General features: G+C 66.9%; 51 protein-coding genes, 1 tRNA gene and 1 other RNA gene (2 of these 53 only partly in view). 21 read left to right on the top strand and 32 right to left on the bottom strand.

Annotated elements, in window-relative coordinates:
* The 3 genes from BVE01S_RS08130 to BVE01S_RS08140 form a co-directional block, all read left to right on the top strand.
* Window positions 1–435 carry the 3' portion of a response regulator gene (locus tag BVE01S_RS08130; protein WP_369814635.1) on the top strand. 297 nt of this gene lie to the left of the window's left edge, so only the last 435 of its 732 coding nucleotides appear in the window; its start codon lies beyond the left edge, outside the window; it ends in the stop codon at window positions 433–435.
* A 4-nt stretch (window positions 436–439) separates the two neighbouring features.
* On the top strand, window positions 440–1807 hold the full coding sequence (locus tag BVE01S_RS08135) for an ATP-binding protein (protein ID WP_066626393.1): 1368 nt from the start codon (window positions 440–442) through the stop codon (window positions 1805–1807).
* An 85-nt stretch (window positions 1808–1892) separates the two neighbouring features.
* Window positions 1893–2369 (top strand): hypothetical protein, encoded by a 477-nt coding sequence (locus tag BVE01S_RS08140; RefSeq protein WP_066626493.1) that lies wholly within the window; start codon window positions 1893–1895, stop codon window positions 2367–2369.
* Here the strand turns inward: BVE01S_RS08140 and BVE01S_RS08145 are convergent.
* The 3 genes from BVE01S_RS08145 to BVE01S_RS08155 form a co-directional block, all read right to left on the bottom strand.
* Window positions 2366–3154 (bottom strand): pyrroline-5-carboxylate reductase family protein, encoded by a 789-nt coding sequence (locus BVE01S_RS08145; RefSeq protein ID WP_240612120.1) that lies wholly within the window; start codon window positions 3152–3154, stop codon window positions 2366–2368. The two genes, BVE01S_RS08140 and BVE01S_RS08145, sit on opposite strands and share 4 nt — an antisense overlap.
* A gap of 17 nt (window positions 3155–3171) precedes the next feature.
* Window positions 3172–3675: a type III secretion system chaperone family protein gene (locus BVE01S_RS08150; RefSeq protein WP_017504503.1), complete on the bottom strand. Its 504-nt coding sequence runs from the start codon at window positions 3673–3675 to the stop codon at window positions 3172–3174.
* A gap of 73 nt (window positions 3676–3748) precedes the next feature.
* Window positions 3749–4036, bottom strand: a complete 288-nt coding sequence (locus BVE01S_RS08155; protein WP_066626402.1) for an accessory factor UbiK family protein — start codon at window positions 4034–4036, stop codon at window positions 3749–3751.
* Between the two features lie 173 nt (window positions 4037–4209).
* Between BVE01S_RS08155 and lgt the strand changes: the two genes are divergently transcribed.
* From lgt to pgeF, 3 genes are read left to right on the top strand one after another with little or no spacing between them, the layout of a single operon-like run.
* On the top strand, window positions 4210–5085 hold the full coding sequence (gene lgt, locus BVE01S_RS08160; RefSeq protein WP_066626403.1) for a prolipoprotein diacylglyceryl transferase: 876 nt from the start codon (window positions 4210–4212) through the stop codon (window positions 5083–5085).
* The gene (locus BVE01S_RS08165) at window positions 5082–6167 is read left to right on the top strand and encodes a class I SAM-dependent methyltransferase (protein ID WP_066626408.1); all 1086 of its coding nucleotides are present in this window, start codon (window positions 5082–5084) and stop codon (window positions 6165–6167) included. The genes lgt and BVE01S_RS08165 overlap by 4 nt, the downstream gene beginning before the upstream one ends.
* Before the next feature lie 13 nt (window positions 6168–6180).
* Window positions 6181–6951: a peptidoglycan editing factor PgeF gene (gene pgeF / locus BVE01S_RS08170; RefSeq protein ID WP_066626410.1), complete on the top strand. Its 771-nt coding sequence runs from the start codon at window positions 6181–6183 to the stop codon at window positions 6949–6951.
* Here the strand turns inward: pgeF and lpxC are convergent.
* The 8 genes from lpxC to murC all read right to left on the bottom strand — a co-directional run bounded on the left by lpxC (window position 6948) and on the right by murC (window position 18777).
* Entirely contained in the window at window positions 6948–7847 is a 900-nt protein-coding gene (gene lpxC / locus BVE01S_RS08175) for a UDP-3-O-acyl-N-acetylglucosamine deacetylase (RefSeq protein ID WP_066626411.1), read from the bottom strand. The genes pgeF and lpxC overlap by 4 nt on opposite strands.
* A gap of 186 nt (window positions 7848–8033) precedes the next feature.
* Window positions 8034–9620: a cell division protein FtsZ gene (gene ftsZ, locus BVE01S_RS08180; protein WP_066626413.1), complete on the bottom strand. Its 1587-nt coding sequence runs from the start codon at window positions 9618–9620 to the stop codon at window positions 8034–8036.
* Window positions 9621–9885: 265 nt separating this feature from the next.
* On the bottom strand, window positions 9886–12975 hold the full coding sequence (locus tag BVE01S_RS08185) for a TonB-dependent receptor plug domain-containing protein (protein ID WP_157076446.1): 3090 nt from the start codon (window positions 12973–12975) through the stop codon (window positions 9886–9888).
* Window positions 12976–13222: 247 nt separating this feature from the next.
* Entirely contained in the window at window positions 13223–14557 is a 1335-nt protein-coding gene (gene ftsA, locus BVE01S_RS08190) for a cell division protein FtsA (RefSeq protein ID WP_066626418.1), read from the bottom strand.
* A gap of 13 nt (window positions 14558–14570) precedes the next feature.
* Window positions 14571–15458, bottom strand: a complete 888-nt coding sequence (locus tag BVE01S_RS08195; RefSeq protein ID WP_066626420.1) for a cell division protein FtsQ/DivIB — start codon at window positions 15456–15458, stop codon at window positions 14571–14573.
* Window positions 15446–16387: a D-alanine--D-alanine ligase gene (locus tag BVE01S_RS08200; protein WP_066626424.1), complete on the bottom strand. Its 942-nt coding sequence runs from the start codon at window positions 16385–16387 to the stop codon at window positions 15446–15448. The genes BVE01S_RS08195 and BVE01S_RS08200 overlap by 13 nt, the downstream gene beginning before the upstream one ends.
* Window positions 16388–16465: 78 nt before the next feature.
* Window positions 16466–17368 carry a UDP-N-acetylmuramate dehydrogenase gene (gene murB / locus BVE01S_RS08205; RefSeq protein ID WP_066626426.1) on the bottom strand — a complete coding sequence of 301 codons (903 nt, stop codon included), beginning with the start codon at window positions 17366–17368 and terminating at the stop codon, window positions 16466–16468.
* A complete protein-coding gene (gene murC, locus BVE01S_RS08210) occupies window positions 17365–18777 on the bottom strand; it encodes a UDP-N-acetylmuramate--L-alanine ligase (RefSeq protein WP_066626428.1) in 1413 nt (470 codons plus the stop codon). Before murC ends, murB begins: the two co-directional genes overlap by 4 nt.
* Before the next feature lie 182 nt (window positions 18778–18959).
* Here murC and BVE01S_RS08215 point away from each other — a divergent pair, with 182 nt between their 5' ends.
* The 5 genes from BVE01S_RS08215 (at window position 18960) to BVE01S_RS08235 (ending at window position 27380) form a co-directional block, all read left to right on the top strand.
* On the top strand, window positions 18960–21047 hold the full coding sequence (locus BVE01S_RS08215) for a catalase (protein ID WP_066626429.1): 2088 nt from the start codon (window positions 18960–18962) through the stop codon (window positions 21045–21047).
* Window positions 21048–21144: 97 nt separating this feature from the next.
* Window positions 21145–22236: a site-specific DNA-methyltransferase gene (locus BVE01S_RS08220; protein ID WP_066626431.1), complete on the top strand. Its 1092-nt coding sequence runs from the start codon at window positions 21145–21147 to the stop codon at window positions 22234–22236.
* A gap of 210 nt (window positions 22237–22446) precedes the next feature.
* A complete protein-coding gene (locus BVE01S_RS08225; protein WP_066626500.1) occupies window positions 22447–23562 on the top strand; it encodes a glycosyltransferase family 4 protein in 1116 nt (371 codons plus the stop codon).
* 92 nt (window positions 23563–23654) lie between these two features.
* A complete protein-coding gene (locus tag BVE01S_RS08230) occupies window positions 23655–25085 on the top strand; it encodes a TadE/TadG family type IV pilus assembly protein (RefSeq protein ID WP_084375343.1) in 1431 nt (476 codons plus the stop codon).
* Between the two features lie 147 nt (window positions 25086–25232).
* Window positions 25233–27380, top strand: coding sequence for an amylo-alpha-1,6-glucosidase (locus tag BVE01S_RS08235; protein ID WP_066626433.1), 2148 nt, complete (start codon window positions 25233–25235; stop codon window positions 27378–27380).
* Window positions 27381–27383: 3 nt separating this feature from the next.
* Here the strand turns inward: BVE01S_RS08235 and mutY are convergent, their stop codons facing one another.
* Window positions 27384–28433 (bottom strand): A/G-specific adenine glycosylase, encoded by a 1050-nt coding sequence (gene mutY / locus BVE01S_RS08240; RefSeq protein WP_066626434.1) that lies wholly within the window; start codon window positions 28431–28433, stop codon window positions 27384–27386.
* A 20-nt stretch (window positions 28434–28453) separates the two neighbouring features.
* Here mutY and BVE01S_RS08245 point away from each other — a divergent pair, with 20 nt between their 5' ends.
* The 8 genes from BVE01S_RS08245 (at window position 28454) to BVE01S_RS17280 (ending at window position 36226) form a co-directional block, all read left to right on the top strand.
* Window positions 28454–29008 carry a DUF721 domain-containing protein gene (locus BVE01S_RS08245; RefSeq protein WP_066626436.1) on the top strand — a complete coding sequence of 185 codons (555 nt, stop codon included), beginning with the start codon at window positions 28454–28456 and terminating at the stop codon, window positions 29006–29008.
* 107 nt (window positions 29009–29115) lie between these two features.
* Complete coding sequence (locus BVE01S_RS08250; RefSeq protein ID WP_055805817.1) at window positions 29116–30210, top strand: PAS domain-containing protein; 1095 nt, start codon at window positions 29116–29118, stop codon at window positions 30208–30210.
* On the top strand, window positions 30211–30666 hold the full coding sequence (locus BVE01S_RS08255; RefSeq protein WP_084375344.1) for a response regulator: 456 nt from the start codon (window positions 30211–30213) through the stop codon (window positions 30664–30666).
* A 107-nt stretch (window positions 30667–30773) separates the two neighbouring features.
* A complete protein-coding gene (locus BVE01S_RS08260) occupies window positions 30774–31418 on the top strand; it encodes a DsbA family protein (protein ID WP_039246870.1) in 645 nt (214 codons plus the stop codon).
* Between the two features lie 15 nt (window positions 31419–31433).
* Window positions 31434–32045: a thioredoxin domain-containing protein gene (locus BVE01S_RS08265; RefSeq protein WP_066626438.1), complete on the top strand. Its 612-nt coding sequence runs from the start codon at window positions 31434–31436 to the stop codon at window positions 32043–32045.
* A 12-nt stretch (window positions 32046–32057) separates the two neighbouring features.
* On the top strand, window positions 32058–35495 hold the full coding sequence (smc, locus tag BVE01S_RS08270; protein WP_066626440.1) for a chromosome segregation protein SMC: 3438 nt from the start codon (window positions 32058–32060) through the stop codon (window positions 35493–35495).
* A complete protein-coding gene (locus BVE01S_RS08275; protein ID WP_066626442.1) occupies window positions 35492–35905 on the top strand; it encodes a surface-adhesin E family protein in 414 nt (137 codons plus the stop codon). The genes smc and BVE01S_RS08275 overlap by 4 nt, the downstream gene beginning before the upstream one ends.
* Window positions 35906–36121: 216 nt before the next feature.
* A complete protein-coding gene (locus tag BVE01S_RS17280; RefSeq protein WP_084375345.1) occupies window positions 36122–36226 on the top strand; it encodes a hypothetical protein in 105 nt (34 codons plus the stop codon).
* 57 nt (window positions 36227–36283) lie between these two features.
* On the opposite strand, the gene BVE01S_RS08280 is transcribed toward BVE01S_RS17280, so the two are convergent.
* From BVE01S_RS08280 to sppA, 15 genes are all read right to left on the bottom strand, one after another.
* On the bottom strand, window positions 36284–37459 hold the full coding sequence (locus tag BVE01S_RS08280) for a mechanosensitive ion channel family protein (RefSeq protein WP_066626443.1): 1176 nt from the start codon (window positions 37457–37459) through the stop codon (window positions 36284–36286).
* Between the two features lie 167 nt (window positions 37460–37626).
* Window positions 37627–38718 (bottom strand): undecaprenyldiphospho-muramoylpentapeptide beta-N-acetylglucosaminyltransferase, encoded by a 1092-nt coding sequence (murG, locus tag BVE01S_RS08285; protein ID WP_066626444.1) that lies wholly within the window; start codon window positions 38716–38718, stop codon window positions 37627–37629.
* 285 nt (window positions 38719–39003) lie between these two features.
* Window positions 39004–40179 carry a peptidoglycan glycosyltransferase FtsW gene (locus tag BVE01S_RS08290; RefSeq protein ID WP_055805836.1) on the bottom strand — a complete coding sequence of 392 codons (1176 nt, stop codon included), beginning with the start codon at window positions 40177–40179 and terminating at the stop codon, window positions 39004–39006.
* The gene (gene murD / locus BVE01S_RS08295) at window positions 40176–41561 is read right to left on the bottom strand and encodes a UDP-N-acetylmuramoyl-L-alanine--D-glutamate ligase (RefSeq protein WP_066626445.1); all 1386 of its coding nucleotides are present in this window, start codon (window positions 41559–41561) and stop codon (window positions 40176–40178) included. The genes BVE01S_RS08290 and murD overlap by 4 nt, the downstream gene beginning before the upstream one ends.
* Before the next feature lie 4 nt (window positions 41562–41565).
* Window positions 41566–42675: a phospho-N-acetylmuramoyl-pentapeptide-transferase gene (gene mraY / locus BVE01S_RS08300; RefSeq protein WP_017504532.1), complete on the bottom strand. Its 1110-nt coding sequence runs from the start codon at window positions 42673–42675 to the stop codon at window positions 41566–41568.
* A 9-nt stretch (window positions 42676–42684) separates the two neighbouring features.
* Window positions 42685–44124, bottom strand: a complete 1440-nt coding sequence (locus tag BVE01S_RS08305; RefSeq protein ID WP_066626451.1) for a UDP-N-acetylmuramoyl-tripeptide--D-alanyl-D-alanine ligase — start codon at window positions 44122–44124, stop codon at window positions 42685–42687.
* The gene (locus BVE01S_RS08310) at window positions 44117–45577 is read right to left on the bottom strand and encodes a UDP-N-acetylmuramoyl-L-alanyl-D-glutamate--2,6-diaminopimelate ligase (protein WP_066626453.1); all 1461 of its coding nucleotides are present in this window, start codon (window positions 45575–45577) and stop codon (window positions 44117–44119) included. Before BVE01S_RS08310 ends, BVE01S_RS08305 begins: the two co-directional genes overlap by 8 nt.
* A complete protein-coding gene (locus tag BVE01S_RS08315; RefSeq protein WP_017504535.1) occupies window positions 45574–47358 on the bottom strand; it encodes a peptidoglycan D,D-transpeptidase FtsI family protein in 1785 nt (594 codons plus the stop codon). The genes BVE01S_RS08310 and BVE01S_RS08315 overlap by 4 nt, the downstream gene beginning before the upstream one ends.
* A complete protein-coding gene (ftsL, locus tag BVE01S_RS08320) occupies window positions 47355–47804 on the bottom strand; it encodes a cell division protein FtsL (protein ID WP_066626455.1) in 450 nt (149 codons plus the stop codon). The genes BVE01S_RS08315 and ftsL overlap by 4 nt, the downstream gene beginning before the upstream one ends.
* On the bottom strand, window positions 47801–48781 hold the full coding sequence (gene rsmH / locus BVE01S_RS08325; protein ID WP_066626457.1) for a 16S rRNA (cytosine(1402)-N(4))-methyltransferase RsmH: 981 nt from the start codon (window positions 48779–48781) through the stop codon (window positions 47801–47803). The genes ftsL and rsmH overlap by 4 nt, the downstream gene beginning before the upstream one ends.
* A complete protein-coding gene (locus BVE01S_RS17515) occupies window positions 48778–49254 on the bottom strand; it encodes a division/cell wall cluster transcriptional repressor MraZ (protein WP_066626458.1) in 477 nt (158 codons plus the stop codon). Before BVE01S_RS17515 ends, rsmH begins: the two co-directional genes overlap by 4 nt.
* A gap of 442 nt (window positions 49255–49696) precedes the next feature.
* Window positions 49697–50085, bottom strand: an RNA gene (gene rnpB / locus BVE01S_RS08335) — RNase P RNA component class A.
* A gap of 32 nt (window positions 50086–50117) precedes the next feature.
* The gene (locus BVE01S_RS08340) at window positions 50118–50879 is read right to left on the bottom strand and encodes an N-acetylmuramoyl-L-alanine amidase (RefSeq protein ID WP_066626459.1); all 762 of its coding nucleotides are present in this window, start codon (window positions 50877–50879) and stop codon (window positions 50118–50120) included.
* A 13-nt stretch (window positions 50880–50892) separates the two neighbouring features.
* On the bottom strand, window positions 50893–51216 hold the full coding sequence (locus tag BVE01S_RS08345; RefSeq protein ID WP_017504540.1) for a hypothetical protein: 324 nt from the start codon (window positions 51214–51216) through the stop codon (window positions 50893–50895).
* 104 nt (window positions 51217–51320) lie between these two features.
* On the bottom strand, window positions 51321–53099 hold the full coding sequence (gene sppA, locus BVE01S_RS08350) for a signal peptide peptidase SppA (protein ID WP_066626460.1): 1779 nt from the start codon (window positions 53097–53099) through the stop codon (window positions 51321–51323).
* A gap of 227 nt (window positions 53100–53326) precedes the next feature.
* Here sppA and panD point away from each other — a divergent pair, with 227 nt between their 5' ends.
* The gene (gene panD / locus BVE01S_RS08355; protein WP_066626462.1) at window positions 53327–53683 is read left to right on the top strand and encodes an aspartate 1-decarboxylase; all 357 of its coding nucleotides are present in this window, start codon (window positions 53327–53329) and stop codon (window positions 53681–53683) included.
* Between the two features lie 72 nt (window positions 53684–53755).
* Here the strand turns inward: panD and BVE01S_RS08360 are convergent, their stop codons facing one another.
* Window positions 53756–54547 carry an SIMPL domain-containing protein gene (locus BVE01S_RS08360; protein ID WP_066626464.1) on the bottom strand — a complete coding sequence of 264 codons (792 nt, stop codon included), beginning with the start codon at window positions 54545–54547 and terminating at the stop codon, window positions 53756–53758.
* A 212-nt stretch (window positions 54548–54759) separates the two neighbouring features.
* Between BVE01S_RS08360 and BVE01S_RS08365 the strand changes: the two genes are divergently transcribed.
* Window positions 54760–54835, top strand: a tRNA-Ile gene (locus BVE01S_RS08365).
* Between the two features lie 380 nt (window positions 54836–55215).
* On the opposite strand, the gene BVE01S_RS08370 is transcribed toward BVE01S_RS08365, so the two are convergent.
* The 4 genes from BVE01S_RS08370 to BVE01S_RS08385 form a co-directional block, all read right to left on the bottom strand.
* Window positions 55216–55773 carry a phosphohydrolase gene (locus BVE01S_RS08370; RefSeq protein ID WP_157076447.1) on the bottom strand — a complete coding sequence of 186 codons (558 nt, stop codon included), beginning with the start codon at window positions 55771–55773 and terminating at the stop codon, window positions 55216–55218.
* Between the two features lie 59 nt (window positions 55774–55832).
* On the bottom strand, window positions 55833–56984 hold the full coding sequence (locus BVE01S_RS08375) for an L-dopachrome tautomerase-related protein (protein WP_066626466.1): 1152 nt from the start codon (window positions 56982–56984) through the stop codon (window positions 55833–55835).
* Between the two features lie 131 nt (window positions 56985–57115).
* Window positions 57116–57571: a VOC family protein gene (locus BVE01S_RS08380; protein WP_066626472.1), complete on the bottom strand. Its 456-nt coding sequence runs from the start codon at window positions 57569–57571 to the stop codon at window positions 57116–57118.
* 3 nt (window positions 57572–57574) lie between these two features.
* Window positions 57575–57671, bottom strand: partial view of a type 1 glutamine amidotransferase domain-containing protein gene (locus tag BVE01S_RS08385; protein WP_066626473.1) — the 3' end only. Its footprint extends 599 nt past the window's final position; 97 of the gene's 696 nt are visible here — the last part of the coding sequence; its start codon lies off the right edge, out of view; its stop codon occupies window positions 57575–57577.

Genomic DNA, 57671 nt, shown 5'->3' on the forward strand with positions numbered 1-57671 from the left:
ACCGCGCGCGGCGATCCCGAGGACCGGATCGAGGGCCTGTCGCGCGGCGCCGACGACTACATGTCCAAGCCCTTCGAACCGCGCGAACTGGTGCTCCGCATCGACGCCATCCTGCGTCGCACCGGCGGCAAGCCCATCGGTCCCAAGGAGATCAAGCTGGGCACCGCCGTCTTCGACATGGAACGGCTGGAGCTGAGCCGTGACGGCGCGCCCCAGCGCCTGACCGAAGCCGAGGCCCAGTTGCTCAAGACCCTGGCGCTTCACGCCCATGCGCCGGTCGAGCGGATGAGCCTGTCGCCGGACACCGCCGACATCACCGGCCGCGCCGTGGACGTCCAGGTGACGCGCCTGCGCCGCAAGCTGGAGGTCGATCCCAAGAACCCGCGCTATCTCCAGACGGTGCGCGGCGTCGGCTATATGCTGGCTCCCGACTGAGCCGATGCGGCTTCTGCCCGCCTATCTGTGGCCGCGCTTTCTGAAGCGGCGCCTGCCGACCTCGCTATGGGGCCGGTCGCTGCTGATCATCGTCCTGCCGGTGCTGGTCATGCAAATGGCGGTGACCTGGGTGTTCTTCGACGCCCACTGGCAGACGGTGACCGCGCGCCTGTCCGAAGGCCTGGCGGGCGACATCGCTTGGGCCGTCGAGAGCTATGAGGACGACCCCAGCCCGGCCAACCTGGACAAGCTGGCCAATCGCGCCGAGCGATCCATGTCCCTGTCCATCGTGCTTCAGGATGGGCGCACCCTTCCGACGGAAGAACGCCGCGGCGCCATCGGCGTGGTGGACCGTGTGCTGGACAAGGCCTTGGATGCGCGTCTGGACCGCCCCTACTGGTTCGACACCACCCGCTATCCCGCCTACGTCGACATTCAGGTGCAGGAGCCGCAAGGGGTGCTGCGCATCATCGCCCCGCGCGAGCGCGCGGTGGCGACCCAGGCCCATATCTTCGTCCTGTGGCTGGCGGTGGCGACCGTCCTGCTGATGGGGGTCGCCATCCTGTTCATCCGTAATCAGGTCCGCGCCATCGAGCGTCTGGCCGACGCCGCCGAGGCCTTCGGACGCGGCGAGACCGTGCCTCGGTTCAAGCCGCACGGCGCACGCGAGGTCCGCGCCGCCGCCGTCGCCTTCATGGCCATGCGCGACCGGATTCAACGCCACATCGATCAGCGCACCGCCCTGCTCGCCTCGGTCAGCCACGACCTGCGCACGCCCCTGACCCGTCTGCGTCTCGAACTGGCTCTGGCTCCACCCTTCAAGCGCCAGTCCGCCATGCGCGGCGACCTGGACGAGATGGAGCATATGATCGACGAATACCTCGACTTCGCCCGTGGCGAAGCTGGAGAGCCGCCCAAGCCGGTGTCGATTTCCGACCTGCTGAAGGCGGCCGGAGAGGATGCGAAACGCGCCGGCGCCGAGGTCGAGGTGGTGGTCGCAGAGGGCCTGACCGCCTCGGTTCGCCCCCTCGCCTTCAAGCGCGCCCTGGTGAACCTGGCCGGCAACGCCGCCTCTCACGGCGAGCACGTGCGGCTGTCGGGCCGCGCCCTGGCGTCGGGCGGGCTGGAGATTATCGTCGAGGACGACGGGCCCGGCATTCCCGAAGCCATGTATGACGAGGCCTTCCGACCCTTCTCGCGCCTGGACGAGTCCCGCAACCAGAACCGCAAGGGCGTCGGTTTGGGCCTGGCCATCGCGCGCGATGTGGCGCGCGGCCACGGCGGCGACGTCACCCTGGATCGCAGCGAACTGGGCGGGTTGAAAGCGACGATCCGCATCCCCGGCGCGGTCACCGTTGCCGAGTCCGCTTAAGGCATGAAAGCTTTCGTCGGCAGGGTCTGGCGGAACGGCGCTGCAAGGGTCATCTTGAGGGCGACAGGGCTTGGAGATGATTTCGATGCGTAAACTCGCCTTCTTTGCACCTCTGGCCGCGACACTCGCCATCGCCGCCATGGCTCAGGCTCAAGCGCCGACGGTGAACGTCACGGTCGGGCCGCAGCTTCAGCGCGAGGTCGAAAAGCTCGGCGACCGCGAGGTCAACGAACAGATCGCCGGCCTTCAGGCCGAGGTCGGCAAGGCCTTGGCCCAGCGTTATCCAGGCGCGACCGCCAATCTGGTCCTGGTCGACCTGAGGCCCAACCGGCCGACGTTCGAACAGGTCCGTCAGACGCCCGGCCTCGACCCGATCCGCAGCGTGTCGATCGGCGGCGCGGCCATCAAGGGTGAGATCGTGATGGCGGACGGGGTGACGCGGCCCGTGGACTATTCCTATTTCACGCCCAGCATCAACGACGTCTGGGGCTACAGCGTCTGGCGCGACGCTGACCGCGCGTTCGAGCGCTTCGGCGATCAGATTGAGCGCGGACGCTTCTAGCCCATCTCGCGGTTGCGTCTGACCGCCGCCGCGACCGTGTCGTCCAGCATCGCCGTGAGGCGGCCGTCCCTCGCCATGGCGTCAAGCCCGGCGCGGGTCGAGCCGCCAGGCGAGGCGATGCGGCCGATCAGGGCCTCCAGCCCGTCGTCACCCATGGAGTCGGCTGCGGACCTCAGGGTCGCGCGCGCCAGCACATCGGCCGTCGCCGCATCCAGACCCGCCGCCTCCCCGGCCCGCGCCAGCGCTTCGGTGAAGGCGTAGAAATAGGCTGCGCCCGAGCCGGCCACCGCTGTCGCCGCATCCATCAGCGCCTCGTCGGCCAGCACGACCGTCTCGGCCATCGGCTCGAACAATGCCCGCCCGATGCCCTCGGCGCGCGTATCCGCCGACCAGACCGAGGCCACGCCGCGCCCGCGCGACACACCGGTCGTCGGCATCACCCGCACGATGGGCCAGCCTCCCAGGCCTTCGGCCAAAGTCGGCGCCGTCACGCCCGCCATGACCGACAGGATGACGGCCCGGTCGTTCAGGAACGGCGCCAGCGGAGCCATGACCTCGCGCCACATGGCCGGTTTGACCGCCAGAACGATTACCGCCGCCTCGGTCAGGACCTCCAGCGGCGGATTGACCCGCGCGCCCTTGGCCCGCGCCATCTCGGCCGCTGGCTTTTCTGACGGGCTGAGAATGACCAGGTCGGATGCCGCCACCGTCTCGGTCAGCAGCCAGCCTTCCAGGATGGCCGAGCCCAGCCGGCCGCAGCCGACCAGAACAACGGGACCCGGCACAGATGCCGCGCTTGGCATCAGGCGGTGCCGACGGTCTCGAACAGGCAGGCGTCGATCGCCTCCTGGGGCTTCTTGTTCCCGCGCACCATGAAGTCGAAGGCGGGGTAGTAGCGATCCGAAGCCTCGATGGCCGCGTCGATCATCGACGCAGCCTGAGCCAGGGTCGGGCGCTCGCCCATCGGCAAGGCCAGCGAATGACGGAAGACGATCTCCCCGTCCTCGGCCCAGACTTCGAAATGGCCCATCCAGGTGCGCTGGTTGATCAGACCGACCAGTTCATAGGCCGCCGTCTTGCGGCTCTTGGCCACCTTCAGATCCAGCGCGCAGCACAGCTGAAGACAGTCGCCCTCGGGGCGCCAGGCGAACCATAGCTCATAGTCCTTCCAATCGCCGGCCAGAGCAAAGGCGAGGTCGCCGTCGTCGGTGCGGTCGAACGGAAGATTCTCGGCCGTGAGCACATGCTCGACGACCTCAAGCGGGTCGAAGGGCACGTCCACTTCCTCGGGCCGGGCGATGTCCATCAAGTGTCTTTCACGCTGCGTCCGCGAGAATCGCGGGCGTTAACAGAACGGTAAGCCTGTTCGCAGATTCGGCTCAACCGGCTGCGTCCCCGGGTTGAGTTCCATCTGTGGACGTTCCTTTCACGGGCTTTTCAGCCGGCTTTTGGGCGGCCTTCAGCTCTGCGATCTCAGCCCGCAGAGCCGCGATCTCGTCCTTCAGAACATCAAACTCGTCGCGACGGACCAGGTCCATTTCAGCGGCGATCCGGTCGGCCTGGGCGCGCCAGGCGGTCTTGGCCTCTTCGCCTGCGGCCTGCGCCAGGCCCATGGCGCCGGTCGTCAGCTTGGCGAACTCGTCCAGAATGGGATTGCGGGTCTGCATGGCGGCTCCGACCTCAACGTCGTTAACGAAGGTTCACCGACTATGGTGAACGAAACCTTTCTTTCTGCTGCTTCGCGGGCGCCATCAAGGCGTCGTGATGCGTCTTCACAGGCGACGACGGCGGCGACGCTTGCTAAACCGCTGTCAAAGACAGTCCCGCACAGGAACGCCCATTGCCCTTTCCCGAATTCGATCCGGTCCTGATCCACCTCGGACCGCTTCCGATCCGCTGGTACGCCCTGGCCTATGTCGCCGGCATCGTGCTGGGCTGGTGGTACGCCGCCCGTCTGGCCAAGACCCAGCGGCTGTGGGCGCCCGGCAAGCCGCCCGTCACCACGACGCAACTGGACGACCTGGTGCTGTGGATCGTGCTGGGCATCATCCTGGGCGGCCGCCTCGGCTACGCCCTCTTCTACAAGCCGGCCATGTACGGCCAGCTGTTCACCGGCCAGACGCTCGGCGAACGGTTTGAACTGTTCCAGCTGTGGACCGGCGGCATGAGCTTCCACGGCGGCTTCCTGGGCGTCTGCCTGGCCATCGTCCTCTATGCCCGGTCGCAGAAGATCGACATGCTGCGCCTCGGCGATCTGGTCGCGCCCGTCGTGCCGATCGGCCTGATGTTCGGTCGCCTGGCCAACTTCATCAACGGCGAGCTGTGGGGCCGCGAGACGACCGTCCCCTGGGCCGTGCGCTTCTGCAACGCCCGCATCGAACAGATGTACGGCTTCTGCCCCGCGGGCGATGCGCCCCGCCACCCCAGCCAGCTCTATGAGGCGGGTCTTGAGGGGATCATCCTCTTCTCCGTCCTTTCGATGGCGATCTGGAAGTTCGGCCTGCTGAAGAAGCCCGGCTATATCACGGGCCTGTTCCTGGTCGGCTATGGCGTCTGCCGTGCGGCGCTGGAGAATGTGCGCGAGCCGGATATCGGCATGCCAGATTTCCCGTTCGGCCTGACCATGGGAATGATGCTGTCGATCCCGATGATCCTGGTCGGCGCCTGGCTGATCTGGCGCGCGTGGAAGCGTCCGCCGGCTGCCGCCGACGCATGAGCGAGGCCGAAACCCTCAAAGCCCGTCTGGCGCGCGAGATCGCCCTGACGGGTCCGATGACGGTCGCCGACTACGTGACCCGCTGCCTGCACGATCCCAAGGGCGGCTACTATGCATCGCGTCCGGACTTGGGCGCGCGTGGCGACTTCATCACCGCCCCTCTGGTCAGCCAGATGTTCGGCGAACTGATCGGACTGTGGGCGGTCGAAACCTGGAACCGGCTGGGCGCGCCCGAGCGGTTCCGCCTGGTCGAGGTCGGCCCTGGCGACGGCACATTGATGAGCGACGCCTTGCGCGCTGCCCGCCTGGTCCCGGGCTTTCTCGAAGCCTGCGATCTGATCCTGATCGAACCCAGCGCCCCCTTGCGCGACCTCCAGGCCAGGGCCCTGGCCGACGCCGACCTGTCGCCGCGCTGGGTCCGCAGCCTGACGGCGATCGAGACCGACGCCCCTGTCATCTTGATTGCCAACGAAGTGTTGGACTGCATGCCCGCCCGCCAGTTCGTCCGCACCGACGGCGGCTGGGCCGAGCGCCGCATTGGCGTCACAGACGAAGGCGACCTGATGTTTGGCCTGACCGCCATTTCCGGCGGTTTTCAGAAGCCGGACTTCGAGATCGCGCCAGGCGGCATTCTGGAAATTTCGGATCAGCAGGCGGTCTTCGGCCGCGACCTCGGCCTGTTGATGAAGGCCGCCTCGGGCGCCGCTCTGCTGATCGACTATGGCCGCGCCCGCCCCGAAGCCGGCGACACGCTCCAGGCCTTGCGTCGTCACCAGAAGGTCGATCCCCTCGCAACGCCAGGCGAAGCCGACCTGACCCAATGGGCCGACTTCCCCCTGGTGCTGGAAGCCGCGGTGCGAACCGGCGCCGACGTCACCGGCAGCCTGCCCCAAGGCGAGTTCCTACGCCGGCTGGGCATCGAGGCGCGCGCCGAGGCGCTGAAAGCCGGCCGGCCCGCCGCCTCCGGCGTCATTGCGCGCCAGCTGGATCGGCTGACCGGCGACGACCAGATGGGAACCCTGTTCAAGGCCGCCGCCATCTTCGCCCCCCGATCCCTGGTCGTCCCCGGCTGGGACGCCTGATATAGGTGGGGGCATGAGCGATCTGGCCCCCATCACCCACCCGCTTTTGACCGCCGCCGGCATCGCCCACGGCTTCTTCACCCGTGCGGGCGGCGTCTCGACCGGCCTCTATGAAGGGTTGAACGCCGGCGTCGGCTCCAAGGACGACCCAGCCGCCGTCGCCGAAAACCGCCGGCGTGTCGCGGGCCATTTCAACGCCGACCCGGACCATCTGAATGGCTGCTATCAAATCCATTCCGCCGTGGCGCGTGTGGCGGAAGGTCCCTGGCATGGCGACCGGCCAGAGGGCGACGCCGTCGTCTCGGCCGAGCCCGGTCTGCTGTGTTCGGTCCTGACCGCCGACTGCGCGCCGATCCTGATGGCCGATCCCGAGACGCGCATCGTCGCCGCCGTCCACGCCGGCTGGAAAGGCGCGCTGGGCGGCGTCATCCACTCCGCCGTTTCCGCCATGCAGGCCCTGGGCGCCGAGCCTCGGCGGGTGGTCGCCGCCGTCGGCCCCTGCATCGCGCCCGCCAGCTATGAGGTCGGCGTCGATTTCGAAGATCGCTTCACCCACCACGATCCTGGCAGCGACCGCTTCTTCCACCCCGGAGAGACCGCTGACAAACGCCAGTTCGACCTGCCCGGCTTTGTCCTTTGGCGGCTGCAGCAGGCGGGGGTCGGCCAGGCCGTCTGGACCGGGCACGACACCTGCGCGGACGCAGAGCGGTTCTATTCGAACCGTCGCGCCTTCCAGCACGGCGAGCCGGACTTCGGTCGATTGATTGCGGTGATCGGGGCTTAACCCGCGCGCGCCAGCTCCGGCACACGGGTCACTTCACGCCAGGCGTGCGGGGCGGCGAGCAGGGCGCGGACCAGCTTGTTATTCAGGGCGTGACCGGCCTTGTAGCCTTCGTAGCGACCCAGCAGCGGCGCGCCGAGGACATACAGGTCGCCGATGGCGTCCAGCGCCTTGTGACGGACGAACTCGCGTTCCATGCGCAGGCCGCCGGGATTCAAAATCTCGTCGCCGTCGATGACCACGGCGTTCTCCAGCGAGCCGCCCCGCGCCAGACCCGCCTTGCGCAACGCCTCGACCTCATGGGCGAAACCGAAGGTGCGGCAGGCCATGATCTCCTTGCGGAAGGTCGGTTCGTCCACGACGAAGTCGATCACTTGATTGCCGATCACTGCCGAGGGGAAGTCGATCTCGAACCGCATCTCGTAGCGGTCGCACGGCATCAGGGCCGCATGCTTGTCGCCCTCGACGACATGGACCGTTTCCAGGATCTCGATATAGCGCTGCGGCGTCGGCTGCGGTCGGAAACCGGCCCGATCCAGCAGCTTCACAAACTCCAGCGCCGAACCGTCCAGGATCGGCAGCTCCGGTCCGTCGACCTCGACCACGGCGTTCGACACGCCCAGTGCGGCGAAAGCGGCCATCAAATGCTCGATCGTCGACAGGCGAACGCCCGCGCCATTCTCGATCATGGTGTTCAGGCGGGCGTCAACGACGGCCTCGCCCGACACCGGAATGCGGTTGTCGCCGTCGGTGATGTCGGTGCGCACGAAGACGATGCCCGTGCCCGATGGCGCAGGCCGAACCGCCAGCCGCACCCGGCGGCCGGTGTGCACCCCGACCCCAGCGATGATGGCCGGGGCGACGATGGTGCGTTCGTGATGGTCGCTTCTGACCGACAAACCTGAACTCGCTCTTTCCTTTGCGCGCCGCACGCCGTGCGGATTGCGCCCTGGGTTTCATCTAGCGGTCATGCCGCAAGCGCGAAATCAAAGTCCGGTTTCGGATTGTTTCGGTCTGAGACACATCCGAGAACGAGAAACGCCCCGGAGGCGGACTCCGGGGCGTTTGGTCGTCATTTGGGACGTTTAGTTGGCCAGACGGCGGAGAAAGGATGGGATTTCCAGGTCGTCATCGGCCTGTCCCGCCTCCGGTTCTGGGTGTTGGACCGGTTGAGCCGAAGAGCGCGCCTGATGCGACGATTGCGGCGCATAGGACATATCTTGCTGAGGCTGGGTGCGCTTGCCGCGACCAAACAGGCTCCAGCCGCTGCGGCGGTGGTCACGGTCGTCGTAACCATCGTCGGCTTGGGGCTGCTGGGCCGCAGGCGCGGAGCGCTCATAGAGATCGCCTTGCGGCGCGACGCGCGGGGCCGGCGCGCGGGTTTCATATTCCTCGACCCAAGGATCAACGATGGGGTCCAGAGCGCGCGGCTGCGGCTCGGCGACGCGGATCACCGGCTCGGGGCGCGGTTCCGGTTCGCGAGCGGCAGGGGTCTGAAAGGTCGGCACAACCGGCGCCGCCTCGATGCGGGGCTCAGGCGCGCGCGGGGCTTCTGCGCGAACGGGCTCGCGATAGGTGTCGCGGGTCGGTTCCGGGGCGCGCGAGGCTTGCGTGCCATACAGACCGCCAGCCGAGCGGCGCGCGTCATGACCGGCCAGCGGCGCGCTGACGGCCGGCGGGGCGATGGGTTCGATGCGACGCACTTCGCCCTCGTCCATGCCGGTCGCGACGACCGAGACGCGGATCTTGCCATCCAGGGCAGGGTCGAAAGCGGCGCCGAAGATGATGTTGGCGTCGCCGTCCACTTCCGCGCTGATGGCGTTGGCGGCCTCGTCGACTTCCAGCAGCGTCATGTCCAGACCGCCGGTGATGTTCACCAGCACGGCCTTGGCGCCCTTCAGGCTGGTCTCGTCCAGCAGCGGGTTGGCGATGGCGTTCTGGGCCGCCAGCAGCGCGCGGTCGTCGCCGGTAGCCTCGCCCGTGCCCATCATCGCCTTGCCCATCTCGGACATGACGGCGCGCACGTCAGCGAAGTCCAGGTTGATCAGGCCCGGCAGGATCATCAGGTCGGTGATCGAGCGTACGCCCGAGTGCAGGACCTGATCGGCCATGCCGAAGGCGTCGGCGAAGGTCGTGCGCTCATTGGCGACGCGGAACAGGTTCTGGTTCGGGATGACGATCAGGGTGTCGACATAGCGTTGCAGCTCGGCGACGCCCGCGTCGGCCAGACGCATGCGGTGACGCCCTTCAAAGGTGAAGGGCTTGGTCACGACGCCGACGGTCAGGATGCCGCGATCACGCGCGCATTTGGCGATGACAGGGGCCGCGCCGGTGCCGGTGCCGCCGCCCATGCCGCAGGTGATGAAGACCATGTGCGCACCTTCCAGGTGCTGATGGATCTCGTCAGCGGACTCCTCCGCGGCGTTCATGCCGACTTCGGGGTGGGCGCCGGCGCCCAGGCCTTGGGTGATGGTCTCGCCCAGTTGGATACGGCGATCGGTCTTGGCGAAGCTGAGGTGCTGCGCGTCGGTGTTGGCCACGACGAACTCGACCCCTTCAAGGCCGGCGTCGATCATATTGTTCACGGCGTTGCCGCCAGCGCCGCCGACGCCGAACACGACGATGCGGGGCTTCAGTTCAGTGTGTTGCGGCTTGACCAATGAGAGCGACATTTTCTGTTTCCGACCTGCTGACCCGCCCCTTCAAACCAACCGACCGCCCCGCCGAATCGCTTTGGTTATGAGCGCGTTAAGGATTGCGCCCATGAAGGTTAAGAGAAGGTTACGGCGATAATGTGAGTCGGACCGAAGAACACCCCAAACCGGAAGCGTTGCCGCTGATTTGTCGAAAATCGTGAAGTCGTTCGGCTGATGGTCGCAATTGAAAATGGGCGGAAGACGTTTCCGTCTTCCGCCCACTTCAAGAACCTACGACAGCTTAGAAGCTGACGCGCGCGCCCATCACGAAGCGACGTCCCAGGCCATCATAGACAGCCGGTTCGGTCGTCCAGCCGGTCGGTTGGCCATAGCCTTGGCCAATATAGACATACTCATCGAAGATGTTGTCGACGCCGGCGAAGACCGTGGCCTTCGGCGTGACGGCGTAGCGAACCTGCAGATCCGAGAAGGTCTTCAGGCCGATGTAGCCGCTGACATCGTTGTCGGCGCAGTCGTCGAGGTCGAAGTAGCAGCTTTCGCCGACGAACTGGGTTTGCCACGACACCGTCAGAGCATTGCGACGGTACAGCAGATCCAGTTGAGCCTTGTTCTTCGACAGGCCCGTGGTGCCTGCCGACTCAACCAGCTCCGCACCCGGCAACGGCGAAGTCTTGTACTCGTCGAGGTGCTGATAAGTCAGGCTGGCGACAAGCGTACCCCAGTTGCCACCGAAGTTGCGGGTGACGGGGAAGTTGTCGAAGTCAAACGTGTAGCTGGCCTGAACGTCGATACCGCTGGTCTTGAACGTTCCCAGGTTCTGCGTTTGGGAGTTCAGTTCACGCATTGCGCCGACCTGCGCCGTACCAGATGCGTAACGAATGACGGACTGACAGAACGGGCTGGACGCGTTGTAGACGCCGCCGCTGTTGACATAGCATTCGTTCAAGCTGGTGCCGCGCGCCAAGTTGGCGATGATGTCGTCGATTTCGATGTTGAAGTAATCGACCGACAGCGAGAAGGGCGACAGCCAGTCATACCAATCCGCATTGAACAGAACACCGCCGGTGATGCTGGTGCTCTTTTCTTGGCTCAGGTTCGGGTTGCCGCTGTTGAAGCCGCCCGTGCCTTGTGCCTCGGCTTGGGTTTGAGCGAACACGCCGTCACGGGCGACACGCGCCGCCAGGGTAGGATCCGCCAAGCAGGCCCGGGCCTGATCGCTTCCGATCGTCGATGCATTGACACCACTGGCGGCGACGTTCGACGGGTTGGCGATGTCCACACGCGTGTTCGTAAACGCAGCTTGGCCACCCGAGGTCGTCAAACCGCGGCAGGGATCAAGGTTGGTCGGGAAGGTCTGCGACCGGCCCGAGAACAACTCGCTGATGTTCGGGGCACGCACAGCGACCGAATACTGCGAGCGGAACTTAATCCAGTCCGTTGGCATATACTCCAGCGACGCAGCCCAGGCTTCGGTGTTGCCGACGGTCGAATAATCCGAGAGGCGGCCCGACAGGTTCAGGTCGAGTTGATGCGCGAACGGCATGTCGCGAAGCAGCGGCACGCGCAGTTCGGCGAAGCCTTCGATGACCTTGAAATCACCCTTGGTTTCAGGGGCGATGTTGCCGCTGGCCAAGCCTTGCTGAAGCGTGGAGTCAGGTGTGTTGCGCGACTCTTCACGACGGTATTCCGAACCCACGACGAACTGGATGGGACCAGCCGGCAGTTCGAAGAGATCGCCGCTCAGGAAGCCGTTCAGAACCTTCTGATCGACGAAGGAGTCGAACGAGTTCTGAACCTTGATGTAGTTGACCACGCCCTGCGACGCGCCACCTTCCTCGAAGATACGGAACGGCGTACAGCCACGAGCACGCTCTGCGATATTGCGGCAAGCCAGCACGCCGCCGCCCGTGTCGACCACGTCGAGCGTATTGATCAGGCGATCCTTGAGAATACCGCCGTTCGTGAGCTGCTGCTCCGAGCTGCGGCCCCAGTTACCGCTGATTTCATACTTGAGGTTCATCGAACCCGGAAGCTCGCCCTCCAGGCCAGCAACGACGCGGAACAGGTCGCGGGTCGCTTCGTTCTGACGGTTGCCGAACTCGGTCATGCGGCGTTGGAAGCCAACGACGCGCTGAGCGTCGGTCAGACCGGGAGTGCGATCACGAACCGCTTGACGGATGGACTCGGGAACGATCGCGCTGACCAGGGGAATACCATAAAGGCAGCCGGTGGCCGAGCACTGCGGGTTCAAACCAACGTCTTGCGCGTCGCGGAAGATGTCTGCGCCTGAAACGGGGCTCGGCTCGATGTCGCTCTTGGTTTGGCCGCGGTAGTACGACCCTTCGAAGAAGAAGCGATTGTTGTCGTTGAAGTCATACAGCGCCTGGCCGGAGAACTGCAGCGCCGTATTCGGCACGTACAGCTGACGGGAGCCCTGACGGTTAAAGCCGTCGGTGGCAGCAGCATACGGGCGTTGAGCGCCAGTCGTCGGCTCATAGACGCGGTTCGAGTTGTTCAGGCCGATGCCGGGGACAATCGCCACGCCACGCGGAATGAAGCTCGAACCAAAGAAGTAGCGCGTTTCGCCGAAGGTGCCGTCCGCGAAGTTCAGACCACCTAGGCCGTCACGATCCATGCCACGGTCGGCGCGATCACGGGCGTAGACGGCCTTGTTTTCCTGATAGGACAGGGTGCCGACGAAATTGCCGCGATCATCGGCGAAGTTCGAACCAAACTTGGTGCCAACCTTGTAGTTCTCGCGATCGCCACGATCGGTGATGCCGTACTGACCGAAGAGTTGGAACCCTTCGTAATCCTTGTCCGTGATGATGTTCACCACGCCGGCCAAGGCGTCAGAACCATAGATCGAGGAGGCACCGCCGGTGACGACGTCAACGCGGTCGATGAACTCGGTCGGCAGGCTGTTGAAGTCGACAACTTGCGTGCCCGGCAGACCGGCAACGAAGCGACGGCCGTTCACCAGAACGAGGGTGCGGTCTTCGCCGAGGTTGCGAAGGTTGACCGTCGCAACGCCGTTGCCTTGCGTGAAGAAGTTGGAATTGGTGGGCGTCAGCGAGGAAACGCCTGCGGCGGGCAAGGTGCGGAGGATTTCGCCCAGGTTCACTTCACCCGTGTTTTCGATGGCCTCGGACGACACGACCTGCACCTGGGTAGGCGCGTCTTGGTTCGGGCGGACGATGCGCGAACCGGTGACGACGATTTCGCCGACTTCGGTTGCGTCTTGGCTGCCGGAGGTCGATTGCGCGAACGAAGGCGCAGCGACGGCCAGAACGCCGGCAAGAATCGTCGTCCCAAAAAGATATTGTCGTTTCAAATGCATTTTGTGGCCCCAATGGAATGTAGCGAACAACAGCAATCCACACCCCAATCCCGGATGCGCGCTTGAGCGTCTCGTCTAATGCATTCCAACGGAACGGCAAGCTTTGTGACCGAAATCCGGCCACCACGCGTCGGGACTGTTACAGTCGAGCAACAGTTTGATTTCGGAAAAATGCAATCGGATTGCGTGTACAGCGTACACGCAGCCGGTGTTTGCCGTGACGCCTCAAAAGATTATCGGCGCCCTCACGAGGAGCGCCAAGCGCCAAGTGCTCGTGTCAGAGATTATCTCTGAGCCAGCCAGCCACACGTCCCACCACGTTTCCACGGTGGATTCGCGGCGCATCCGCAGCGGTGATCTGGCGCGCCATCAGCTTCCTGGCCGACACCGCCTCGCGCGGGCCGTAGGCGGCGCGGAGAAGGACGCCCGCGGTGGCGCAGAAGGCGGGGCCGGAGGCGGCGTCGGCCAAATGTGGCGCCCGTTGGGGTTTTCCGAGGCGGACGGGACGGTCGAAGACGCGTACCGCCAGCTCACGCACGCCGTTAAGCTGGCTGGCCCCGCCTGTCAGAACGAGGCCCGCGCCGGGCTCCAGGCCGACGCCGGCATTTTTCAGCCGATCACGGAGCAGTTCGAGGGTTTCCTCGACGCGGGGGGCGATGACGGTCTTCAGCATGGCGCGCGGGACGATGACGGGTCCCGCCGAGGCGTCCTCGCCGCGCGGCGGGGCCTCCAGCATTTCGCGGTCTTCGTTGGCGCTGGCCATGGCCGAGCCGTGAAGGGTCTTGAGCCGTTCGGCGCCGGCCTTGGACGTCGACAGGCCGCGCGCGATGTCCGAGGTGACGTGGTCGCCGCCGACGTTCAGACTTTCGATATGCAGCAGGGAGCGGCCGCCCCAGACGGCGGCGCTAGTCGAGCCGCCGCCCATGTCGATGCAGACGGCGCCCAGGTCCATCTCGTCCTCTTCCAGCGCGGCCAGGGACGAGACGACGGGTGCGGCGGCGACGCCTTGCAGGTCGAGGTGAGCCAGCTCCAGGCAGTGGCTGAGGGTCGTAAAGACGTTCTCGGCCATCGAGACGACCAACAGATCAAGCCCCAGAGAACCGCCCCGCATCGAACGCGGATCATGCACGCCCCGCGCGCCGTCGACCGACCAGGCGATGGGCAGGACGTGGATCGGGCGACGGTTGGGCAGGCGGATCTGGGCCAGAGCCATGCCGATGGCGCGCGCCAGATCGGCGTCGCCGACCGGATTGGCGCCAAGCGAGACGCGGGCCTGCACCCGGTGGCTGGCCATTTGGCCGATAGCCGTGGTGACGACGACGCCGGAAACCGGGCTCTGGGCGGCGCGCTCGGCGCGTTCGACGGCGTGACCGATGGCCTGGGCGGCCTCATCCATGTTGATGATCGCCCCGCCCCTCACGCCCTTGGACTGGACGTGGCTGGCGCCCGCGACGCGGATGGTGCGGTCTGCGTGACGCACGCCGTCCGGCTTCATGATGAAGCACGAGACCTTGGACTGGCCGATGTCCAGCGCAGCGACCACGGGCGCACGACCGGCGCGAGGATCAATGCCCCGACCGTGATCATTCGCCGCGCCGCGTTGCTTGGTCATGTCTCTATGGTCCTTAGGCGTCGCCGGCGGGTCGCACGGCGACCTCGTCGGGGGTTCTGAGATCGACGCGGGCGAAGCCCAGGTCGAGCAGGCGTTCGCGCTGGTCCAGCGCATCGAGGCGGATCAAAGCCGCCTCCTGTTCGGTGGCAGGCAGTTGGATCAGGCTGCCGTCCTTCAGACGCAGGTCCCAGCGGCGCTCGTCCACGCGCACCAGGGCGTCCACCATCCCCATCAGTCGCGGGCGTTGGGCCAGCAGTGGCAGGATTTCGCCCGCCGCCACATCGGCGCCCTTGCCCACGACGAGCGGCAAGGTCGGATAGCGACGCGCGTCCGCGCCGTCGATGACTTGGCCCCGGTTGTCGATGACCTTGATCTGACCGGCCTCCTGCCAGACGGCCAGGCGGTCGTGTTCCTTGACCTCGATGATCAGAGTGTCGGGCAACAGGCGCACCACGCGCGCTTCCTTGACCCAACCCACGCCCTGAACTCGCGTGCGAATGGCGTCCAGATCCAGGCTGGTGATCGGCTGACCAGAATACAGGCCGAGCGCGCGCTGGATCGCCGGCTCGGCCTCGGGCGAGGCGCCGGTGATGTGCACCCGCTTGAGCGTCAGGCCCATGCCGGCCGTCACATTATCCAGGCCATGCGAAACCGAGGCGCCGATCCGCTCGGCGCGGGCGCCCGTGGCCAGAACCCCGACCAGCAGCAGCGCGCCGGCGCCCAGGGCGATCACGGCGGTGCGTGGCGAAATATCGACACGGCCGATGGCGGCCATCTTGCCGGGAACGGCGGACGCGTTCTGGGCCCCGCTGCGCGACCGTCCCCCGCCTTTGGAAGCCGAACCGCGCTGTGGAGCCTGATTAGAACCCTGTCGCCGACCGCCGCGAACTACCGCGGGCATGAGGCGTCCTCCACCATCCACCGAACCAGATCGTCATAGCTCATCCCGGTATGGGCGGCCTGCTCGGGCGCGAGCGAAGTCGGGGTCATGCCGGGCTGGGTATTGACCTCCAACAGGACCAGATCGTCCTTAACATCATCATAACGGAAGTCGGATCGCGACACGCCGCGGCAGCCCATGGCGACATGCGCCGCCTCCGCCTGACGCAGCGCCTGTTCGAACACATGCGGCGGCAGGACGGCCGGCAGGACGTGCACCGATCCGCCCGGCGCATACTTGGCCTCATAGTCATAGAAGCCCTTGGTCGGGGTGATGTCGGTGACCGTCAGGGCGCGCGGTCCGGCCGGTTCGCCCAGCACGGTGACGCACAGCTCCTTGCCGGCGATATAGGGCTCGACGACGACCTGCTCGCCGTAAGCCCAGCCCGGCTCCCCCACTTCGGAAACCGGACGGTTGGCGCCTTCGCGCACCAGGAAGACGCCGACCGACGAGCCCTCGGCATTCGGCTTAACCACATAGGGCGGGTCGATGACGTGGCGGCTGGCGACTTCGTGACGATCGTAGAGACCACCGCCCGGCACCTTAATGCCGGCCGCCCGCAGCACGGCCTTGGACTTGTCCTTGTCCATCGCCAGGGCAGAGGCCAGCACGCCGGAATGGGTGTAGGGAATCCGCAGGGTCTCCAGCACGCCCTGAACACAGCCGTCTTCGCCCCAAGCGCCGTGCAGACAGTTCAACACCACATCGGGCTTGATCAGACCCGAAAGCACATTGGCCAGGTCGCGCCCGGCGTCCACACGACTGACGCGCACGCCCTGCCGCTCAAGCGCCTGCGCGCACTGCTCGCCCGACGAGAGGGACACCTCCCGCTCTGCGGAAAGGCCGCCCAGTAGGACGGCGACATGAAGATCTTTGAAATCGCGGGCCATGACGCCTTGGATTGGGGCCTACATGTTTAACAGGCCGTCAACCATTCACGTCCGCCGGCTATTTTTGCGCGGGATTTTTTATCCCGCTCGGCCGATCCGCTTGATTTCCCACTCCAGCTGAACGCCGGTCTTGGCCAACACATCGGCGCGAACCGCCTCGCCCAGGCCTTCGATGTCGGCGGCTGTCGCCTCGCCGGGATTGATAATGAAGTTGGAGTGCAGTTCGCTGAACTTGGCCCCACCGCCCGTCTCGGTGTGCAGCTTGCCGCGCCATCCGGCCTCATCCACCAGCTTCCACGACGAATGGCCCTCGGGGTTCTTGAACGTCGAGCCGCCCGTCTTCTCGCGGATCGGCTGGGTGGTCTCGCGACGGCTGGTGATCTCGGAGATCCGGGCCGCTACCGCCTCGGGTTCGTCAGCCGCGCCGCGATAGGTCGCCTCGATCCAGACGATGTCGGCCGGCGCCCGGGAATGGCGATAGGTGTAGCCGAAGTCGGCCAGATCGTAATCGACCCGCTCGCCCGCCCGCGTCAGGCCCCAGGCCGAAACCAAAACGTCCTTGGTCTCGGAGCCGTAGCAGCCGGCGTTCATGGTCAGGGCGCCGCCGATCGTTCCCGGAATGCCGGCGTAGAATTCCAGCCCGGCAATCCCCGCCTTGGCGCTGGCCTTGGCGACCATCGAGTCCAGCGCGCCCGCGCCGGCCGTGACCGTGTCGCCGTCCGTCGTGATCTGCGCCCACGGGCGGCCCGCCAAGCGGATCACCACGCCCTCGACCCCGCCGTCACGGACGATGACGTTCGATCCGACGCCTAGAACCGTCACCGGCACGGCCGGGTCCAACGCCTTCAGGAAATCCGCCAGATCCGCGGCGTCCGCTGGAATGAACAGGGCCTCGGCCGCGCCGCCTACCCGGAACCAGGTATAGGGCGCCAGCGGCTCGTTCCGCAGCAGCTTGCCGCGCACTTCGAGCAGAGCGATCACGCCAGGGTCTCCAACTGCGCCGGCAGGCCATAGGCCCAGCTGGTGATGTCGCCGGCGCCCAGCAGCACGACGACGTCGCCGGACTTGGCCTCATCCTTGATCAGGCGAGGCAGCACAGCGGCGTTCTCCAAGGCCTGGACGTGACGGTGGCCGTAGCGGCGCACTCCGTCGGCCAGGGCGTGCTTGTCCACACCTTCGATCGGTTGTTCGCCGGCCGGATAGACGTCGGCGACGATCACGCTGTCGGCGTCCGAGAAGCAGGTCGAGAACTCGTCCATCAGATCGCGCAGACGCGTGTAGCGGTGCGGCTGAACCACGGCGATAACCCGTCCGTCCGTCACCTGACGGGCGGCCTTCAGCACGGCGGCGATCTCGACCGGGTGGTGGCCATAGTCGTCGACGATTCGGACGCCGCCCACGACGCCCGTCGTGGTGAAGCGGCGCTTGACCCCGCCGAAGCCGGCCAAGCCGGTGCGGATCGCGTCGTCCGACACATCCAGTTCGCGCGCCACGGCGATCGCGGCCAGGGCGTTCGACACATTATGCCAGCCGGCCATCGGCAGATGGACGCCGGAGATCACATGGGTTTCGCCATTCTGGATGACCACGTCGAAGCGACAGCCGTCCGGCCCCATCTCGACATTGTCGGCCCGCACCATCGCCTGCGGATTGACGCCGTAGGTCACAAGCCGCCGGTTATCGATGGCCGCGACCAGCTTTTGAACCTCCGGATGGTCTAGGCAGACAGCGGCGAACCCATAGAAGGGTATGTTCTCGACGAAATCCACGAACGCCTTCCGCACCCCGTCGAAGTCGCCGTAGTGGTCCAAATGTTCGGGGTCGATGTTGGTGACGATGGCGACCGTCGATTTCAGGCGCAGGAAGCTGCCGTCCGACTCGTCCGCCTCCACCACGATCCAGTCGCCGTCGCCGACCTTGGCATTGGTGCCATAGGCGTTGATGATGCCGCCGTTGACCACTGTGGGATCCAGGCCCGCCGCATCCAGCAGGGCCGCCACCATAGAGGTCGTCGTCGTCTTGCCGTGCGTGCCGCCAACCGCGATCGAGAACTGCAGCCGCATCAGCTCGGCCAGCATCTCGGCCCGGCGCACCAGCGGGATGCGGCGCTCGCGGGCCGCCTTCATCTCGGGATTGTCGGCCTTGACCGCCGTCGAATAGACCACCGCTGAAACGCCCTCGCCCACATGGGCGGCGTCGTGGCCGATGAAGATCTTGGCGCCGAGCTGTTCCAGCCGTTCGGTATTGGCGCTCGCCTTGGCGTCAGAGCCCTGCACCGAATAGCCGATCTTCAGCATGATCTCGGCGATGCCGCTCATGCCGATGCCGCCGATGCCGACGAAATGAACGGGACCGAGGTCGAACGGGACGGGGCGTAGGCGTGCGATCATTTTCGCCTCATAAACGCCGCCTCGCCTCCTGCGAAGGGCGCGCCGCATACGGAGCGAACTTTTCTAAGGACGATCGGGCGCGGCTGTGCGCGAACTCGCACAGAACTATTGCGCCTCCACCGAGTTGTCTTCGGGAACGCGCGCGGCTCCCGCTTGCGCCGCTGCTCCAAAGGACTCCCAAGATGGCCAAGAACGCAAAGCCGGCCGGCGCGCCGACAATCGGCAACGCCGGCGAGGTGCACCAGACCGCCTCGACGCCTGAGACCCGCCTGACCACAAATCACGGGACGCCGATCAGCGACAATCAGAACTCGCTCAAGGCCGGCCCGCGCGGCTCGACCCTGCTGGAAGACTTCATCCTTCGCGAGAAGATTCAGCATTTCGACCACGAGCGTATCCCTGAGCGGATCGTCCATGCCCGCGGCTCGGCCGCCCACGGCTTCTTTGAACTGACCGACAGTTTGTCGGAGTTCACCACGGCCAAGATCCTGACCGAGGTGGGCAAGAAGACCGAGCTGTTCACCCGCTTCTCGACCGTCGCCGGCGGCGCGGGCTCGGTCGATACGCCGCGCGATGTGCGCGGCTTTGCGGTCAAATTCTATACGACCGAAGGCAACTGGGATCTGGTTGGCAACAACATCCCCGTCTTCTTCATCCAGGACGCGATCAAGTTCCCCGACCTGATCCATTCGGTGAAGATGGAGGCCGACAAGGGCTATCCCCAGGCGGCCAGCGCTCACGATACCTTCTGGGACTTCATCGGCCTGATGCCCGAGAGCATGCACATGGTCATGTGGGCCATGTCCGACCGCGGCATCCCGCGCAGCCTGCGCATGATGGAAGGTTTCGGCGTCAACACCTTCCGGCTAATCAACGCCGAAGGCGAGGCGACTCTGGTCAAGTTTCACTGGCGGCCCAAGCTGGGGACGCAATCGACCTGCTGGGACGAGGCGGTCAAGATCGCCGGCGCCGACCCCGACTATCACCGTCGCGACCTGTATGAGGCCATCGATCAGGGCGACTTCCCCGAATGGGAGTTCGGCGTGCAACTGTTCACCCAGGAACAGGCCGACGCCCTACCCTTCGACATTCTGGACGCCACCAAGCTGGTGCCGGAAGAAGATTATCCGATCCGCGTGATCGGCCGAATGGTGCTGGACCGCAACCCGGACAACTTCTTCGCCGAGACCGAACAGGTCGCTTTCCTGCCGACCAACATCGTGCCTGGCATCGAATTTTCGGAAGACCCGCTGCTGCAGGGCCGGCTGTTCTCCTATCAGGACACCCAACTCTCGCGCCTGGGCACGGTCAACTTCCACCAGATCCCGATCAACCAGGCCAAGGGCTGCCCCTTCCAGAACTTCCAGCGCGACGGTCATATGCAGATGGCCGTGCCCAAGGGCCGCGCCAACTATGAGCCCAACAGCCTGGCCGAGGCGGGCGAGGACGGCGGCCCGCGTGAAGATCCCAAGGGCGGCTTCAGCACCGCGCCCATCCCGGTCGAGGGCGAAAAGGTCCGGCTGCGCGCTGAAAGCTTCGCCGATCACTACAGCCAGGCACGGCTGTTCTTCCGCTCCCAGACCGAGATCGAACAGGCCCATTTGGCCAGCGCCATCGTGTTCGAACTGTCAAAGGTGTCGCTCGCCCACGTTCGCGAGCGCGTTCTGGCCAATCTGCAGAACGTCGATGAGACCCTGGCCCAGCGGGTCGCAGACGGCCTGAACCTGCCCCTGCCCAAGGCGTCGGACCCCGGTGTGGCGCCCATCGATCTGGACGCCTCGCCCGCCTTGCGCATCGTCGGCAAATATCCCGATACTCTTAAGGGCCGAAAGGTCGCCATCCTGGTCGCCGACGGTTCGGACGGCGCGGTCGTCGACGCCGTTCGTGCGACGGTCGAAGGCGACGGCGGCTCTGTCTTCATCGTCGCGCCCAAGATCGGCGGCGCCAAGCTGAAGGACGGCAAGACGCTGGCGGCCGACGGTCAGCTGGCCGGCAGCCCGTCGGTCCTGTTCGACGCCGTGGCGATCGTTCTGTCCGAGGACGGGTGTGCCCAGATGCTGAAAGAAGGCGCCGCAATCGATTTCACCAAGGACGCCTTCGGCCACCTCAAGGCCATCGGCCACACCGCTGAGGCCCAGCCCCTGTTGGACAAGGCGGGCGTCGAGCCGGATGCAGGCGTGATCGATCTGTCCAAGGACGCCACAGGCTTCCTCGCCCCCGCCCTCACCCGGCAGTGGGACCGCGAGCCCAAGGTGCGCATGCTGGCGTAAGGTGAGGGGTAACCGGCGTGAACGCTTCGCGCCGGTTACTCGACCTTAACCACAAGGATTCACCATAGCGGTCTCACTGTTGCGGGGCCGCGTTTCCATGTCCGATCTGAAGACCCCTGTCCTCGCCAAGGACGTCATTTATCGTGGCGACTGCATCGAGGTGCTGAAGAGCCTGCCCGACGCCTCGGTGGACATGGTCTTCGCCGATCCGCCGTATAATCTGCAGCTGGGCGGCGACCTGCTGCGTCCCGACAATTCCAAGGTCGATGCGGTCGATGACGACTGGGACAAGTTCGCCAGCTTCGCCGAATACGACGCCTTCACTCGCGCCTGGCTGGCGGAATGCCGCCGCGTCCTGAAGCCCGAGGGCTCGATCTGGGTGATCGGCAGCTACCACAACGTTTTCCGCTTGGGATCGGCGATCCAGGACTTGGGCTTCTGGGTGCTGAACGACATCATCTGGCGCAAGTCCAACCCGATGCCGAACTTCAAGGGCACCCGGTTCACCAACGCCCATGAGACCCTGATCTGGGCCGCCAAGTCGCGGGATCAGAAGCGCTACACCTTCAACTACGATGCGCTGAAGGCCTTCAACGAAGACACCCAGATGCGCTCCGACTGGACCTTCGCCCTGTGCACGGGCGAGGAGCGGATCAAGGACGCCGACGGCAAGAAGGCCCATCCGACTCAGAAGCCCGAAGCCCTGTTGCACCGTGTCCTGCTGTCGGCGACGCGCCCCGGCGACGTGATCCTGGATCCCTTCTTCGGCACCGGCACCACCGGCGCCGCCGCCAAGCGCCTCGGCCGCCATTACATCGGCATCGAGCGTGACGAGACCTATGCCGAGGTCGCCGAAACCCGCATCGCCTCAGTCATCCCTGCCCGCCCCGAAGACCTGATGGTCACAGGCTCCAAGCGTGCCGAGCCGAAGGTGCCGTTCGGCGCCCTGGTCGAGGCCGGCCTGCTGCAACCCGGCGACCGCCTGTACTGCCCCAAGGGCGAGCGCGAGGCGCGGGTTCGCGCGGACGGTTCGCTGGTTCACGGTTCGCTCAGCGGCTCGATCCACAAGCTGGGCGCGCTGCTGGAAAACGCACCGGCCTGCAACGGCTGGACCTACTGGCGCTTCAAGACCGACCAGGGGCTGAAATCCATCGACGCCCTCCGCTCCGAAGTTCGCGCCGCGATGTAAGCCGCTGCGACCGCGCGTCGCGTAAGCCACATCAATCACTTAGCCGGCAATCCGTCGCTAATACGTACGATTTCGCACACTCAGTATGGGTTAGCGTCGCTGTAACCCCGCGAAACCTATGTGAAAATTCATCAGCTGTGACGGAACTTCGCAGTTGCGAGAACATTGATGTCAACGGCCCGCCAGGATGCGGTGTCGGAGCACATCACCATGAAAATCGCGCAGATCACCCCGTTGTACGAGGCTGTGCCTCCCAAGCTGTACGGCGGTACGGAACGTGTGGTCGCGCATCTGACCGACGCCTTGGTCGAGCTGGGCCACGACGTGACGCTGTTCGCCAGCGCCGACGCCCAGACCAAGGCGCGTCTTGTGCCCGTGCGCGATCAGGCGATCCGTCTGGATCCGGCGCCGTTGAAATCCGATCTCGCCGCCCACCTGTCGATGTTGGGCGAAGTGTTGGACCGCGCCGACGAGTTCGACGTCATCCACTTCCACACCGACATGGTCCACTTCCCGCTGTTCCAGAAATATGCGGACAAGACCCTGACGACCCTGCACGGCCGTCTGGATATGAAGGACCTGCCCGGCGTCTATGCGCGTTGGAGCGAGTTCGGGCTGGTCTCCATCTCCGACGATCAGCGTAAGCCGCTGCATTTCGCCAACTGGAAAGCCACCGTCCATCACGGCATGCCGGGCGAACAGTACATCTTCTCCCCGAAGTCCGAGGGCTATCTAGCCTTCCTGGGTCGCATCTCGCCCGAGAAACGCCCCGACCGCGCCATCGAGATCGCCACCAAACTGGGCAAGCGTCTGAAGATGGCCGCCAAGGTGGACGCCGCCGACAAACGCTATTGGGAAGAAGCGATCCGCCCATTGGTTGAGGGCAATCCGCTGATCGAGTTCATCGGCGAGATCGGCGACCATCAGAAGTCCGCCTTCCTCGGCGGCGCCGAAGCCCTGCTCTTTCCCATCGACTGGCCGGAGCCGTTCGGTCTGGTGATGATCGAGGCCATGGCCTGCGGCACGCCGGTGATCGCCTTCCGCTGCGGCTCGACGCCAGAGGTGATCGAAGACGGCGCCACGGGCTTCTTGGTCGACACGATGGAACAGGCCATCGCCGCCGCCGGACGCGCGCATCTGCTGGATCGGGAGGCCATCCGCGCGCGCTTCGATCTGCGGTTTTCCGCCACGGCCATGGCGCGCCGGTATCTGGACGTTTACGGCGACCTGCTGGCGCGCCGTCCGTTTGCGGAGGCTGCCTTGGATGACGTCGTCACGCCCCTGCGCCCGTTGGTGGAAGACCGAAGCTTCGCTGCGATCGCCTAACGCCTGGGCGATCTGCGGCGCCTAACGGCGAAGCTGTTCACTTTAAAATTATCCTTGTCGGCTAAGCGGGGCTCATAATCGGGGCGCTCGACATGAAATCGACAGTGACAGGGCGGCTTTTGGAGAAGCTCCGCCGCGACGTATCGGGCAATATCGCCACCTTCTTCGCCCTATCTGCGATGGCGCTGGTTTTGATGGTCGGTCTGGCCATCGACATCAATCGCTACGTCTCCGCGCGAAATCAGGTCCAAGAGGCGCTCGACGCCGCCGCGCTCGGCGCGGCCGCCTCTCGCGGAAAGACCCAGAAGGAACTTGAAGAGGCCGCTTCGCCCTACCTTCAGGCCAATATGAAGACCAACCAGGTCATCCCCGGCTGGAAGAGTGAAACCACATACGTCAACGACAAGATCGTCAGGGTCAGCTTCTCCGGCGGCGTGAAACCCATCTTCGCCGGCTTGGCGGGAATAAAGCAGTTTGATCTCAACGCCGTATCGGAAGCCACGCGCGGCGTCGCCCAGCGGATCGAAACCGTTCTGGTGCTCGATAACACCTGGTCGATGAGCGAAAAGGACAGCCGCTCGATCAAGCGGATTGATGCGCTAAAGAGCTCGGCCAGTCTGCTGGTCAATGAGCTGATGGCGACCGAAAGCGACGAGGTCTCGATCGGTGTCGTGCCCTATGCGGACTACGTCAACGTCGGCGTGGCCAATCGCAAGGCTTCCTGGATTTCCGTCCCCGACGACTATGTGCAGGAGCGAACCTGCACGACCAAGACGACCTACAGCGGCGGCACGCCCTACCCCTGCACCACCGTGCGCGACGGCGTCAGCGAGACCGGCACCTGCTACAAGGATCAGGTGGTCAAGACGGTCCCGGTCACACCCTATCGCTGCGACATGACCTACAAATGGTTCGGCTGCGTCTATTCGCGCAATGTCGGCACGACCCGGCTGAATGATTTGTCGCCGGCGACGCCCTACAAGGGCTTCCTGACGACGGGCCAAAGCTGCCTGAACGCGGTCAGCCCCCTGTCCAAGAGCAAGTCCAGCGTCCTGAATGCGATCAAGAACCTGGTCATCAACGTCGGCGGCTACAAGCCTGAAACCCACATCCCATCCGGCCTGATCTGGGGCATCAATCTGCTGTCGCCCACTGCGCCGTTCCAGGAAGGGGGCGCTTACGACCCCGCGAACCGCACGCCGCGCAAGATCTTGGTGTTGATGACCGACGGAGTGAACACGATGCGATATAGGTCCTCGGACGGCGCGCACGTGGCCACAGTCAAGCCTAACGAACTGGCGGCGACAGATGGAGATCTGGATGCGATCTGCACCTACGCCAAATCAAACAAGATCGAAGTGTTCACTGTGGGCCTCAACGTCCCGACGACGAACGGGCGCAACCTCTTGCGAACCTGCGCCACGGACTCCGACCACGCCTTCCTGGCTGAGGACAGCGCCGCCTTGGAAGCCGCCTTCCGCGAAATCGCACGGTCAATCGGGGTCGTGCGGCTAGTGAAGTAACGGCAGTCGCCGCCGGCATGCGAAAAAGCACAGGTTCGCCTGAACCCGTCGGCGACTTGCCCATTAAAGTCTGCAAGCGGCCCCTGAGCGCCGCATTCGGGTGCGACACGTTCGGCCGAGGCCTCACAACGACGGGGAAGAGACCGCATGGACGACGCCTATTCCACTCAACTGACCGCCGGTGAATCGGTCGAGGCCACGGGTCTCGAACAGCTGATGGCGCTGAAGGAAGGCGACACCTTCCTGGTCGCCGACGGGTGGGGCGACATGAAGGGCGGCGCCGACGGCCTGTTCGCGGGCGACACCCGCGTCCTGTCGCGCTGGGCCATGACCGTCGGCCTGCTGAAGCCGTCGCGTCTGTCGTCCGGTGTCAGCCAAGACAACGTCTTCTTCTCCTGCCACACCACCAATCGTCCCCTGCCCCCGATGGGCGGCCGGTCGGCGCCGGCCGGCGTCCTGCATATCGAGCGCCGGCGCTTCCTGTGGAACCGGCGGATGTTCGAGCGTATCCGCATGGTCAATCATGGGGTGGAGGACATCCTGCTGCCGCTGGCCTTCGACTTCGGCGCGGACTTTTTCGATATCTTCCAGGTGCGCGGCACGCCGCGAGCCAAGCGCGGAACCATCCACACGCCGACCACAGACGGCCGTCGCGTCACCTTCCGCTACACCGGCCTGGACGACGTGGATCGATCCAGCTGCATCGCCTTCTCCGAACCGCCCGCGCGCCTGACGCATCAACGCGCCGAGTTCATGTTCAGCCTGCCCAAGGGCCGCTCGCTGGACCTGTTCATCGAATGCGGCGTGGACGCCTGCGAGACGCCGGACGCCGATCGCTGGCGCCAGAACGCCATCCAGGCCCGCCTGGCCATGCGCGCCAAACGCCGGCGCGGCGCCTCGGTGCGCGGCCCGCGCAGCCCGCGCTTCAACGACTGGCTGGACCAGTCGCGCGCCGACATGGCGCTGTTGACGACCGACCTGCCGACCGGCCCCTATCCCTATGCGGGCACGCCGTGGTTCTCGACGCCGTTTGGCCGCGACGGCATCATTTCGGCTTGGCAAATGCTTTGGCTGGATCCGTCGCTGGCCAAGGGCGTGCTGACCTATCTGGCCTCGCGCCAGGCGACTGAGACCTCGCTCTATCGGGACAGCCAGCCCGGCAAGATCATGCACGAAACCCGCGGCGGCGAGATGAGCGCCCTGCATGAGGTGCCGTTCGGTCTCTACTATGGCGGGGTCGACACCACCTGCCTGTTCGTGGCCCTAGCCGGCGCCTACGCGAACCGCACCGGCGATCTGGATCTGATCCGCACGCTCTGGCCCAATCTGATCGCGGCCGCCGACTGGATGCGCGACTATGGCGACAGCAACAATGACGGTCTGATCGACTACCAGCGCGGAGCCGACACCGGCCTGTCCAACCAGGGCTGGAAGGACTCCGAGGACTCCATCTTCCACGCCGACGGTCGCTTCCCCAAGGGTCCGATCGCGCTTCTGGAGGTTCAGGGCTACGCCTTCGCCGCCTGGAAGGCGCTGGGCGATCTGGGCGAGCGCCTGCACGACGACCGCACGACCGAATGGCGGATGCGCGCCGAACAGGTCCGCTCGCTGGTCGAGGAAAAGTTCTGGATGGAGGACGAGGGCTTCTACGCAGTGGCCCTCGACGGCGACGGCCAGCAATGTCGCGCCATCGCCTCCAACGCCGGGCACCTGCTGTTCACCGGCTTGCCGTCGCTGGAGCGCGCGCGGCGTGTCACCAAACGCCTGCTGACCGCCGAGTTCCGCACCGGCTGGGGCATCCGCACGCTGGAGGTTGGACAGGCCCGCTTCAATCCGATGAGCTATCACAACGGCTCGGTCTGGCCGCACGACACCGCCATGGCCGCCGCCGGCATGGCGGCTTACGGCGAGCGCGATGCGGTCGCGGAAATACTGGCCGAGATCTACGCTGCGGCCGCCCACTTCCACCTGCGGCTGCCCGAACTGTTCTGCGGCTTCCCGCGTGAGCCGGGCGAGCCGCCGATCGCCTATCCGGTCGCCTGTCTGCCTCAGGCCTGGGCGGCGGGCTCGGTCTTCCTAATGCTTCAGGCGACCCTGGGCCTGTCGATCGACGCCTGGACCGAGACGGTCGATCTGGCCGATCCGGTCCTGCCCGCCGGTCTGGATCGTCTGAAGATCACCGGCCTGGAAGTCGGCGGCGCCGTTGTCGATCTGAATATCCAGCACGCCGACGGTCGCGCGGTGGTCATCCCGCATCACAAGCGGGGCAAGGTCTCGATCCGCACATTGCGATAAGGGTCAGCCGAACAGATCGGGCGCGCTCGCCCTATCCAGCGCCTTGGCGAAGACTGTCGGCAGAGCGGCCCGCGCCGCCTCGATCGGCATCCAGCGATAGGGGCCGTCCGCATCAACACGCGCGGTCATCACCGCCAGCGTCAGGCTGAAGTGGGTGAAGACGTGCTCCACAGCCCCCGCGTCGCGCCAGTCGGCCTCGACCGGCGCTGCGGCAACAGGCTCGCCTGTCGTCCAGTCGCTGGTCGGCAGGCCCAGCATTCCGCCCAGCAGCCCCTTCTCAGGCCGCGTCTCGACTGCGATCCGCCCCTGATCATCGATCAGCACATAGGCCGCGCCCCGCCGATGCGGCCGGTCCGCCTTCTTCGTCTTCATCGGAAACCGGGCCGGGTCGCCCGTGGCCAGACCCAGGCATTCGCTGGCTACCGGACAGGTCCCGCACGACGGTGACTTGGGCCGGCAAACCGTCGCGCCAAGATCCATCAGCGCCTGCGCCCAATCGCCCGGCCGCTCGTCCGTGACGAACAGGCCCGCCAGCCGCCTCAGCTCGGGCCGGGCGGCGGGGACCGGCGTTTCGACCGCGAACAGACGCGCCATGACCCGCTCGACATTGCCGTCCACGACATTAGCCGCCCGGTCGAAGGCGATGGAGGCGACGGCCGCCGCCGTATAGGCGCCCACGCCCGGCAGGGTGAGCAGCGCCGCCTCGGTGTCCGGAAACACCCCGCCATGCTCGCCCGCCACCGCCCGCGCACAGGCCAGCAGATTGCGCGCACGCGCATAGTAGCCCAGCCCGGCCCAGGCCCCCATCACCTCCGCATCCTCGGCCGCCGCCAAGTCCGAGACCGTCGGCCATCGCGTGGTGAAGGCGTGGAAATACGGCGTCGCATGCGGCACGGTCGTCTGCTGCAGCATGACCTCCGACAACCAGACGCGGTATGGCTCGGTCCGCGCCGCGCCGAAGGCGGCGCGCCACGGCAGGCTGCGCGCATGGGCGTCGTACCAGGCCACCAGCTGGGAGCGGATCAGGTCTATGTCGGGAGAGACGTCAGGCATCGGTCGGGCTATATAGACCCATGCGCCGCACGCTGCCCACAGACGCCGAGGTCCGCGAGATCCTGTCTCGCCGCCGCACCCGTCCGGTCCCCCGACCGGCGCCGCGCGCAGGCAAGGCGCTGACGCCCCTGATCAAGAAGCTGGACGAGCAGTTCGGACGCGGCGCAGGCGCGCTGGAGCCCCGCTGGCGCGAGATCGTCGGCGATCGCCTGGCGCGCGTGACCCGTCCTCAGAAACTGACCAAGGGTAAGGGCGGTCAGCCCGGCGTGTTGGAGTTGCGCGTCGCCGGCGCCGCCGCCCTGCTGATCCAGCACCAGTCCGAGGACATCCTGGCCCGCGTCAACCTGTTCCTGGGCGCCGGGACGGTGGATCGGTTGCGCATCGCCCAGGGTCCGGTCGCCCCTTTGAAGGAGGCCGCCGCCCGTCCCAAACGCAGCGCCAAGCCGCCGCCCCTGCCCGCCCAGGCCGAGGCCGATCTGGCCGCATCGATCGCTTCAGCCCCCGACGATCTCCGCGCCGCCCTGGCCCGGCTGGGCCGCATCGCCCTGTCGCGCTCCGACATCAAGTCCGACTGAGCGCCGCGCCTTGGTTGGCAGTCGCCCCCCGGTGCTGTAGGAAGAGGTTGTAAAGCGACAAATATCCGCACGGCGCTTCCGGTCGCGCGCCTGTATTCCGAGTCCCGATGAAGCAGCAAGACGACTGGCGACTTACCGATGTCGTCGAACACGAAATCGGGCGTGGAGATCCGTTCGCCGCCGCCATACGCGGCACGCGCATGCCGATGGTCATCACCGACCCGCGTCGCGACGATAATCCGATCGTCTTCGCCAACAAGGCCTTCCAGGATCTGACCGGCTATGAGCGCGACGAGATCATCGGCCAGAACTGTCGGTTCCTTCAGGGGCCGAAGTCCGACAAGGCCGCCGTCGCCAAGATCCGCGAAGCTCTTGAGGCCGGCGCCGACATCCACATTGATCTGCTGAACTATCGCAAGGACGGCAGCACCTTCTGGAACGCCCTGTTCATCAGCCCGGTGCGCAACGCCCAGGGGGAGATCGAGTATTTCTTCGCCTCGCAGCTGAATGTGACCGAGCGGATTGAGGCTCAGGTCTACGTCGAAAAGCAAAAGGCTCTGGTCGAACGCGAAGTCGCCGCCCGCACCGCCGATCTGCAAGAGGCGCTCGCCGCCAAGACCCTGCTGCTTCACGAGGTCGATCACAGGGTCAAGAACAACCTGACCATGATCGGCTCGCTGCTGCGGCTACAATCGCGCTCGCTGTCCGATCCGGCCCTGACCGCCACACTGGACTCCATGCTGGAGCGGGTGGACGCCTTGGCGACCGTTCACCGCAAACTCTATCAGTCCGAAGACGTCACCCAGTTCGACGTCGGCGCCTTTACCAACACCCTGGTCGCCGATGTGATTGGCTCGACGGGACGCACCGATATCGAGGTGTCTGTCGATGTGGAGCCCATGTTCATTCCCTCGACCCATGCCTCGTCGATCGGGCTGATCATCAACGAACTGCTGACCAATGCGATCAAGCACGGATTCCCCGAGGATCGCGGCGGCCGATTGATCGTCTCGGCCAAAAGAACGGAACAAGGCGGCCAGGTCGTTGTTCAGGACGACGGCCCCGGCATTCCCGGCGCTGCGCATCAGGGATTGGGCAAGACTTTGATCGGTCGTCTTTCAAAGCAGATCGGCGGCAAGACCCTGTGGCTGCCAGCCGACCCCGGAACGCGCGCGGTCGTCGACTTCCCCGTGAGCGGCTAGGTGCGCGGCGCCGGGCCTCACTTCGACATCCTGGTCGTCGAGGACGAGGCCCTGCTTGTGATGGACCTCGAGGCGATGCTTGAGGACGAAGGCCACCGGTTGGTCGGAGAAGCCATGTCTCTCAGCGAGGTCGAGTCGCTGTCGCTCGACGCGCCGCCCGACATCGCCTTCGTCGATATCCAGCTGGCGGATAACTCCAGCGGCCTGGACGTGTGTCGCCTGATCAAGGATCGCTGGCCGTCCACCGCCGTGGTGTTCCTGACAGCCAACCCCAAGATGATCCCCGAGGACTTTTTGGGCGCACACGGCGTGATCCCCAAGCCTTTCTCGCGTTCCGGCCTGCTGTCGGCGATGCGCTTCATTCAGCAGGGCATAAGCGATCCGCCGCCCCGCCAGGACAGGCCGCAAAGTTTCATCCCCGCACCGGCGATCGATCGGGCCTGGGCGCGCGGATGAGGCGCTGTTGACAAAACTTTGCCGCACCTGTTCCAGACTAGTTCAGGGTTGCGCCATTCCTGGGGAATCGCGTGATCATCGCCAACGATCCGATCCGAGGAACCTTCATGGCCGACACTGAATCCCGCTTCGCCCGCATGAGCCGTCGTGCGGCCATCACCGGCGCCGCACTGGCGACCATGGCTTTGGCGGCCTGCGGCGGCGGCGCCAAGGGTGCGGCCGAGGGCGACATGGGTCTGGGCGCGCCCGAAGGTGCCAAGGTGACCGTGGTCGAATACGCCTCGGTCACCTGCCCCCACTGCGCCCTGTGGCAGAAGAACACCTGGCCGGCGTTCAAGGCCAAATACGTCGACACCAACAAGGTCCGCTACGTCTTCCGCGAACTGCCGACCCCGCCGGTCGACGCCGCCACCGCCGGCTTCCTGGTCGCGCGCTGCGCCGGCCCGGACAAGTATTTCGACGTGGTTCACCAGCTGATGGCGACGCAGCAGGAGATGCTGACGTCCTCGCCGCGCGACTGGCTGCTGCGCACCGCCCAGGCCGCCGGCCTGTCCGAGCAGCAGTTCAACGACTGCGTCACCGACAAGGACGCCGTCGCCGCCATGGAGAAGCGGGTTCAGGCCGCCCGCGCCCAGGGCGTGACCGGCACCCCGGCCTTCTACGTCAACGAAACCCAGGTCATCTCGCCCGGCGGCGAAGGCGCCAGCCTAGCCGACCTGTCCACCGCCATCGACGCGGCCCTGGCCAAGTAACCGAGGTCAAATCAGATGATGCGACGCGCCTTCATCGCCGCCGGTTTCGCCTTCGCCGCCCTGACCGGCGGTTTGGCGACGCCGGCGCTCGCCGCCGATGCGCCCCCGCCCGTCACGGCCCAAGATCATATCCTGGGTCGGGCGAATGCGCCGGTCACGGTGATTGAATACGCGTCCTTCACCTGCTCGCACTGTGCGGACTTCCACAACACCGTGCTGCCGGCCTTCAAGGCCAAATACATCGACACCGGCAAGGTCCGGCTGGTTCACCGCAACCTGCCGACCGCGCCCGCCAATGTCGCCGCCGCCGCGGCTGCGGTCGCCCTGTGCGCCGCGCCCGGACGCTATTTCGACGTGGCGGCCGTCTTCATGCGCGATCAGGCCAACCTGCAGACCACGGGCGCCCAGCCCTGGTTCGCGGCCGGCATCGCCGCCAGCGGCAAGACCCGCGAGCAGATCGAGGCGTGCCTGAACGGCCCGACCATCCGTACGGCCCTCGACGCCCAGATCGAGGGTGCGCGCGCCGCCGGCGTCACCGGCACGCCCACCTTCTTCGTCAACGGGACGATGGTGATGGATCATTCGCTGGAGGCTCTGTCGGCCGCCATCGATCCGCTGCTTCGGTAGTCCGTCGGGACGATGCAGTTCCAGCGCCTCCGGCTCGTCGGCTTCAAGTCGTTCGTCGATCCGGCGGAGGTGCATATCGAATCCGGCCTGACCGGCGTCGTCGGCCCGAACGGCTGCGGCAAATCCAACGTCCTTGAAAGCCTGCGTTGGGTCATGGGCGCCAACTCGGCCAAGGCCATGCGCGGTCAGGGCATGGACGACGTCATCTTCGCCGGTGCCGCTGGCCGTCCTCCGCGCAGCCACGCCGAAGTCAGCCTGACTATCGACAACGCGGCTCGCCGCGCGCCCCAGCCCTTTACCGACAGCCCCGTGCTGGAGGTGTCGCGCCGCATCGACCGGGGCCAGGGTTCGACCTACCGCATCAACGGCAAGGAGGTGCGCGCCCGCGACGTCCAGCTGCTGTTCGCCGACGCCTCGACCGGCGCCAACTCGCCCGCTCTGGTGCGTCAGGGCCAAATCTCGGAACTGATCGCCGCCAAGCCGCAGAACCGCCGCCGCATCCTGGAAGAGGCGGGCGGCGTCGCCGGTCTGCACACCCGTCGGCACGAGGCCGAGCTGCGCCTCAAGGCCGCCGAGACCAATCTGGACCGGCTGGACGACATCGGCCGTGAGCTTGAGACGGCGCTGAACCGGCTGAAGCGCGAAGCCCGCCAAGCCGAGAAATACAAGAAGATCTCAGCGGAGATCCGCGCCCTTCAGGCCGCCCTGCTCTATGTGAGCTGGAACGACGCGCGTCTAGCCGCAGAGGCCGCCGCCGCCGAACTGCGCGCGGCCGACGCCGCCGTCGCCGAAACAACGACCGCCGCCGCCGCCGCCCAGACGGCCGCCCTGTCCGCCCAGGAAGCCCTGAAGCCCGCGCGGGAGGAGGACGCCGTCGCCTCCGCCCTTCTGCACCGCGCCAGCCTGGAGCGCGATCGGCTGGACATGGCTGAACAGGCGGCCCGCGCGGAAGTGGATCGCCTAAAGGGCGAGGCCGCCCGCATCGCCGCCGACGCCGCGCGCGAAGACGGCATGGCGGCCGACGCCCAGCGCGAACTGGACCGGCTCGACAACGAACTGTCCCGGCTGAAGGCCGAGATCGCCGCCGCCCCCGAACGCGGCCCCGAACTGGATAAGGCTCTGATCGCCGCCGAGGAGGCCCGCAAGGCCGCCGACGGCCAGGTCGAACGGCTGGCGGGGATGCTGGCCGCCGTCGAGGCCCGCGCCAACGCCGAGACGGCCCGCAAGCGCGACGCCGAGGCCCGACTGGCCCGCGTCACCGCCCAGCACGATCAGGCCCGACGCGAACGCGAGGCTCTGGGGCCGCTGGAAACGCCCGAGCTGGAAACCGCCCGCCAGGCGCTGGAAACGGCGCAGGCCGACCTCGCCGCGGCGCGCGACGCCGTCGAGGCGGCTGAGGCCACACGCGGCGACCTGGCCCGCGCCGAACAGGAGGCCCGCACCGCCGCGCGCGCCGCAGAGGACCGGCTGGGCCGACTTCAGACCGAGGCGCGCGGCCTGGCCCAGCTGCTGGTCACCGGCAAGCGCGACCATCCCCCCGCCTTGGACAAGGTCCGCGCCGACAAGGGCTACGAGGCCGCCCTCGCCGCCGCCCTAGGCGACGATCTGGACGCGGCGCTGGACGCCAAAGCCGCCGCCTATTGGGGCGGAGCGGATGCGCCCTCCCCGTCCTGGCCCGCCGGTATCACGCCGCTTTCGGATCATGTTCAGGCGCCGGCACAGCTGACCGCGCGGCTCGCTTTTTGCGGTGTGGCGCCGAAGGCCGAGGCGGCCCGGCTGGCGGGGCTTCTGCCGCCCGGCGCGCGCCTGGTGACGGTCGAGGGCGACCTTTATCGCTGGGACGGGTTCGTCAGCCGCGCCGAGGCGCCGCGCCCGGCCGCCGTGCGCCTGGCTCAGCGCACGCGCCTGGCCGAGCTGGAGGCCGAGATCGACAAGGGCAGACCAGCGCTGGATCAGGCGCAGGCGGCTCAGAAATCGGCGACGGAAGCCTTTCGCGCCGCCGAAGAGACGGTCAAGGCCGCACGCCTGAAGCCCTTCGCCGCCGAAAAGGCCGTGACCGCCGCCCGCGACCGCGTCGAGACCCTGGCCCGCGAGCAGGCCCGCCGCGAGGCGCGCGCCCAGGCGTTGGACGACACCGTGACCCGGTTGGCGGCCGACGCAGCCGAGGCGCAAGCGGCCCTGGAAGCCGCCCAGACCCCTGACGCCCCGTCCGAGACGATCGCCGACCTGCGCGACGAACTGACCGCCGCCCGCGCCACGGCCGACGCCGCCCGCACTGCGGCCCAGACCGCCCGGTCGGACCGCGACGCCGAAGCCCGCGATCGTCAGGGCCGCGAGCAGCGGCTGGGCAGCCTGACCCGCGCGCGTGAAGGCTGGGTCACGCGATCCAAGGACAGCGCCGGCCGCGTCTCCGCCTTGGCCAAGGACGCCGACCGGACCGCCGCCCTGCTGAAGCAGGCCGAGGTCGCGCCCCAGGGCTTCGCCGAGCAGCGCGGCAAGCTGCTGGACACGCTGGTCGCCGCCGAGCAGAGGAAGCAGGCGGCGTCGGACGCCATGGCCGTCGCCGAGACTGAGGCGACCGAGGCCGACCGCGCGTCGCGCGCCGCCGAAACCGCCGCGTCGCAGGCCCGCGAGGCCCGCGCCGGCCTGTCCGCCCGCGCCGAGGCCGCCGCCGAGAAGCTGGCCGAGGCCGAGACCACCCTGCGCGAGACGGCGCAGATGTCGCCGCAGGAGCTGGGTCAGAAGCTGACCGACGACGCCATCGCCCGCCCGCCCGACGCCGCCGGGGCCGAGAGCCTGCTCTATGGGCTGGAGCGCGAACGCGAAGCTCTGGGCGCCGTCAACCTGCGCGCCGAGGACGAGGCGGTCGAATACGGCGAGCGGCTGAACAGCATGAAGTCGGAGCGCATCGACCTGACGCAGGCGATCGCCAAGCTGCGCGACGGCATCGACGAGCTGAACGCCGAGGGCCGTGAGCGGCTGGTGGCGGCGTTCGACGTGATCAACGTCAACTTCAAGACCCTGTTCGAAGCCCTGTTCGGCGGGGGCCAAGCCGAGCTGAAACTGGTCGAGAGCGACGACCCGCTGGAGGCGGGGCTGGAGATCTACGCCTGCCCGCCCGGCAAGCGGTTGTCGGTCATGAGCCTGATGAGCGGGGGCGAGCAGGCGCTGACGGCGGCGGCCTTGATCTTCGCCGTCTTTCTGGCCAACCCCGCGCCGGTCTGCGTGCTGGACGAGGTGGACGCGCCGCTGGACGATGCCAACGTGGACCGCTTCTGCCGGATGCTGCACGAGATGCGCAGCCGCACCGACACCCGCTTCATCGTCATCACCCACAACCCCGTGACCATGAGCCGGATGGACCGGCTGTACGGCGTCACCATGCCCGAACGCGGCATGAGCCAGCTGGTCAGCGTGGACCTGAAACAGGCGGAGACCCTTGTCGCATGATCGCCCTGCTGCTCGCGCTCGCCGATCCGCAGTTGGTCCCGACCGGCGTGGGACGGTTCGCCATCTATGCCGACGCGGCCTCGATCGAACGCGAGGGCGACGTGGCGCGGATGCGGGAACTGCAGGTGACCGAGGCCGGGTTCAAGGTCGGAGACGTGACCTATGTCGGGGGCTGGTCGCGGTGGGCGTTCGACTGTCGCGCGAGGACGGCGGATCGGTTGGACTTCTCCTCTTTGAAGGCGGACGGGACGGAAGGGCCGGCGACGCCCGACGCCGCCCCCGCCTATGACGCCGCGCCGGGCGGGGATGCAGCCGAGCTGCTGGCCATCGCCTGCGGAGCCGAACGGCCGGCCCAAGCGCTGACGCTTGAGCAGGCCATCAGCCAGGGACAAAGGGCGCTGGCGGACTAAGCCTCTTGCCATCTCCCTCCCCTTCAGGGGAGGGTGGTTGAGCGCAGCGAGACCGGGTGGGGGCGGCCCAGAATGGCGAAGATCGCAAAAGCCCGAGCGATGCGAAAAGCCATGAGCCCGCCGGAGGCGAGGCTTTGGTTGGCTCTGCGCGACCTTCGATAACAAGGTTTTCATTTCTGACGCCAGCATCCTCTCCTCGGCTATTATGTCGACTTCATTTGTCTCCGACGCGGTTTGGCGGTGGAGGTCGATGGCGGTTCGCACGAGGGCGTGGCGACTGGGACGCCCGCCGTGACGCCGCATTGGCTCATCACGGCGTAAAGACACTGCGCATAGCGGCCTCCGATGTTCGGGATCGACTCCCGGATGTCATGGATTTCATTCTTCGCGAACTGATGGCGGCCGCCCCCACCCGACCGCTTCGCGGCCACCCTCCCCGAGGCGGGGAGGGAGACTAGAGGGTTCGCCTTGCGGCCATTCGATGCGGTCGCGCGGCAGGGCCTCGCGGCATTCGTCGCGCATGAAGGCCATCAGCTTCTCGCGGATCTCGCAGCGCAGGTCGAAGGCGACCGGGGCCGAGCGAGCGCTGGCCAGGCAGCGCACCTGAAGCACGCGTTCGGTGATGTCGGTGACCTGCATCACCTGCACGTCGCCGTCCCAGTGTTTGGACGCCTTGACGATGCCCTCAAAGGCGGTGCGCAGTCGGTCGATGGGCGCTTCGTAGTCCACGTAGAAGAAAGCGACGCCTATCAGACGGGCGTTCTCGCGCGTCCAGTTCTGGAAGGGCTTGGTGATGAAGTAGGACAGGGGCAGCACCATCCGGCGCCAGTCCCACAGCTTGACCACCACATAGGTCGAGGTGATCTCCTCGACATTGCCCCACTCGTTCTCGACGATGACGGCGTCGTCCAGACGGATGGGCTGGGTCAGGGCGATCTGGATGCCGGCGACCATGTTCGTCAGGATCGGCTGAAGCGCCAGACCGGCGATGATGCCGACGACGCCGGCCGAGGCCAGCAGGCTGACGCCCCACTGACGGAAGCCGGCGATGGTCATCAGAGCAAGGCCCACGGTGACGATGAACAGCACGACCTTGGCCACCCGCTGCAGGATGCGGGTCTGGGTCAAGTGCTTCCTGGCCAGCAGATTGTCCTCGACGGCGATATTGTACCGCTTGAGGTGCATGACCGACCACATGTCGAGCACGCCCGACGCCATCCAGCCGAGGGTCAGGATGAACAGGAACAGCAGGGCGCTGCGGATATCCTCGGACGGGCCGGGATCCATCGGCGAGACGGTCACGCCGATGCCGATGCCGATGATGATGATCAGGACGCGCAGCTTGACCCGGGCGCGTTCGACCACGCCGCGCCAGAAGAGATCCTTGTTCCGAACCATGCGACGCAGGATGGCGAAGACGATCTTGTGCGTCAGCCAACCGCCGCCGACGAAGACCAGCAGGACCAGGCCGATGACCGCCCATTCGGGCAGCCAGTCGAACCGGTGCCACAGGGCGCGGATCTGGCGGGTGACGGCGATGATTTCCGGAGGCATGAGCTTCCTAACGCGTCAGGCCCGAGAGGGTTGATGTCTCCTCCCTGTCGCGAAGCGGTGGGGAGGTGGCGCGGCGCGCCCTTTGCGCCGTGACGGAGGGGTTCTTTCGGCGTGAAGAGCCCCTCCACCGCTACGCGGTCCCCCTCCCCACACGTGGGGAGGAGACATCATGCACGCCCCGCCATCGCCTCGACGAGGTCGGCCAGGCGTTGGGCGGCGTCGGGGATGGCGACGCTGCGGGCGGCGGCGGACATGGCCGACAGGCGCGCCGGATCGGACAGGACGCCGGTCAGGGTCGAAGCCAGGCGATCGACGGTCAGGTCGCCTTCCAGAATGACCTCGGCCGCGCCCGCATCGGTCAGGGCCTTGGCGTTCAGGCGCTGGTGGTCGTCGGTGGCGATCTTTAGCGGGATCAGGACGGACGGCAGGGCCGCGACCGCCAGTTCGGCGCAGGTCGAGGCGCCGGAGCGGCCGACGACCAGATGCGCCTTGGACAGCCGGTCAGCCATGTCGCGGAAGAAGGGGGCGACCTCGGCCTCAATCCCGGCCTCCAGATAGATCTGGCGCGCGGCCTCCAGCGTCTCGGGGCGTGACTGCTGCTGCACCTTCAGGCGGCGACGCAGGGCTTCAGGCAGGGCGGCCAGCGCGCGGGGCGTGGTCTCGGACAGGATGCGGGCGCCCTGGCTGCCGCCGGTCACCAGCACTTGGATCGGGCCGTCGGCGGCGGGAGCGGCATAGGGGCGGTCAAACAGGGCGCGGATCTCAGCCCGCACCGGCGAGCCGACGACGTGCGAGCGGCCCTGGACCTTGGCCGGCGCGCGTTCGAGCGTCGGGAAGGATGAAGCGACCTGACCGACATAGGGGGCCAGGATGCGGTTGGTGCGGCCCAGGACCGCGTTCTGTTCATGGATCACCGTCGGTCGCTGGGACGTGACGGCGGCGACCAGGGCCGGGGCGGACGGATAGCCGCCGAAGCCGACGACGACGTCCGCGCCCAGCCGGTCGAAGGCCGTTCGCGCCTGGACCACGCCCTTGAAGATGGCGACGCCCGCCTTGATCAGGCCCAGCGGGCCGGAGCCGGTGGCGGCGTCCAGCGCCAGCCGTTCCTCGGCGGGAAAGGCGTGAGCGTATTGTTCGCCCCGGTGATCGGTCGCCAGGACCACGCGCCAGCCGCGCGCCGCCATCTCGCGCGCCAGCGCCTCGGCCGGGAACATATGGCCGCCGGTGCCGCCGGCGGCGACGACGCAGAGCTTGGTCATGGGCGAGGCTCCGAAAAAGAGGGTCTGAATAGTCTGAAGTTCAGACGGTGGGCAGGCAAAAACACCGTCTAATTCGTCTAATCTGTCTAATGTCGGCGATGAACAGTGCGGCGAGGAATGGGGCGGCGACAGGATCGCACGATTTTGCAGCGTGGGCAGGAGACGGTCGATCGCGAGCGGTAAGCGACGGAAATCGTCCGCATGTTTTCGTCAAAGAAGGCTGGCTAACCGCTCTTTCGTCCTCCTGCGACTGGCGTAGCGAGATCGCGGGACGACGAAAGAGAACTACAGCAACCGCCGGCCCATGGTCAGGCTGGCGCCGGGTTCGTAGGCGCCGGGTCTGCGCCGCGTCAGGGCTAGGGCAAAGCCCATGGTCAGGCCCATGGCCAGCATGGAGGAGCCGCCATAGCTGATGAAGGGCAGGGTCATGCCCTTGGTCGGGATCAGGTTCAGGTTCACCGCGACGTTGATGCAGGCCTGAAGCCCGATCAGCATGAACAGACCCGCCGCCGCCGTCTGCTCGAACGGGTCGGTCAGCTTCATGGCCCGGCGCATGCCCCGGATGACGATGAAGGCGTAGAGGCTGATCATGATCAGGCTGAGGATCAGGCCGAACTCCTCGGCGCCGACGGAATAGATGAAGTCGGTGTGCAGGTCGGGCACGCGGCGCTTCATTACGCCCTCGCCGATGCCCCGGCCCAGCAGGCCGCCGGCGCGGATGGCCTCGGAGGCGCTGTCGATCTGGTGGGTGTCGGTGGTTTCGGGCGAGAAGAAGCGGCTGAGGCGGTCACGCATGTGGCCGAAGACGAAATACAGCGACACCAGCCCCGCCATGCCCAGGCTGGCCAGAACCGCCATCCATTTGAACGGCACGCCCGCCATGAAGAAGACGGCCATGAAGGTGGTGGTGATCAGAAGCGTCTGGCCGATGTCGGGCTGGATCAGCAGCAGGGAGACGGTCAGGGCGTAGAAGCCGAATGCGATGGTGACGCCGGGCACCCCTTGGCCCTTTTGCGCCTCGGCGAACATCCAGGCGGCGAAGACAATCAGGCCGGGCTTGGCGAACTCGGACGGTTGCAGGCTGAAGGGGCCGAAGTTCACCCAGCGGGCGGCCCCTTTCACCGTATCGCCGATGAACGGCAAGGCCATCATCACGACGATGGCGCCGAACAGGGCCAGGACCGCGATGCGTCGCACGCCGCGCGGCGACATCAGCGAGGTCGTCAGCATGATGCTGAGCCCCACGCCCGAAAAGACCATCATCCGCCAGGAATAGTGGAAGGGGTCGGTGATCGATTCATCGGCCAGGATGGCGGCGGGACTGGAGGCGAAGCTGAGCGCGACGCCCAGGGCCATCAGGGCGAGGGCCGCACCCAACAGGCCGCGATCCACGGTCCAGAACCACTGTGCCACATGGCTTTGGTCGTTGCGGGAAAAGGCGGGGGTGTAGGGAGCGCTCATGACGCGGTTTCCGGGACGGCGCCGAGGGCCAGGACGGCGGCGCGGAAGGCCTCGCCGCGCGCCTCGAAGTCCTTGAACTGATCGAAGCTGGCGCAGGCGGGGGACAGGAGGACGATCTGCTCGCCGCCGGCAGAGGCCGCATCGGCGGCGGCGGCGGCCACGGCGGCGTCGAGGGTGCGGGCGATGACGTGGGGCGTGTCGGCCAGTGTGGCGGCGAAGGCCGGGGCCGCGTCGCCGATCAGATAGGCCTTGGCGATGCGGGGGAAGAGGTCGGCCAGGTCCGCGATTCCGCCGGCCTTGGGCACGCCGCCGGCGATCCACAAGACGGACGGATAGGAGGCCAGGGCCTGACGCGCGGCGTCGGCGTTGGTGGCCTTGGAATCGTTGATGAAGCGCACGGAGCCGAGGCGGCCGACCGCCTCCATCCGGTGGGCCAGGCCGGGGAAGGACAGCAGGCCGGCGACGGCGGCGTCGTGATCGAGACCAAGGGCGCGCGCGGTCGCATAGGCGAAGGCGGCGTTCTGGGCGTTGTGGCGGCCGGGAAGCGAGCGCGCGGCGGTGAGATCGGCGACCAGTTCGCTATCCTTCAGAACAGCGCCCGACTGCGCGACATAGCCTTCTGCTCTCTGTGAGGGGTGGGTCGAGATGACGGTGGCGCGATCTGACAGGTCACGCGCAATCTGCTGCCCCCAGGTATCGTCCACGCCCACCAGGGCCACACCATCCGGTCCCTGATTGGCGAAGATGCGCGCCTTGGCCGCGACATAGCCGTCCATGCCGCCGTGGCGGTCCAGGTGGTCGGGGCTGATGTTGGTCAGGATGGCGACATCGGGGGCGAAAGTGGTGGTCAGGTCCAGCTGATAGCTGGAGACCTCGATCACATAAACGGCGTCGGGCGTCGGTTCGGGCAGCGCCAGGACGCCGACGCCGATATTGCCGCCGACGTGGACCGTCAGGCCCGCCGACTTCAGCACCCAGCCGATCAGGGCGGTGGTGGTGGACTTGCCGTTCGTGCCGGTGATGGCGACGACGCGCGGCCGCTGATCCTTCGGCCGGTCGGCCAGGGCGCGGGCGAACAGTTCGATGTCGCCGAGGACGGGCACGCCGGCCGCGCGGGCCAGGTCCACGGTCCAGTGCGGCCTGGGATGGGTCAGGGGCGCGCCGGGCGACAGGACAATGGCGGCGAAGTCGGACCAGTCGGCGGCCGCCAGGTCCTCGACCGTGAAGCCCTCGCCTTTCGCCTGCGCGCGGCCGGCCTCGCCGTCGTCCCACAGGATCGGGATCGCGCCCCCGGCCTGAAGGGCGCGCGCGGCCGTAATCCCCGACCGTCCCAGGCCGAAGACCGCGACCCGCCTGCCTTCAAAGCCGGGAACGGGGATCATCGGATCAGCGCAGCTTCAGCGTCGACAGGCCCAGCAGGGCCAAGGCGCCGGCGATGATCCAGAAGCGGATGACGACCGTGGATTCCGGCCAGCCCATCTTCTCGAAATGGTGGTGGACCGGCGCCATCAGGAAGATGCGCTTCTTCGTCAGCTTGTAATAGCCGACCTGGATCATGACCGAGGCGGCCTCCATGACGAACAGGCCGCCGACGATGCCCAGAACCAGTTCGTGCTTGGTGGTGACGGCGATGGCGCCCAGCGCGCCGCCCAGAGCCAGCGAACCCGTGTCGCCCATGAAGATCTTGGCCGGCGGGGCGTTGTACCAGAGAAAGCCCGCGCCGCCGCCGATCATGGCCGCGCAGAAGATGGCCAGTTCGCCCGCGCCAGGCACGTGGTGGACCTGCAGATACTGGGCGAAGACGAAGTTGCCGGCGAGGTAGCTGATCACGCCGAACGCGCCCGCCGCCATCATCACCGGCACGGTCGCCAGACCGTCCAGACCGTCCGTCAGGTTCACCGCATTGGAGAAGCCGACGATGGTGAAGGCCGCGAACGCCACATAAAACCAGCCGATATTCAGCAGCACGGCCTTGAAGAAGGGGAAGGCGATCGACGTCTCAAGCCCCGGCGAGGTCGGCGAGACGGTCATCCACAGCACGGTCAGGACGCCGGCGACGACGGCGACGACGGTCTGGGCCAGGAGCTTCTGTTTCGAGGTCAGGCCGGCCGAGGTCTGTTTGGTCACCTTGGCGTAGTCGTCGATGAAGCCCAGCACGCCGAAGGCCGCCGTCACGAAGCTGACGATCCAGATGTAGGGGTTGGTCAGGTCGCCCCAGAGCAGCACCGCCACGCCGATGCCGGCCAGGATCATCAGACCGCCCATCGTCGGGGTGCCGACCTTGGACAGGTGGGACACCGGGCCGTCGTCGCGGATCGGCTGGCCCCGCCCCTGTTTGGCGCGGATCCAGTTGATGAAGCGGCTGCCCATGGCGACGGCGACGATCATGGCGGTGGCCATGGCGAGGGCCACGCGCACCGTCTGGTACTGCACCAGGTTCAGCAGGGGATACTGGTGCGCCACGTCGGCGTAGTAGAGATAGAGCAGATAGAACATGTTTCTTCCCTACCGCGACGCCCGCGGGGCGTCACTGCTTGAGGGGACGCCTTCGGCGCGACTGAGGTTCGCCAAGGCTTGGGCCACCAGCGAGGCCTTGGAGCCGTTCGAGCCCTTGACCATGACGATGTCGCCGGGCGCGACCAGCAGGCCCGCCTCGGCCGCCAGTTCCGCCGCCGTCGCGCGCCAGACGCCGCGTCGCGAGACCGGAAGCGCGTCGTAAAGCCAGCGCATCTCGGGCCCGGCGGCGTGGACCAGGTCGAGGCTGGCGGCGTCGATGGGGCCGGCGAGGCCTTCATGCAGGTCGCGGCTCTGTTCGCCCAGCTCCAGCATGTCGGTCAGCACCACCACGCGGCGGCCCGAGGTCGAGCGCGCGCCCAGGGTCTTGAACCCGGCGGCCATGGACAGGGGATTGGCGTTGTAGCTCTCGTCAATCAGGGTGAAGGCGCCGTCCGGCGTCGTGACCGTGCGGGTCTGGCCGCGTCCGGCCAGAGGTTGGAACCCCGCCAGGGCTTCAAGACCCGTTTCCAGCGACACGTCCAGGGCGTCGAGCATCAACAGGACGCACAGGCTGTTCAGGCCCCAATGGGCGCCGGACTGGGCCAGGCGATAGTCGATGCGTCGCCCGAACAGTTCGGCCGCGACTGCCGCGCCCTCGGCGTCCGGCCGGAAGTCCAGCAGGCGAGCGTCATGGCCGGCGTCGGATCCGAACGTCAGCAAACGCGCGCCGACCGCCTTGGCCGCATCGCACAGGATAGCCGAGAAGGCGACGTCGCCGTTCGCCACCGCCGCACCGCCCGGGACCAGACCCTGGAAGATGGTCGCCTTTTCACGCGCGACCCCGGCCTCGCCGTCTGCGAAGGCCTCGATATGGACCGGACCGACCGTGGTGACGCAGGCGGCGTGGGGGGCGACGAAGCGCGACAGCGGCGCGATCTCGCCCGGCGCATTCATGCCGATCTCGAACACGGCGCGCCGGGTTTCGACCGGCATCCGGGCCAGGGTCAGGGGCACGCCGATGTGGTTGTTGTAGCTCTTGATCGACCCGTGAGCGGGACCGGCGAGGTCGAGGCCCGCCTTGATCGCCTGGGTGACGCTGGTCTTGCCGACGCTGCCGGTGACGGCTGCGCGCCTTACATGGGGCGCGCGCTCGCGAGCGGCGACGCCCAGGGCTTCGAGGCCGCGCAAGGTGTCGGGCACGACGACGCACGGGCCGCCGTCGACCTCGTTTTCGACCAGGGCGGCCGCAGCGCCCGATGCGAAGGCGCCGCTGGCGAACTGATGCCCGTCGCGTTCGCCCTTCAGCGCCAGAAACAGATCGCCGGGGACGATCTCGCGGCTGTTGTAGGTCAGGCCCGTAATCGGGCGGTCGTCGCCGTGCAGCACGCCGCCCGTGGCGGCGGCGACTTCGGCGGCCGACCAGAGCGGGCGGGCGGAGTTTTCAGGCATAGAGAGACAGGGCCTCGGACGCGACAGTGGCGTCGTCGAAGGGGTGGGTCACGCCCGCGACGATCTGACCCTGTTCATGCCCTTTTCCGGCGATGACCACCACATCCCCGTCACGCATCATTTCGACGGCGGCCTCGATGGCGGCGCGGCGGTCGCCGATCTCGATCCCGTCCGGGCAGCCGGAGCGGACCTGGGCGCGGATGGCGGCGGCGTCTTCGGATCGCGGGTTGTCGTCGGTGACGATAGCGATGTCGGCCAGACGCCCGGCGATCTCGCCCATCAGGGGACGCTTGCCACGATCGCGATCGCCGCCGGCGCCGAAGACGACGATCAGGCGGCCCGTCGCGTGGGGACGCAGCGCGTTCAGCACCGTCTCGAGCCCGTCGGGGGTGTGGGCGTAGTCGACATAGACCTCGCCCCGGCCTTCTTGGCCGCCGTCGATGCGTTGCAGGCGGCCTTGCGCCCCGGTCAGGCCTTCCAGCGCGCCGATGACGGCGTCGGCAGGATCGCCGGCGGCGATGCACAGACCGGCCGCCACCAAGGCGTTGGACGCCTGAAACGCGCCGGCCAGGGGCAGCAGGATTTCGCGAATGTCGCCGCGCACGTCGATGGTCAGACGCTGGCCCTCCGGCGTCGCGCGACGGCCGATCAGGGTCAGGTCGCGACCGCGCTCGCCCACGCCCATGACGCCCAGGCCCGCCATGATCGAGGCCGAGGCGAAGACCGAATAGGCGTCGGAATCGGCATTCAGCACGGCGGTGCGGCCGCGCGGCAGCAGGGTCTCGAACAGGCGCATCTTGGCGGAACGGTAGTCCGCCATGGTGCCGTGATAGTCGAGATGGTCCTGGGTCAGGTTGGTGAAGGCGGCGGCCTTCAAGGCGACACCGTCCAGGCGGCGCTGATCGATGCCGTGAGACGAGGCCTCCAGCGCGACGTGGGTCACGTCCTTGGCGGCCAGTTCGGCCATCAGGCGCGCGGCCTCGGCGGCGTCGGGGCTGGTCAGGCCGGGGCCGGTCAGGGCGTAGGTCTTGACGCCCTTCTGGCCGATGACGCCCAGCGTGCCCATGCTTGCGGACTTATGGCCGACGCCGGCCCAGATCTGGCGGCAGAAGGTGGCGACCGACGTCTTGCCGTTGGTGCCGGTGACGGCGACGCAGGTCTTGGGCTGGGCGCCGTAGAAGCCGCGCGCGGCGATGGCGTAGGCCCGGCGCACGTCGCCCGAGGTGACCAGAACGGGCGCCGCGCCATCCGGCGTGTCGGTCGGGGCCAGAACCGCAGCCGCGCCTTGCGCCAGAGCTTGCGGGATGAAGGCGCGGCCGTCGGCGGCCGTGCCCGGCAGGGCGACGAACAGGGCGCCGGGCGAAACCTTGCGGCTGTCGGCGGTGACGCCGGTGATGACCGGGTCCGAGGACACGTCGCGGCGCAGCAGGTCGGACAGATGAAGCGCGCTCAAAGCCCGTCCCCCGCTACGTCCTGATACTGCGGGATCTTCTCGCCCGAGGCCGTGCGCCAGCGGTCGTCGCGGCGTTCGACGCCCAGGAAGCCGGCGATGCGGTCGGCGATATTGTGCACGGCGGGCGCGGCGACATAGGCGCCGGTCTTGGGATAGGTCCCCGGCTCGTCCATCACGATCAGGATGGCGTAGCGCTTGCCGTTCAGCGGGCCATCGACGGGGAAGACCGCCGCGAAGGAGCCCAAGGCGTGGCTGGGGTCGTAGCGACCGCCGACCAGTTTGTTGGCCGAGCCCGTCTTGCCGCCGACCCGCAGGCCCGGCGCGTCGGCGAAACCGCCCGAACCCTTGACGACGTTGCGACGCAGCAGGTCGAGAATGGCGCGCGAGGTCTCTTCGGTGACGACCTGTTGCGGCTGGACGTTGCGGGCGCCGCCCTTGCGCAGCGACAGCGGGATCATCCGACCGCCATTGGTCAGGGCGCCCATGGCCTGAACCATCTGGGCCGGGGTGATCATGATGCCGTAGCCGAAGGACAGCGACGCCAGGGTCGAGTTGTCCCAGCGACGCGGCACGACGGGCTTGGCCGATTCCTTCAGCTCAATCTTTGCGGCGTCCAGCAGGCCCAGGCGGCGGAAATAGTCGCGCATGGTGTTGGGGCCCATCTGCACCGCCAGTTGCGACGTGCCGATGTTGGAGGAGTGCAGATAGACCTCTTCCAGCGTCATCACCCGGTTCTGGGCGTGGAAGTCCTTGATCTTGCGATCGCCGATCTGGAAGGCCTGGGAGGCGTCGAACAGGGTGTTCATGTCGGCCCGGCCGGTGTCGAGGCCGGCGGCGACGGTGAAGGTCTTGAACACCGAGCCCATCTCGTAGTGGCCCGAGACGGCGCGGTTCAGCGTCGCGCCGTCCGGCGCCGCGCCGCGATCGGCCGAGTTGAAGGTCGGCCAGGACGCCATGCCCAGCACCTCGCCGGTCTGGACGTCGGTGACGATGCCGACGGCGCCCTTGGCCTGGTTCTTGATCGCGGCGGCGGCGAGTTCGTTTTCCAGCACGCCCTGCACGCGCAGGTCGATGGACAGGGGGAAGGCCTCGCCGCGCTGACCCGCCGCGCGGATCTCGTCGTTGAAGGCCAGTTCGGCGCCCGAGACGCCCTGCCCGCCCGTGTCGGCGTCGCCGATCAGATGGACGGCCGAGGTCCCGAGCGGATAGGCGCGACGATCCTCGGGCTCGAAGGTGACGCCGCCCAGCGCCAGGTCGTGCACGGCGGCCTTTTCCTGAGGCGTCAGGCCGGTCAGGGCGATCAGGCGACGGTCGCCGCCCAGCACCTTCTTCAGTCGCTCGGCCGAGATGCGCGGCAGGGCGCGGCGGATCTGGCGATAGGCCAGGTCGCGATCCCAGATCTCGGCCGGGTCGATGTAGAGGCCGTAGTGGACGATGTTGGTGGCCAGCAGCTCGCCATTGCGGTCCGTCAGGTCGCCGCGCACCAGGGCGTTCGGATTGACGCCGCGTCCCAGGCCGTTGGCCGGGGCGAACAGGGCCTTGTACGACGCGCCGATGGCCAGGCCGCCGAAGACGCAGGAAAAGACGATCAGGATCAGGAAGATGCGGACGCGCGTGTCCTCTTCCGGACGGGCGTCGGCGCGGGCGCGCTCGAAGCCGTGCTCCAGCCGCCAGACCAGTTCCGTCAGCCAGCGCCAGAAGGGCGACAGACGGCCTTGCAGTCGTTCCTGGAAATCGGCGCCCGGCGCGGGGCGATGATAGCGATGATCCTGAACGCTCATTGCGCCGGCTCCGGCGAGGGCGTGGGAACGAGCGCGTCATCGGCGACGGCGGCGGGCGCCGGCGCGGCTGCGGGAGCAGATGCGGCGGATTGAGCGGGGACGGGTTTCAGGGCGGTCAGCTGACCTTCCTTGGCCTGACGGGCGACCGCGACGGGGGCCATGCCGATCTGGCGCGACAGGCTTTCCAGACGGGCGGGCTGCTCCAGGCGGGCGACCTCGGCGCGCAGCAGGCGGACGCGCTGTCCGTTCTCGCGGATGTCCTGTTCGATTTGGGCGATGCGGCTGCTCTCACGCGCTGCGGCGGCCTTGGCGGCATAGACCGACACGATCATGATCGCGACCAAGGCCACGCCGATGATCTCGACCCAGCGCACGCCGCGCACCTTCCAGTCGAACAGGCGCTGAAGGGCGGTGCGGGAATAGGTGAAGAAGGGCGCCGTGGTCATGTCGCCGCTCTCCCGTCGATCCGACCCCAGGCCGGGGCGTCGGTGCGCACGGCCGCGCGCAGCTTGGCCGAGCGGGCGCGCGGGTTGGTGGAACGCTCTTCGTCGCCCGCCTCGCGCGCGCCCTTGAACTGAAGCGTGAAGCTGGGCTTGCGCGGATCGACGGCCATCGGCGCATGACGCGAACCGGCGGGGCTGTTGCCCGTGCGCTCGGTCAGGAAAGCCTTGACGATGCGGTCCTCCAGCGAATGGAAGGTGACGACGGCGAGGCGTCCACCGGGCGCCAGGGTCGCCTCAGCCGCTTCCAGACCGCGCTCCAGCTCGCCCAGTTCGTCGTTGACTGCGATGCGCAGGGCTTGGAACACCCGCGTCGCCGGATGGATGGGCGCGCCGCGACGGCCGCCCAGAGCCTTTTCGACCACCTCGGCCAGATCCAGGGTGCGGGTGAACGACTGTTCGACGCGGCGACGCAGGATGGCGGTGGCGACGCGGCCCGACTGGCGCTCTTCGCCATACAGTTTGAAGATGTGGGCCAGGGGACCGTGGTCCCAGGTGTTGACGATATCGGCGGCGGTCGCGCCCTCATCGGACATGCGCATGTCCAGCGGACCGTCGCGCATGAAGGAGAAGCCGCGCTCGGCCTGATCCAGCTGCATCGACGAGACGCCGATGTCGAAGACGGCGCCGTCCAGCTTCGCCATGCCGCTGTCGGCAAAGGCTTCGGCCAGACCTGAGAAGGGTGTGCGGATCAGCTGGAACTGGCCGGGGAAGTCGCTGGCGACGGCGTCGGCGTGCGGCTGAACCGTCGGGTCGCGATCCAGGGCGACGACCTGGGCGCCCGTTTTCAGGATGGCGCGGGTATAGCCGCCGGCGCCGAAGGTGGCGTCGATCACGACATCGCCGGGCGCGGGCGCCAAGGCCTCAATCACCTCGGCCAGCAGGACGGGGGCGTGGGGAGCGTTGGGGAGAACGTCGGTCACGATCCGCCTCCCGCCAGCTTCATCTGGGCCGCCAGCTTCAGGGCGCCGATCTGGGCCATGCCGGCCTTGGCCAGGGCGCGCTGTTCGGCGCGGCGGGCCGCCCATTTCTCGCGCGACCAGATCTGAAAACGGTCGTTCAGGCCGACGATGACGACGGTGTCGCCCAGACCCGCCTCGGCGCACAGCGCCTCAGGCAAGGTGATCCGACCGCCGGAATCGTAGGCCAGGCGCACCTGCTCGCCCATCACCTGCCACTCCAGCGCCGAACGCTCCTCGGAGCCGAAAGGCAGGGCTTCGATCATTTGGGCATAGACGGCGAACAGGCGGTCGCCGCCCGCTTCCAGGCAGTCGGCCTCGATCGAAGGAAAGATGAAGACGCCGCCGGCGGCGCCGTTTTCGGTCGTGCGGAAATCGTTGGGGATGAGGAGACGGCGCTTGCCGTCCAGCTGCTTCTCATAGGTCGAGAGAAACACGCCCTGTCCAATCGAGCCCTTCGGCCCGTCCCTAGATGCCCTGACGAACGCCCGCCGCGCCCGCCTCTCAGCCCCAAATCATGAAGTTGGGATAGCATGGGATGAAATGGGCCTCAATGGGATCAAGGCCAAGATTTAACCATGTTTTGACGTGTGACGACTTAAGCACGCTCGAACGGATGGAACATACACGGAACAAACAAAGTATTCACAGGCTGTGAGGCGTTCTAACCTTCCATTGCCAGACAATAGGTTAACGCCCGCGAAAGCGCGGGACCGCCGCCAGAACGCTGAAATGCGGGGATAATCCCAACTCGGATTCGGCGACGCGCTTAGCGAGGCGGTCAACGCCCAAGCCTACGGGCCTCAAGTAGGCCGAAGGCCGATAGGCCCGAAGAAAAAAGCCGGCCTCAAGCAGTGCAAAGCGCGGTAGGCCAAGAAAAATGCCAGACGGCCTGTAAGCCGGGTTTTGTTCCGCTCCGAAGCCGAGGCCCGGATCGGCGACGATCATTCCTCTGGACCGACCATTGCTGATCGGTTCTCGCGACCTACCCGGACATCTGAGGCGGTGAGCCCCGCGAGCGAGCCCGCGCGATGTCCCTATTTGGTCTTGCTCCAGGCGGGGCTTGCCATGCCGTCCCTGTTGCCAGGTCCGCGGTGGGCTCTTACCCCACCCTTTCACCCTTACCGGCCTCGCAAGGTCGGAGGTTTGCTTTCTGTGGCGCTATCCCTCGGGTCACCCCGGGCGGAAGTTATCCGCCGCCTTTTCACCGTGGAGCCCGGACTTTCCTCGACAGACGCGAAGTCCGCCGCGACCGCCCAGCCGTCTGGCGCGCGCTAGATGCGCGCTAGCGGCGCGAACGTCAATTCAATACGCCCGTGACACTCTCGGCGCTGGCCAGCTGGAGCAGGCCGACCAGACGGGCGCGGGTTTCGCCGTCGGCGACGCCGTCGACGCGGGCCGGGCGCCAATGACGCTGGAAGGCGCGCACGGCGGTTTCCACGGCGGCGTCGTAGTCGCCGCCGGCTTTCAGGCCGTAGCCCAGCCGATGCAGGCCGGCGCTGAGCACCATCGGGCCGATGCCCTGATCGCCCTTCTGCAACAGGCCGCCCAAGGCCTGCACCCGTTCGGCCGCCGGTTCGAACCACAGGCCGTGCCCGGCCTCGGCCAGGCTTTTCCAGGGGAAGAGCTCGCCCGGGTCTTCCTTGCGATCCGGCGCCAGGTCGGAATGGGCGATGATGCGGTTGTCGGCGATGGTCCAGCGGCTGCGAATGTCGGAGATCAGGGCGATGACGGCAGCGATCTGCGCTTCGGGGAAGGCGCGGTAGCCGAACTCATGGCCGGGATTGACGATCTCGATCCCGATGGAGGCGGCGTTGCAGTCGTCCTCGCCCTGCCAGACGCCGCGGCCGGCGTGCCAAGCGCGGCGCTCCTCGGGCACCAGCTGAAAGACGCGGCCGTCTTCCTCGACCAGATAGTGGGCCGAAACCTTGGCCTCGGGGTCGCGCAGGCGGGCCAGAGCGGCCTCGCCGGTCTGCATGCCGGTGTAGTGCAGCACCAGCATGTCCGGCGGCGCACGGCGCGCGTCGAAGTTGGGCGAAGGCGCGTCGATGTAGGACGTCATGGGCGGGTTCGGCTCAGCGGCCGTTGCGCTCCCAGCCATAGGCGACCCAGGCGCCGTCCACCTTGTGGGCCTCGATCAGGTCGGGATCGCTGTTGCGGCGACGCGGCGCGATATTGCGGCGGGTGCGCATGACCAGACCGACCAGAAAGACCAGAACGCCGGCGAACAGCGCGATCACCGCCACGGCCGCAGCGGTGAAAACGGCGAGGACGGCGCCGACCGCCATGGCGCAGACGGCGGCGATCATGCCGGCAACCCACATGACGGACGCCACCAGGCCGTTGGGACGGCGGCGGGCGGCATGGCCGATGGCGGCGAGACGTTCAGGCTGGAACATGGATCATCCTTTCAGGCGATCCGGGGAACGCCTGACACGCAATGTCGGTCCATCGGGGCCTGCGGTCAATGGACCGCGACGCACGGTCGCGTGCGCCGCGCCCGTCAAAAGATCGGCTGATCGGCCAGAACCACCGCGCCCTGGCTGCGCATCCGGTCGCTGTCGATCCGGCGCATCACGGCCTGGGCCTGGGGATCGGCCATGACGCCGCCGAGCATGACCAGGGCCTTGGCGGCCTCGGTCTGGACGCCGAACATTTCCGACAGGGCCTCGAACGGCGACTGCTGCTTGGGGAAATGCTTGAAGCGGACAGGCTCGTTGTCGGGGATCTTGGCCAGTTGGCGGGCTTTGTTCACCGCCTCGGTCATGCCGCCCAGCTGGTCGACGAGACCCAGCGGCAGGGCCTGAGCGCCGGTCCAGACGCGGCCCTTGGCGATTTCGCGCACCCGGTCCGGCGACAGTTTGCGGCCCGTCGCCACACGGGTGATGAAGTCGTCGTAGATCCGGTCCATCGAACCGGCGAAGGCCGCGCGCTGCTGGGGCGTGAACGCCTGCGTCGGCGAGAAGGCGTCGGCGTATTCCCCGCCCACCGTCAGCTCACGCATGTCGACGCCGAACCGGCCCAGCGCATCGGCCAAGACGAACTTGCCGCCGAACACGCCGATCGAGCCGGTCAGGGTCGTCGGCTGGGCCACGATCCAGTCGGCCTCGGAACTGATCCAGTAACCGCCCGAGGCCGCATAGGCGCCCATGGACACCACCACCGGCTTGCCCGCCGCCCGCGCCGCGCGCACGGCGGCCAGGATCTGCTCGGACGCTTCAGGCGAACCGCCCGGCGATGAGACGCGGAAGACGATCGCCTTGACGCTCTTGTCCTCGATCGCGTCGTAGATGGCCTCGGCCGTGTCGTCGGAATGGATGGACGAGCCGCCGCCGAAGCTGGCGCCGCCGCCGCGCCCGGTGACGATGGCCCCCTCCCCGCCGACGATGGCGATGGCGTTCTTGCCCGAACCCGTGCGTTCGCCCTTCTGGCTGGCGTATTTGCCGAACTCGACGATCTCGGCGCCCTTGCCGGCGCGGGTCTTGATGGCGATCTCGGCCACTTCGACCTGGCCCACCTTGTCGATCAGCCGGTTGCTGAGCGCCTGCTCGGCCGAATAGGGGCCGGCCTCGATCACCGTCTTCAGCGCCGGGGCCGTCGTCTTGCGATCCTTGGCCGCATTGGCCAGGGCGGTTTCGTAGATCGACGTCATCCAGGCCGTCATCGCCTCGCGGTGCGGGCCGGTGTAGTCGCTCTGGGTGTATTCATTGACGGCGTTCTTGTACTCGTAGCGCTGTTCGAACTCGGGCTTGACGCCGTATTTCTGGAAGGCGCGGCCCAGGAACAGGCTGTCGGCCGAGAAGCCCGTGGCCTGGAAGCCGGCGGTGTTCTGCATCCACAGCTCCGACGCCGAGGCCCCGACCATATAGGTGGACATCACGGCGCCCGATGGGGCGAAGCCCTGGCTGTGGGCGAGGACAGGCTTGCCTGCGTTGCGGAAACGATGGATGGCCTGGCGCAGTTCGTCGGCGGTGGCGGGCGTCATGCCGCTTTCCGGCAGGCGGATCAGCAGAGCCTTGACGCTGCTGTCGCTCTGAGCCTGATGCAGGCCATCGACCACGTCCGTCAGGGCCAGGCCCGAACTGCCGAAGGCCGCGAACGGATTGGACGACGGTTGGTCGCTGACGCCGCCGCGCAGGTCCAGCTCCAGCACGGTGGTCGCCGGCGTCGTCGGCTTGGACGACGAGGCGACGGCGACCGTCAGCAGCACCACGGGAATGACGACGACGAACAGGATCAGCCCGGTGAAGACACCAAGGACCGTCAGGAAGAATTGCTTCATCGGAGGGAAAACGCGCGCTCGCAGGCCGGAAATGGCGTCGCCAGCATAGGGGGACGCGGGCCGTCGTCAAATGACGCGCGTGCAATCCGTCGGTTGACCTGGCATTCGCAGCCGCACCCGATTGCTGCGACGCAGCGTGCGGATTGATGCGAGGCCCGGAAATCCCTATATGAGCCGCCTGTGAGCGAGGGCCTGCGCCCCGCGTTTTTCTTGCTGGAGACCGCACGATGCTGGTCACCCTGATGAAGTCCAAGCTGCACCGCGCCACGGTGACCCAGGCCGATCTCGATTACGAGGGATCGATCGCCATCGACATGGACCTGCTGGACGCCGCCGGCATCTATCCGCACGAGCAGGTCGATGTGCTGAACATCACCAACGGCGCGCGCTTCACCACCTATGCGATCGAGGCGCCGCGCGGCTCCAAGGTCATCGGCGTCAACGGCGCCGCCGCTCGCCTGGTCCAGAAGAACGACAAGGTGATCGTGGTCACCTACGGCCAGCTGCCGCAGGAAGAAGCCCGCCAGTGGAACCCGAACGTGGTCCTGCTGGACGACGCCAACGTGATCAAGACCGCCAGCTGAGGCGCGTCGCTTCTCAAAATGCAAAAAGGCCCGCCGGCGACGGCGGGCCTTTTCTTCATCCGATTGATGCGATCAGCGGGCGATGTCGTAGACGCCCGTGATGTCGATCCGCACCGTCAGTTCGCCGGCGGAAACCGGGGTGCTTTCGGCCCGATCCATCGACACGGCGCGGGCGGCGAACATCGGCATCGGCGGCTGGGGCGCATAGCCGCCGCCCTCGGTTAGGTTGCGGATGCCCGACAGCTGGACGTTCAGCGATTGGGCGTACAGCTGGGCCTTGGCCTGCAGGTTGCGTACGGCCAGCTGGCGCGCCTGGTTTTCGGCGGCGGTCGGATCCTTCAGGCCGAAGCTGATGCCGTCGATCTGGTTGACGCCGGCGGCGACCACGGCGTCGGCCGTCGTGCCGACCTTGCTCAGGTCGTTGATGACCACCGTCACGCGGTTGACCGCCTGATAGCCGCGCAGCTTGGGCGGCTCGTTCTGGACGTAGTCATATTGCGCCGACAGGTTCAGACCCGAGGTCTGGATGTCGCGTTCGGCGATGCCCGCGCGGCGCAGGGCGGCGACGACGCGCGTCATCTGCGCAGCGTTGTCGCGCATGGCTTGCTGAGCCGTGACGGCCTCGGTCTGGACGCCGAAGGTGATGGTGGCCATGTCCGGCGCGGCCTTGACCTCGCCATAGGCCGACAGGTTCAGCGACGGCGCGGGCTGCATCATGTGCATGGCTCCCATGGGTTCGGCGGTCTGAGCCATGGCGCGCGGCGTGGCGGCGGCCAGGAAGGCGGCGGCGGCGACGGCGCCGCCGAAAGCGACGGTCTTCAGCGAAACGGTCTTCAGGGGGGCGGCGGCCAGGGTGCGGGTCATGCAGTCTTCTCCGTAAGCGATCCGGGACAGGCGCGTTCGCCGATCCGTTGCAACGACCTTGGCCGTTCTCGCCTGAACCAACGCCCGTGCGCCGTGGCAGTTTCCGTTCATCTTCGTGAAATCGCCGAAAGATCGCCTTCTTGCCCGCCCCCGCTTGGCAAGCCGCGCCCGCGCCTGCTAGGCGGAACCCCTACCGCCGAGGCGCGCCTTGGGGGCCTGTAGCTCAATGGTTAGAGCCGACCGCTCATAACGGTCTGGTTGGGGGTTCGAGTCCCTCCGGGCCTACCACTCTGTGTCGGGACCACTTAAAAGTGGCTCAAAACCACTTAAGAGTGGCTCAGCGGTTATATACATCTCTCAAGTGAGCAGCGGAGTGTCCACGCGTGACTCCAAACGGCAGTTGTGAATGGCTGCTCTTCGGCAAACAGGGGATATGGGCTCATCTCCCGTGGCATGTCATGGGTCAGGAAGAGAACCCAATTATCGAAGTGACCGTAGGCCTCACCGGTCTGGTCTCCGACCGGAGGCCGATGACTTAGCGGCAGGTGCCTGAGGCCCCGGCGACAACCCGCCTGCGGCCATGCAGGTAACGTCTGATCTAAGTCTTTTACGAAGCATCAGCTGGTCCGCTTCGGATTATCGCTTCCTGCGGCTAGCAACCTAATAAGTCAGAGCTTGTAGACGCGAGAGAGCACGCGCCAAAGACCCGCCAGCCGGTTCCCATGACGAAGATCTTTGGCTAGGCGCATTAGCATCGTCGGAAATCCCAACACCGGGATCGCTGCTTCTATTTCTGCGACCTCCCGTCGTGAGACACCATGCCGAACGACGCCCATGCTGGCGTCGATCCAGTCCGCTTGGCGCACAGCGTTTACAATCTCGGCGTCGGGTCCCGCGAATGGCATCAGTTTGTGATGCCAATGGATGATGTTGGCGACCAGCAATGGATCGAGATGCGCAGCGTGTCGGGCTCTCATGCGCTCAGCCGCTGCTTCCGACGGCTCCAGATAGGCCAGTTCATGGTCGGTCCACATGCCCACGTCATGGAAGACAAGCGCGAAAGCGATGTGTTCGCGTCCCCCCGGATTGTCGCCGAGGAAGTGCGATGCGTAGCTCAACACGCGGTAGATGTGGTTTTTGTACGCGATGAAGTCAGGACCAAAGGCTTCAGCAATTAACGGCAGATAGCGCTCGACCGTCGGGTCAAAAAGAATCGGAACTACCATCGCGAGAGCCTGTAAATTTGCCGGGCGGGCGCGCTGTAGAGCCGGCCCGGCCGCTTCCATCAATTTGGGTGCAGAAGTAACGGACCGCCGCCCACCTTGATGCGCAGAAGCTCGTAGGGTTTGCGGCGCAGGTCCTGCCCGCCATGGAAGCCGGGCTGACGGTGGAGCTGGTTAGCCGTGAAATAGAGGTAGCCGTCTGTGCCGATCGACAACGTGTCCGGCCAGCTAATGCGCGGGTCGCTGACGAGCGTCGTCCAACGGCCTTGCTCGAGCACGCGGATTGCGTTGTTCTCATAGTCCCCGGCGAACACGCGGCCCTTGTCGTCTTCGGCAATCCCGTCCGAGGCCCCTTTGCGTCCCATGCTTTGAACGGCGCGGCCCAGTTCCTCCTCGGAGACCGCAGGATCCCGCAGCATGGCCGTAGGCACGGCGTGCAGCATCCGGCCCGACAGCGGCCCGTAGTACAGCAGGCTGCCATCGGCGCTGAGCGCAATGGCGTCGCTGGCAATCGCGACCGGCGTTGCGGGTCCATTTGCTGGGCGGTTCATCAGCACCGCGCCGTCGACGGTCGGGGTGAAGCCGGGTTCCGGGTTTGTGGTCGCATGGCCTGACAGGCGGCGGATTGCGCGCCCGCTGGCGATATCGACGACAATGATGCCGCCGACGCCCGCATTGCTGCTGTCGGTGATGTAGGCGACGCCCTCAGCCCCTTGGCGCAGATCGAAGCGGACGTCGTTGAGGTAGGTCGCGGGCAGTACGACGCTGGGTGGCAGGACGATGGTCTTGACCACTCGGTTGGTCGCAAGGTCGATCGCGACCAGCTTTGCACCGCCGGCTTGTGGCTGCGAGAAACTGGGCGCCGCCGTGTCGAGGACCCAGAGGCGATTGGCGCCATCGGCCACTACGCTCTGCACCGAGATGAAATGACCCGCCGGATCGGCCGGATCGGGTTGGTTGGTCGCTGCGTCGGGATAAGGCACCGCCCTGCCATCGACTAGTTCGGCAACTGTAAACGGCGCGTTGTCACCCCACTGCGGGAAGTTGACGAAGATGCGCCCGTTGGGGGCGACGGTCACGCCGGTCGGCATCGCGCCGTCGAAGGTGGCGACCTGTTCGATTTGAGGGGCAGACGCGGCCTCACGCGTGGTCGCGCAGGCTGCGAGCGACAGCACCGCAGTCGTGGCGAGGAATAGTTTGAGCGAGCGTTTCATGGCTTCATTTCCTTCAAGATGAACCCGGCTTCAGACGGTTCGGATCGGAGATATTTCGGCGGTGCGTTGACCGATGCGCAACGCGCAGCTGCGGCGTGCCAGCGCCAGTTAAGGTTCGAAAAGCCGAGCCATCACCATTCGCCCGTGTTTGGCATCGACGCCCACGGCTCGGCCGGGGCCTTTCGATCACCTTTCTGGAGCAGTTCGATAGAGATGCCGTCGGGCGAGCGGACGAAGGCCATATACCCGTCGCGCGGCGGGCGGTTGATGGTCACGCCGCCAGCCTGCAATCGTGCACAGGTCTCGTAGATGTCGTCGACGCGGTAGGCGAGATGACCGAAGTTGCGGCCGCCCGAATAGGTCTCGCCTGGACTGCCGTCTTCGTGCGGCCAATTGTAGGTCAGCTCGACCTCCGCGGCGGCGCGCTCGCCCTCGCCGCGAAAGTCCTCGTCAGCAGCGAGGAAGATGAGGGTGAAGCGACCTGCCTCATTCTCCATCCGCCGGGTCTCCTTGAGACCCAGCAGGTTGAAGAAGCGAATTGTCTCGTCGGGATCGGCGACACGAACCATAGTGTGGAGGTAATGCATGGCTCAGGCGGCTTTCTGCTGGAGGGCTTCCATCACCAGCGCGGCGGTTCTGGTCGCACTGGCGGGGTTCTGGCCCGTCACGAGATTGCCGTCGCGAAGC

This window comes from Brevundimonas vesicularis NBRC 12165 (assembly GCF_001592205.1).
GTDB classification, from domain to species: domain Bacteria; phylum Pseudomonadota; class Alphaproteobacteria; order Caulobacterales; family Caulobacteraceae; genus Brevundimonas; species Brevundimonas vesicularis.

Coding starts and splice junctions, on each gene's coding strand:
- BVE01S_RS08290 (WP_055805836.1), bottom strand. CDS start 40,179: ATGAGCGCTCCCTACACCCCCGCCTTTTCCCGCAACGACCAAAGCCAT.
- BVE01S_RS08305 (WP_066626451.1), bottom strand. CDS start 44,124: ATGCCTGAAAACTCCGCCCGCCCGCTCTGGTCGGCCGCCGAAGTCGCC.
- BVE01S_RS08250 (WP_055805817.1), top strand. CDS start 29,116: ATGAAGCAGCAAGACGACTGGCGACTTACCGATGTCGTCGAACACGAA.
- BVE01S_RS08360 (WP_066626464.1), bottom strand. CDS start 54,547: ATGACCCGCACCCTGGCCGCCGCCCCCCTGAAGACCGTTTCGCTGAAG.
- mutY (WP_066626434.1), bottom strand. CDS start 28,433: ATGCCTGACGTCTCTCCCGACATAGACCTGATCCGCTCCCAGCTGGTG.
- BVE01S_RS08140 (WP_066626493.1), top strand. CDS start 1,893: ATGCGTAAACTCGCCTTCTTTGCACCTCTGGCCGCGACACTCGCCATC.
- panD (WP_066626462.1), top strand. CDS start 53,327: ATGCTGGTCACCCTGATGAAGTCCAAGCTGCACCGCGCCACGGTGACC.
- BVE01S_RS08275 (WP_066626442.1), top strand. CDS start 35,492: ATGATCGCCCTGCTGCTCGCGCTCGCCGATCCGCAGTTGGTCCCGACC.
- mraY (WP_017504532.1), bottom strand. CDS start 42,675: ATGTTCTATCTGCTCTATCTCTACTACGCCGACGTGGCGCACCAGTAT.
- BVE01S_RS08375 (WP_066626466.1), bottom strand. CDS start 56,984: ATGAAACGCTCGCTCAAACTATTCCTCGCCACGACTGCGGTGCTGTCG.
- BVE01S_RS08200 (WP_066626424.1), bottom strand. CDS start 16,387: ATGGCCCGCGATTTCAAAGATCTTCATGTCGCCGTCCTACTGGGCGGC.
- BVE01S_RS08380 (WP_066626472.1), bottom strand. CDS start 57,571: ATGCATTACCTCCACACTATGGTTCGTGTCGCCGATCCCGACGAGACA.
- sppA (WP_066626460.1), bottom strand. CDS start 53,099: ATGAAGCAATTCTTCCTGACGGTCCTTGGTGTCTTCACCGGGCTGATC.
- ftsL (WP_066626455.1), bottom strand. CDS start 47,804: ATGACCACGGCGCCCTTCTTCACCTATTCCCGCACCGCCCTTCAGCGC.
- BVE01S_RS08150 (WP_017504503.1), bottom strand. CDS start 3,675: ATGGACATCGCCCGGCCCGAGGAAGTGGACGTGCCCTTCGACCCGCTT.
- BVE01S_RS08220 (WP_066626431.1), top strand. CDS start 21,145: ATGTCCGATCTGAAGACCCCTGTCCTCGCCAAGGACGTCATTTATCGT.
- BVE01S_RS08135 (WP_066626393.1), top strand. CDS start 440: ATGCGGCTTCTGCCCGCCTATCTGTGGCCGCGCTTTCTGAAGCGGCGC.
- BVE01S_RS08315 (WP_017504535.1), bottom strand. CDS start 47,358: ATGAGCGTTCAGGATCATCGCTATCATCGCCCCGCGCCGGGCGCCGAT.
- BVE01S_RS08260 (WP_039246870.1), top strand. CDS start 30,774: ATGGCCGACACTGAATCCCGCTTCGCCCGCATGAGCCGTCGTGCGGCC.
- smc (WP_066626440.1), top strand. CDS start 32,058: ATGCAGTTCCAGCGCCTCCGGCTCGTCGGCTTCAAGTCGTTCGTCGAT.
- BVE01S_RS08370 (WP_157076447.1), bottom strand. CDS start 55,773: ATGGTAGTTCCGATTCTTTTTGACCCGACGGTCGAGCGCTATCTGCCG.
- murG (WP_066626444.1), bottom strand. CDS start 38,718: ATGACCAAGCTCTGCGTCGTCGCCGCCGGCGGCACCGGCGGCCATATG.
- BVE01S_RS08280 (WP_066626443.1), bottom strand. CDS start 37,459: ATGCCTCCGGAAATCATCGCCGTCACCCGCCAGATCCGCGCCCTGTGG.
- BVE01S_RS08230 (WP_084375343.1), top strand. CDS start 23,655: ATGAAATCGACAGTGACAGGGCGGCTTTTGGAGAAGCTCCGCCGCGAC.
- BVE01S_RS08215 (WP_066626429.1), top strand. CDS start 18,960: ATGGCCAAGAACGCAAAGCCGGCCGGCGCGCCGACAATCGGCAACGCC.
- BVE01S_RS08155 (WP_066626402.1), bottom strand. CDS start 4,036: ATGCAGACCCGCAATCCCATTCTGGACGAGTTCGCCAAGCTGACGACC.
- ftsA (WP_066626418.1), bottom strand. CDS start 14,557: ATGACCAAGCAACGCGGCGCGGCGAATGATCACGGTCGGGGCATTGAT.
- BVE01S_RS08345 (WP_017504540.1), bottom strand. CDS start 51,216: ATGTTCCAGCCTGAACGTCTCGCCGCCATCGGCCATGCCGCCCGCCGC.
- BVE01S_RS08225 (WP_066626500.1), top strand. CDS start 22,447: ATGAAAATCGCGCAGATCACCCCGTTGTACGAGGCTGTGCCTCCCAAG.
- BVE01S_RS08165 (WP_066626408.1), top strand. CDS start 5,082: ATGAGCGAGGCCGAAACCCTCAAAGCCCGTCTGGCGCGCGAGATCGCC.
- BVE01S_RS08245 (WP_066626436.1), top strand. CDS start 28,454: ATGCGCCGCACGCTGCCCACAGACGCCGAGGTCCGCGAGATCCTGTCT.
- BVE01S_RS08235 (WP_066626433.1), top strand. CDS start 25,233: ATGGACGACGCCTATTCCACTCAACTGACCGCCGGTGAATCGGTCGAG.
- murD (WP_066626445.1), bottom strand. CDS start 41,561: ATGATCCCCGTTCCCGGCTTTGAAGGCAGGCGGGTCGCGGTCTTCGGC.
- ftsZ (WP_066626413.1), bottom strand. CDS start 9,620: ATGTCGCTCTCATTGGTCAAGCCGCAACACACTGAACTGAAGCCCCGC.
- murC (WP_066626428.1), bottom strand. CDS start 18,777: ATGATCGCACGCCTACGCCCCGTCCCGTTCGACCTCGGTCCCGTTCAT.
- BVE01S_RS08340 (WP_066626459.1), bottom strand. CDS start 50,879: ATGACGTCCTACATCGACGCGCCTTCGCCCAACTTCGACGCGCGCCGT.
- BVE01S_RS08265 (WP_066626438.1), top strand. CDS start 31,434: ATGATGCGACGCGCCTTCATCGCCGCCGGTTTCGCCTTCGCCGCCCTG.
- pgeF (WP_066626410.1), top strand. CDS start 6,181: ATGAGCGATCTGGCCCCCATCACCCACCCGCTTTTGACCGCCGCCGGC.
- BVE01S_RS08195 (WP_066626420.1), bottom strand. CDS start 15,458: ATGCCCGCGGTAGTTCGCGGCGGTCGGCGACAGGGTTCTAATCAGGCT.